53 protein-coding genes (1 of these 53 running past the window's edge) are annotated in these 56,372 nt (G+C 71.8%); 15 read left to right on the forward strand and 38 right to left on the reverse strand.

What is annotated here, in order from left to right; genetic code table 11:
* Positions 1-80: 80 nt before the first annotated feature.
* The 4 genes from ABZ923_RS22060 to ABZ923_RS22075 are packed head-to-tail and all read right to left on the reverse strand — an operon-like array spanning position 81 to position 1,944.
* Positions 81-614, reverse strand: a complete 534-nt coding sequence (locus ABZ923_RS22060) for a DUF3618 domain-containing protein (protein ID WP_361474417.1) — start codon at positions 612-614, stop codon at positions 81-83.
* Positions 611-1,030, reverse strand: a complete 420-nt coding sequence (locus ABZ923_RS22065; RefSeq protein WP_361474420.1) for a phage holin family protein — start codon at positions 1,028-1,030, stop codon at positions 611-613. The genes ABZ923_RS22060 and ABZ923_RS22065 overlap by 4 nt, the downstream gene beginning before the upstream one ends.
* Before the next feature lie 54 nt (positions 1,031-1,084).
* Positions 1,085-1,789 carry a hypothetical protein gene (locus ABZ923_RS22070; protein WP_361474422.1) on the reverse strand — a complete coding sequence of 235 codons (705 nt, stop codon included), beginning with the start codon at positions 1,787-1,789 and terminating at the stop codon, positions 1,085-1,087.
* Positions 1,786-1,944: a hypothetical protein gene (locus tag ABZ923_RS22075; RefSeq protein WP_361474425.1), complete on the reverse strand. Its 159-nt coding sequence runs from the start codon at positions 1,942-1,944 to the stop codon at positions 1,786-1,788. Before ABZ923_RS22075 ends, ABZ923_RS22070 begins: the two co-directional genes overlap by 4 nt.
* Before the next feature lie 170 nt (positions 1,945-2,114).
* On the opposite strand from ABZ923_RS22075, the gene dapA reads away from it, so the two are divergent.
* Positions 2,115-3,014 carry a 4-hydroxy-tetrahydrodipicolinate synthase gene (gene dapA / locus ABZ923_RS22080; RefSeq protein ID WP_361474428.1) on the forward strand — a complete coding sequence of 300 codons (900 nt, stop codon included), beginning with the start codon at positions 2,115-2,117 and terminating at the stop codon, positions 3,012-3,014.
* 2 nt (positions 3,015-3,016) lie between these two features.
* Here dapA and ABZ923_RS22085 read toward each other — a convergent pair whose 3' ends face one another.
* The 5 genes from ABZ923_RS22085 to ABZ923_RS22105 all read right to left on the reverse strand — a co-directional run bounded on the left by ABZ923_RS22085 (position 3,017) and on the right by ABZ923_RS22105 (position 6,896).
* Positions 3,017-4,261 (reverse strand): WD40 repeat domain-containing protein, encoded by a 1,245-nt coding sequence (locus ABZ923_RS22085; RefSeq protein WP_361474431.1) that lies wholly within the window; start codon positions 4,259-4,261, stop codon positions 3,017-3,019.
* A complete protein-coding gene (locus ABZ923_RS22090; RefSeq protein ID WP_361474433.1) occupies positions 4,258-4,809 on the reverse strand; it encodes a SigE family RNA polymerase sigma factor in 552 nt (183 codons plus the stop codon). The genes ABZ923_RS22085 and ABZ923_RS22090 overlap by 4 nt, the downstream gene beginning before the upstream one ends.
* A gap of 179 nt (positions 4,810-4,988) precedes the next feature.
* Entirely contained in the window at positions 4,989-5,975 is a 987-nt protein-coding gene (gene dapD / locus ABZ923_RS22095; RefSeq protein ID WP_361474436.1) for a 2,3,4,5-tetrahydropyridine-2,6-dicarboxylate N-succinyltransferase, read from the reverse strand.
* 64 nt (positions 5,976-6,039) lie between these two features.
* Positions 6,040-6,576: a TetR family transcriptional regulator gene (locus tag ABZ923_RS22100; RefSeq protein WP_361474439.1), complete on the reverse strand. Its 537-nt coding sequence runs from the start codon at positions 6,574-6,576 to the stop codon at positions 6,040-6,042.
* Complete coding sequence (locus ABZ923_RS22105) at positions 6,576-6,896, reverse strand: multidrug efflux SMR transporter (protein WP_361474441.1); 321 nt, start codon at positions 6,894-6,896, stop codon at positions 6,576-6,578. The genes ABZ923_RS22100 and ABZ923_RS22105 overlap by 1 nt, the downstream gene beginning before the upstream one ends.
* Positions 6,897-7,002: 106 nt before the next feature.
* Between ABZ923_RS22105 and ABZ923_RS22110 the strand changes: the two genes are divergently transcribed.
* Positions 7,003-7,746, forward strand: a complete 744-nt coding sequence (locus ABZ923_RS22110) for an AbfB domain-containing protein (protein ID WP_361474444.1) — start codon at positions 7,003-7,005, stop codon at positions 7,744-7,746.
* A 55-nt stretch (positions 7,747-7,801) separates the two neighbouring features.
* Here the strand turns inward: ABZ923_RS22110 and ABZ923_RS22115 are convergent, their stop codons facing one another.
* From ABZ923_RS22115 to ABZ923_RS22150, 8 genes are read right to left on the reverse strand one after another with little or no spacing between them, the layout of a single operon-like run.
* A complete protein-coding gene (locus ABZ923_RS22115) occupies positions 7,802-8,134 on the reverse strand; it encodes a metal-sulfur cluster assembly factor (protein ID WP_208031583.1) in 333 nt (110 codons plus the stop codon).
* Entirely contained in the window at positions 8,131-8,598 is a 468-nt protein-coding gene (sufU, locus tag ABZ923_RS22120; protein ID WP_361474446.1) for a Fe-S cluster assembly sulfur transfer protein SufU, read from the reverse strand. Before sufU ends, ABZ923_RS22115 begins: the two co-directional genes overlap by 4 nt.
* An 18-nt stretch (positions 8,599-8,616) precedes the next feature.
* Positions 8,617-9,873 carry a cysteine desulfurase gene (locus ABZ923_RS22125; protein ID WP_361474448.1) on the reverse strand — a complete coding sequence of 419 codons (1,257 nt, stop codon included), beginning with the start codon at positions 9,871-9,873 and terminating at the stop codon, positions 8,617-8,619.
* The gene (sufC, locus tag ABZ923_RS22130; RefSeq protein WP_208031586.1) at positions 9,870-10,634 is read right to left on the reverse strand and encodes a Fe-S cluster assembly ATPase SufC; all 765 of its coding nucleotides are present in this window, start codon (positions 10,632-10,634) and stop codon (positions 9,870-9,872) included. The genes ABZ923_RS22125 and sufC overlap by 4 nt, the downstream gene beginning before the upstream one ends.
* Positions 10,635-10,641: 7 nt before the next feature.
* Complete coding sequence (locus ABZ923_RS22135) at positions 10,642-10,962, reverse strand: non-heme iron oxygenase ferredoxin subunit (protein WP_361474451.1); 321 nt, start codon at positions 10,960-10,962, stop codon at positions 10,642-10,644.
* The gene (sufD, locus tag ABZ923_RS22140) at positions 10,959-12,143 is read right to left on the reverse strand and encodes a Fe-S cluster assembly protein SufD (RefSeq protein WP_361474453.1); all 1,185 of its coding nucleotides are present in this window, start codon (positions 12,141-12,143) and stop codon (positions 10,959-10,961) included. The genes ABZ923_RS22135 and sufD overlap by 4 nt, the downstream gene beginning before the upstream one ends.
* Positions 12,144-12,199: 56 nt before the next feature.
* The gene (sufB, locus tag ABZ923_RS22145; protein ID WP_014671980.1) at positions 12,200-13,621 is read right to left on the reverse strand and encodes a Fe-S cluster assembly protein SufB; all 1,422 of its coding nucleotides are present in this window, start codon (positions 13,619-13,621) and stop codon (positions 12,200-12,202) included.
* The gene (locus ABZ923_RS22150; protein ID WP_361474456.1) at positions 13,618-14,352 is read right to left on the reverse strand and encodes an ArsR family transcriptional regulator; all 735 of its coding nucleotides are present in this window, start codon (positions 14,350-14,352) and stop codon (positions 13,618-13,620) included. The genes sufB and ABZ923_RS22150 overlap by 4 nt, the downstream gene beginning before the upstream one ends.
* Positions 14,353-14,535: 183 nt before the next feature.
* On the opposite strand from ABZ923_RS22150, the gene ABZ923_RS22155 reads away from it, so the two are divergent.
* Genes ABZ923_RS22155 through ABZ923_RS22170 form a run of 4 tightly spaced genes read left to right on the forward strand, consistent with a single transcriptional unit; the run spans position 14,536 to position 18,139 of the window.
* Entirely contained in the window at positions 14,536-15,351 is an 816-nt protein-coding gene (locus ABZ923_RS22155) for an AAC(3) family N-acetyltransferase (protein ID WP_361474459.1), read from the forward strand.
* A gap of 30 nt (positions 15,352-15,381) precedes the next feature.
* Complete coding sequence (locus tag ABZ923_RS22160; protein ID WP_361474462.1) at positions 15,382-16,305, forward strand: ABC transporter ATP-binding protein; 924 nt, start codon at positions 15,382-15,384, stop codon at positions 16,303-16,305.
* 47 nt (positions 16,306-16,352) lie between these two features.
* On the forward strand, positions 16,353-17,069 hold the full coding sequence (locus tag ABZ923_RS22165; protein WP_361474551.1) for an ABC transporter permease: 717 nt from the start codon (positions 16,353-16,355) through the stop codon (positions 17,067-17,069).
* Between the two features lie 59 nt (positions 17,070-17,128).
* On the forward strand, positions 17,129-18,139 hold the full coding sequence (locus ABZ923_RS22170; RefSeq protein ID WP_361474465.1) for a COX15/CtaA family protein: 1,011 nt from the start codon (positions 17,129-17,131) through the stop codon (positions 18,137-18,139).
* 1 nt (position 18,140) lies between these two features.
* Here ABZ923_RS22170 and ABZ923_RS22175 read toward each other — a convergent pair whose 3' ends face one another.
* The 4 genes from ABZ923_RS22175 to ABZ923_RS22190 all read right to left on the reverse strand — a co-directional run bounded on the left by ABZ923_RS22175 (position 18,141) and on the right by ABZ923_RS22190 (position 21,741).
* Positions 18,141-18,881, reverse strand: coding sequence for a nucleotidyltransferase (locus tag ABZ923_RS22175; protein WP_361474468.1), 741 nt, complete (start codon positions 18,879-18,881; stop codon positions 18,141-18,143).
* A gap of 271 nt (positions 18,882-19,152) precedes the next feature.
* Positions 19,153-20,259 carry an amidohydrolase family protein gene (locus ABZ923_RS22180; RefSeq protein WP_361474471.1) on the reverse strand — a complete coding sequence of 369 codons (1,107 nt, stop codon included), beginning with the start codon at positions 20,257-20,259 and terminating at the stop codon, positions 19,153-19,155.
* A gap of 135 nt (positions 20,260-20,394) precedes the next feature.
* A complete protein-coding gene (locus ABZ923_RS22185) occupies positions 20,395-20,715 on the reverse strand; it encodes a hypothetical protein (RefSeq protein ID WP_361474474.1) in 321 nt (106 codons plus the stop codon).
* Between the two features lie 69 nt (positions 20,716-20,784).
* Entirely contained in the window at positions 20,785-21,741 is a 957-nt protein-coding gene (locus tag ABZ923_RS22190) for a heme o synthase (RefSeq protein ID WP_361474554.1), read from the reverse strand.
* A gap of 377 nt (positions 21,742-22,118) precedes the next feature.
* On the opposite strand from ABZ923_RS22190, the gene tkt reads away from it, so the two are divergent.
* Genes tkt through pgl form a run of 5 tightly spaced genes read left to right on the forward strand, consistent with a single transcriptional unit; the run spans position 22,119 to position 28,735 of the window.
* The gene (tkt, locus tag ABZ923_RS22195) at positions 22,119-24,203 is read left to right on the forward strand and encodes a transketolase (protein ID WP_361474477.1); all 2,085 of its coding nucleotides are present in this window, start codon (positions 22,119-22,121) and stop codon (positions 24,201-24,203) included.
* Positions 24,204-24,236: 33 nt separating this feature from the next.
* Entirely contained in the window at positions 24,237-25,355 is a 1,119-nt protein-coding gene (gene tal, locus ABZ923_RS22200; protein WP_361474480.1) for a transaldolase, read from the forward strand.
* Position 25,356: 1 nt separating this feature from the next.
* Positions 25,357-26,895: a glucose-6-phosphate dehydrogenase gene (zwf, locus tag ABZ923_RS22205; protein WP_361474483.1), complete on the forward strand. Its 1,539-nt coding sequence runs from the start codon at positions 25,357-25,359 to the stop codon at positions 26,893-26,895.
* Positions 26,892-27,956, forward strand: a complete 1,065-nt coding sequence (gene opcA, locus ABZ923_RS22210; RefSeq protein WP_361474486.1) for a glucose-6-phosphate dehydrogenase assembly protein OpcA — start codon at positions 26,892-26,894, stop codon at positions 27,954-27,956. The genes zwf and opcA overlap by 4 nt, the downstream gene beginning before the upstream one ends.
* A complete protein-coding gene (pgl, locus tag ABZ923_RS22215) occupies positions 27,953-28,735 on the forward strand; it encodes a 6-phosphogluconolactonase (RefSeq protein ID WP_361474489.1) in 783 nt (260 codons plus the stop codon). Before opcA ends, pgl begins: the two co-directional genes overlap by 4 nt.
* Before the next feature lie 47 nt (positions 28,736-28,782).
* Here the strand turns inward: pgl and ABZ923_RS22220 are convergent, their stop codons facing one another.
* The 5 genes from ABZ923_RS22220 to ABZ923_RS22240 all read right to left on the reverse strand — a co-directional run bounded on the left by ABZ923_RS22220 (position 28,783) and on the right by ABZ923_RS22240 (position 35,401).
* Positions 28,783-29,622, reverse strand: a complete 840-nt coding sequence (locus ABZ923_RS22220) for a carbohydrate ABC transporter permease (protein WP_361474492.1) — start codon at positions 29,620-29,622, stop codon at positions 28,783-28,785.
* Positions 29,623-29,632: 10 nt separating this feature from the next.
* Complete coding sequence (locus tag ABZ923_RS22225) at positions 29,633-30,985, reverse strand: ABC transporter permease subunit (protein ID WP_361474494.1); 1,353 nt, start codon at positions 30,983-30,985, stop codon at positions 29,633-29,635.
* Between the two features lie 11 nt (positions 30,986-30,996).
* A complete protein-coding gene (locus tag ABZ923_RS22230) occupies positions 30,997-32,322 on the reverse strand; it encodes an ABC transporter substrate-binding protein (protein WP_361474497.1) in 1,326 nt (441 codons plus the stop codon).
* A 28-nt stretch (positions 32,323-32,350) separates the two neighbouring features.
* The gene (locus tag ABZ923_RS22235) at positions 32,351-33,958 is read right to left on the reverse strand and encodes a glycoside hydrolase family 13 protein (protein ID WP_361474500.1); all 1,608 of its coding nucleotides are present in this window, start codon (positions 33,956-33,958) and stop codon (positions 32,351-32,353) included.
* A 171-nt stretch (positions 33,959-34,129) separates the two neighbouring features.
* On the reverse strand, positions 34,130-35,401 hold the full coding sequence (locus tag ABZ923_RS22240) for an ABC transporter substrate-binding protein (RefSeq protein ID WP_361474503.1): 1,272 nt from the start codon (positions 35,399-35,401) through the stop codon (positions 34,130-34,132).
* Between the two features lie 133 nt (positions 35,402-35,534).
* Between ABZ923_RS22240 and ABZ923_RS22245 the strand changes: the two genes are divergently transcribed.
* From ABZ923_RS22245 to ABZ923_RS22255, 3 genes are read left to right on the forward strand one after another with little or no spacing between them, the layout of a single operon-like run.
* Positions 35,535-36,041, forward strand: coding sequence for a PadR family transcriptional regulator (locus tag ABZ923_RS22245; protein ID WP_361474507.1), 507 nt, complete (start codon positions 35,535-35,537; stop codon positions 36,039-36,041).
* Complete coding sequence (locus ABZ923_RS22250; RefSeq protein ID WP_361474510.1) at positions 36,038-36,790, forward strand: ABC transporter ATP-binding protein; 753 nt, start codon at positions 36,038-36,040, stop codon at positions 36,788-36,790. The genes ABZ923_RS22245 and ABZ923_RS22250 overlap by 4 nt, the downstream gene beginning before the upstream one ends.
* A gap of 20 nt (positions 36,791-36,810) precedes the next feature.
* Positions 36,811-39,093 carry an FtsX-like permease family protein gene (locus ABZ923_RS22255; RefSeq protein ID WP_361474557.1) on the forward strand — a complete coding sequence of 761 codons (2,283 nt, stop codon included), beginning with the start codon at positions 36,811-36,813 and terminating at the stop codon, positions 39,091-39,093.
* Between the two features lie 86 nt (positions 39,094-39,179).
* On the opposite strand, the gene pgi is transcribed toward ABZ923_RS22255, so the two are convergent.
* The 12 genes from pgi to uvrC form a co-directional block, all read right to left on the reverse strand.
* Positions 39,180-40,832, reverse strand: coding sequence for a glucose-6-phosphate isomerase (pgi, locus tag ABZ923_RS22260; RefSeq protein WP_361474512.1), 1,653 nt, complete (start codon positions 40,830-40,832; stop codon positions 39,180-39,182).
* A gap of 52 nt (positions 40,833-40,884) precedes the next feature.
* Positions 40,885-42,162 carry an MFS transporter gene (locus ABZ923_RS22265; RefSeq protein WP_361474515.1) on the reverse strand — a complete coding sequence of 426 codons (1,278 nt, stop codon included), beginning with the start codon at positions 42,160-42,162 and terminating at the stop codon, positions 40,885-40,887.
* A 123-nt stretch (positions 42,163-42,285) separates the two neighbouring features.
* On the reverse strand, positions 42,286-42,621 hold the full coding sequence (locus tag ABZ923_RS22270; protein WP_003976875.1) for an RNA polymerase-binding protein RbpA: 336 nt from the start codon (positions 42,619-42,621) through the stop codon (positions 42,286-42,288).
* Positions 42,622-42,825: 204 nt separating this feature from the next.
* Positions 42,826-43,062, reverse strand: a complete 237-nt coding sequence (secG, locus tag ABZ923_RS22275; protein WP_361474518.1) for a preprotein translocase subunit SecG — start codon at positions 43,060-43,062, stop codon at positions 42,826-42,828.
* Between the two features lie 108 nt (positions 43,063-43,170).
* Positions 43,171-43,947, reverse strand: a complete 777-nt coding sequence (gene tpiA / locus ABZ923_RS22280; RefSeq protein ID WP_361474521.1) for a triose-phosphate isomerase — start codon at positions 43,945-43,947, stop codon at positions 43,171-43,173.
* 6 nt (positions 43,948-43,953) lie between these two features.
* Complete coding sequence (locus ABZ923_RS22285) at positions 43,954-45,165, reverse strand: phosphoglycerate kinase (RefSeq protein ID WP_361474524.1); 1,212 nt, start codon at positions 45,163-45,165, stop codon at positions 43,954-43,956.
* 134 nt (positions 45,166-45,299) lie between these two features.
* The gene (gene gap, locus ABZ923_RS22290; protein ID WP_358639930.1) at positions 45,300-46,307 is read right to left on the reverse strand and encodes a type I glyceraldehyde-3-phosphate dehydrogenase; all 1,008 of its coding nucleotides are present in this window, start codon (positions 46,305-46,307) and stop codon (positions 45,300-45,302) included.
* Positions 46,308-46,605: 298 nt separating this feature from the next.
* Positions 46,606-49,560, reverse strand: a complete 2,955-nt coding sequence (locus ABZ923_RS22295) for a M14 family zinc carboxypeptidase (protein ID WP_361474527.1) — start codon at positions 49,558-49,560, stop codon at positions 46,606-46,608.
* Between the two features lie 152 nt (positions 49,561-49,712).
* A complete protein-coding gene (gene whiA, locus ABZ923_RS22300; protein WP_030583311.1) occupies positions 49,713-50,702 on the reverse strand; it encodes a DNA-binding protein WhiA in 990 nt (329 codons plus the stop codon).
* Complete coding sequence (gene yvcK, locus ABZ923_RS22305) at positions 50,693-51,760, reverse strand: uridine diphosphate-N-acetylglucosamine-binding protein YvcK (RefSeq protein WP_361474531.1); 1,068 nt, start codon at positions 51,758-51,760, stop codon at positions 50,693-50,695. The genes whiA and yvcK overlap by 10 nt, the downstream gene beginning before the upstream one ends.
* Positions 51,757-52,761 (reverse strand): RNase adapter RapZ, encoded by a 1,005-nt coding sequence (gene rapZ, locus ABZ923_RS22310; RefSeq protein WP_361474534.1) that lies wholly within the window; start codon positions 52,759-52,761, stop codon positions 51,757-51,759. Before rapZ ends, yvcK begins: the two co-directional genes overlap by 4 nt.
* The gene (gene uvrC / locus ABZ923_RS22315) at positions 52,758-54,974 is read right to left on the reverse strand and encodes an excinuclease ABC subunit UvrC (protein ID WP_361474537.1); all 2,217 of its coding nucleotides are present in this window, start codon (positions 54,972-54,974) and stop codon (positions 52,758-52,760) included. Before uvrC ends, rapZ begins: the two co-directional genes overlap by 4 nt.
* A gap of 570 nt (positions 54,975-55,544) precedes the next feature.
* Between uvrC and ABZ923_RS22320 the strand changes: the two genes are divergently transcribed.
* On the forward strand, positions 55,545-56,372 hold the 5' portion of the coding sequence (locus ABZ923_RS22320) for a hypothetical protein (protein ID WP_361474540.1). The gene runs 120 nt beyond the window's last position; only the first 828 of its 948 coding nucleotides appear in the window; the start codon lies at positions 55,545-55,547; its stop codon lies off the right edge, out of view.

Genomic DNA, 56,372 nt, shown 5'->3' on the forward strand with positions numbered 1-56,372 from the left:
GGCGGGGGGTGGGTTGCCGCGCTCGCCCCGGGGGGGGCCCCGGCGCCCCCCGCCGCCGGGCGGGCCCCGCCGTCGCGGTGTCACCGCCCGCGGTCGATCCGGCGCCAGACCACGGCGGCGCCGACGAGGGCGGCGCCCGCCGCGCCGAGGACCAGCGTCGGCCGCGGATGCCGCATCGCGGCGCCCACGACGTAGCGCACCGGTCGCGGCACCCGCACGTCGTGCTCCATGGTGTGCCCGGCGTGGACGGCCCGGTCCTGCAGGGTGTGCCGGCCGTGTCCGGCCCGCTCCTGCACCAGGTGGCCGGCCTTCGCCATCCGTTCCTGCGCGGTGTGGCCGGCCCGCGTGGCGCGGTCCTGCACCAGGTGCCCCGCCTTGGCGGCCCGGTCCTGCACGCCGTGCCCCGCCTGGACGGCGCCGACGCGCAGCTGGACGGTCATGGCACCGGCCTTGTCCCGCAGGTCGGCGGCCCGGGCACGGGCCCGGCCCTTCACATCGGCACGGCCGACCAGCTGGGCGACGGTGTCACCGAGCTGGTTCCGGGTGTGTTCGATCTGCTGCCGCAGCTCGTCGGGGCCCTTGGCGCCCGTGCCGTGCGGCTTCCTGTGCGTCATCGGTGTGCCCTTTCCCTGATCGCGTCGACGTCCGCCCTGACGCTGCCGAGCGTCTCCTCGGGTGTGGGCGGGGCGGCGCGGCGCAGCTGGGCGCGTCCGGTCGCGGCCAGCAGGCCGGCCACGGCGAAGAACACCGCGGCCACGATCAGCGCCGCCGCCCACACGGGCAGCGCCAGGGAGAGGGCGGCGGTGGCCGCTCCGGCCAGAGTGATCAACCCGACGTAGCCGACGGCGCCGGCGGCGCCCAGCAGCCCGCCGCCACGTCCGGCACGGCGGCCCTTCTCGGCCAGCTCCTCCTTGGCGAGGGCGGCCTCCTGCCGCAGCAGCCGGGAGAGCTGCTCGGTGGCCCGGCCGACGAGTTCGCCCGTGGAGGGGTGCCCGTCGGCCGCGGGCCGGGTGTGCGAGGTCACGGTCACGGTGTCCCGCCTCCTTCCTGTGCGGAACGTCCGGGTACCCGGGCCGGGGGGTCCTCACCCCTGCCCGGCGCCTTCGCTGCCGCGACCGTCGAGACGCGCGAGTTGGGACTGGAACCAGTCGAGGCGCGCCTGCAACAGGGCGGCTTCGGCGACGAGTTCGGGGACGCCCAGCTCGGCGGCGGACGTCAAATCGGCGGCCGGGCCCGGCGGGGCGCCCGTCCCCCCGGCGCCGGCGATCACCCGGAGGCCCTGCCCGGCCAGCCGGGCGAACCCGGCGAGCGAGACGGACGGCCGCCCGCGCAGGCAGCCCGCGCAGGCGGGGGCCAGTGCCCGCCAGCCGGGCCGGCCCCAGCCGGCGTCGGCCAGCGCGACGGCGCCGGCGCCGCAGCGGCAGGGGCCGGCCGTGACCGTGCGCACCCGCTGCCGGGCGTAGCGGAAGCCGCGTTCGAAGCGGATGTAGGCGCCGAGGACGGAGACCTCCAGCAGGACGGCCGCGCGGTGTTCGGCGGTGCACAGCAGCGCCTCGGCGGCGGCCCGGTCGTGCACGCAGTGGAAGCCGCAGTCGCACCGGCGCGCGGGCGGGCGGTGGCGCAGGCCGTAGACGCAGGAGGCGTCGTCGAGGACGGCGTACGGCAGCGCGCCGCCGAGCGACACACCGGTGAACCCGGCCCGGGTGCCGTCCTGGGACAGCACCGGGTGGGCGATCTTGTAGCCGGTCGGCGGCTCCGTCGGGCGTTCCGCCGGGAGCCGCAGCCTCATCGGGCGGCCGGGACCTCTTCACGGGCCGGCTCGGCCGGTGCGGCCGCCTGCGTGCGGACGGTCTCCTCGGGGCTTCGCGGCTCCTCCTCGGGCACGAGGCGGGCGAGCGGTCGCTCCTCGGCGACCCCGGTGGCCAGTGCCTTGCCCAGCTTCATGGCGCCTCCCATGACCTGACGTCGGTGACCCTCCGGCCATAGTGACCCATCAGTGCCGAGTTGGACATAGGGCCTCCGGCCGCAAGCCGCCCAAGAGATTAGCGACTCTTCGCAATACCTCGTAGGAGAATTAAGTAGAGCTTCACCGTCGGGCTGCCGAGACTACTGCCATGACGAGTACCCGCAAGCCCGCCCCGTTCGGCCGCACGCTCTGCGCCATGATCACGCCGTTCACCGAGGAGGGCGCCCTCGACCTGGACGGCGCCCGGCGGCTGGCCGCGCACCTGGTGGCGCGGGGCTGCGACGGCCTGGTCCTCAACGGCACCACGGGCGAGTCGCCCACCACCACCGACGAGGAGAAGGCCCGGCTGGTCGCGGCCGTCCGCGAGGCGGTCGGCGACCGGGCCGCGCTGGTGTCGGGTGTGGGCACGTCCGACACCCGGCACACGGTGGAGCTGGCGCTCGCGGCCGCGAAGGCGGGCGCCGACGGTGTCCTGGTGGTGACGCCGTACTACAGCCGGCCCCCGCAGGAGGCCGTGGCCGCCCACTTCCTGGAGGTCGCCGACGCGAGCGAGCTGCCGGTGATGCTCTACGACATCCCGGGCCGCACCGGCACCCGGATTGCACCGGACACGATGATCCGGCTCGCCCGGCACCCGCGGATCGTGGCCGTCAAGGACTGCTCCTACGACTTCCTCGGCGCGCAGAAGGTGCTGGCGCGAACGGAGTTGGCGTACTACGCGGGCTGCGACGAGCACATACTGGCGCTGTACGCGGTCGGCGCGGCGGGCTGTGTGAGCACGATCGCGAACGCCGTACCGGACCGGGTCGCCGCGGTCCTGGCCGCGTTCGACGCCGGCGACACCGGCCGGGCGGCCGCGCTCCAGCTGGCGCTCACGCCGCTGACCGAGGCGATGATGGACGCGGGTCTGCCCGGCACGGTCACCGCGAAGGCCCTGCTGGCCCGCCTCGGCCTGCCCGCGGGACCGGTCCGCGCACCGCTGCTGCCCGCCGGCCGGGAGACGGCCGACGAGCTGCTGGCGGTGTACGAGGCGCTCACCGGCGGCTGAGCTCAGCGGCGGGTGAAGACGGGCTCCCACGGCTGCCGCGGATCGGAGGGCCCGGCCGGCTCCTGGACGCCGCTGAGCGGTACGACCCGGTCGCTGCCGATCGTGACCAGCACCAGCCGGGGCCGGTACTCCTCCTCCAGGCTCGTCACCCGTTCCCAGGCGATGAGGTGCTTGTCGTCGGCCCAGGCGAGCAGGTGGCCCCCGCGGACCTTGGTGATCTCCTTGCCCGTGCGGGGATCACGGACGGAGGAGTACGACCTGCCGGGCGAGCCGGCGACCTCCTTGGTCAGGCCGAGGGCGGCGAGCCTGCCGCTCGGGGACAGCCGTGCGGGAACGTCCGACCGCAGGTGCTTCTCGTCCGCGGGCGCGGCGGCCTTCTCGCCCTTGAGGTCGTAGAACTGCTGCAGGCCGTCCCGGCCGCCGATGTACTGCGCGTACACGAGCCGGCCGTCGCGGCTGAAGGCGAAGTCCGCGCGGGAGTTGCTGCTGCGGTCGGGTGCGACCCGGGTCCAGGAGCCCCTGCCGGAGGCCACGTCGAGGTCGTAGAACCCCGACCGGCTGGACCGTCCGAACCGCACCGCCCACATCCACGCGGTCCTGCCGTCGGTGGTGTGCACCTCCTCCCTGGTCCGCAGATCCGGGTTCTCGTCGTACGTCGTCGCGACGAGCCGCGTGCCGTCGTACGAGAACGCGAGCCCGCCGACGCCGTGCCGGACCGGGATCCACCGCTCGACCTCCCCCGTCGCGAGGTCGAGCAGGCCGATCCGGTGCGCGGGCAGGGTCCGCTCCAGCACGGCGGCGGTCTTCAGGCCGGGGGCGACGGCGACGAAGGACCAGCGGGAGTCCTTCTCGTACCGTCCGCTCCTCGGGTCGAGCAACCAGTAGGTGCGTGCCGAGACGCCCCGGTTCCCGGTCAGCTGCTTCGCCTCCGCGGTGTAGTAGGCGGCCAGCACCGCCTCCCCGGCGCCGATCAGCTCGCGCGGCGGCGACTGGTCCGGGTGGGCCCGGACATCCCCGGAGTCCAGCACCCCGGACGGCCGCACGTCGGCCTTGCGGCCGGAGTCCAGCAGCGGCACCCCGACGGCGATCGCGACCACGGCGGCGGTGGCCGCGGCCACCGAGGCGAGCCTGCGGGTACGGCGGCGCCGGCGCACCCCGAGCACCCGGTCGGCGAACCCCGCCGGCACCGGCGGCTCCCGGTCGGCCTGCTCCCGCAGCGCCTCGCGCACGAGTTCCTCCACGTTCACGGACGCACCTCCACGGGCGAGAAGTCACGGGACGGCCGCTGCGGCCGGGGATCCACCGCGGCCAGCTCCGGCGCCAGCTCGCGGAGCCTGGCCAGCGACCGGTGGGTGGTGGACCGTACGGTGCCGACCGAGCAGCCCAGGATCCGGGCCACCTCGGCCTCCGGCAGATCCTCGAAGTAGCGCAGGACGAGTACGGTGCGCTGGCGGGCGGTGAGCCGGGACAGGGCCGAGCGCAGCACCAGCCGCAGCTCGGCGGCGCCCGAGGCGTCCGGGACCTGGCCGGCCTCCGGCGGCTCGGCCACGGTGACCTCGCGCCGCCGCCACTTCAACCGCCAGCGGCCGATCTGCTGCCGGTACAGGACCTGCCGGACGTACGCCTCGGGCTCGTCGATCCGCTGCCACCGGCCGGCCGCCTTGACCAGCGCGTTCTGCAACAGGTCCTCGGCGGCGTGCCGGTCCCCGCCGGACAGCAGCACGGCGGTCCTCAGCAGCGCGGTCGACCTCCCGGCCACGAACTCCCGGAAACTCTCCTGCGCTTCGGCATCCATCGTCACCTTCTCTTTCCCCCGGGCCGCACCCGCCGTCCGGCCCCCGCACCCCTCCTGACGCGCCCACCGGGCCGCCACTATGCCTCCCGCCCGGAAAAATTCCGGCCCACGCACCACGCCACCCACGCCGAAGCGCCCTTCCCCGAGCGGGGAAGGGCGCTTCGGACGTGCGGGACGCGTCAGTTGTGGCTGTGCAGGATGTCGTTCAGGCCGCCCCAGACCGCGTTGTTCGGGCGGGCCTCGACCGTGCCGGTGACCGAGTTGCGGCGGAAGAGGATGTTCGAGGCGCCGTTCAGCTCGCGGGCCTTGACGATCTGGCCGTCGGGCATGGTGACGCGGGTGCCCGCGGTGATGTACAGGCCCGCCTCGACCACGCACTCGTCGCCGAGCGCGATGCCGACGCCCGCCTCGGCGCCGACCAGGCAGCGCTCGCCGATGGAGATGATCACATTGCCGCCGCCGGACAGGGTGCCCATGGTGGAGGCGCCGCCGCCGATGTCCGAGCCGTCGCCGACGACGACGCCCGCGGAGATGCGGCCCTCGACCATGGAGGTGCCGAGGGTGCCGGCGTTGAAGTTGACGAAGCCCTCGTGCATGACCGTGGTGCCGGCCGCGAGGTGCGCGCCGAGGCGGACCCGGTCGGCGTCGGCGATGCGCACGCCCTTGGGGGCGACGTAGTCCGTCATGCGCGGGAACTTGTCGATCGAGGTCACCTGGAGGTGCAGGCCCTCGGCGCGGGCGTTCAGGCGCACCTTCTCGATGTCGTCCACGGCGACCGGGCCGAGCGAGGTCCAGGCGACGTTGGCGAGGTGGCCGAAGATGCCGTCCAGGCTCTGGCCGTGCGGCTTGACCAGGCGGTGCGAGAGCAGGTGCAGGCGCAGGTAGACGTCGTGCGCGTCGATCGGCTTCTCGTCCAGCGAGGCGATGACCGTGCGGACCGCGACCACCTCGACGCCCCGGCGGGCGTCCGGGCCGGTCGCCGCGGTCGCGCCGCCGCCCAGCAGCTGGGCCGCCTGCTCGGCGGTCAGCCGCTCGGTGCCGGCCGGGCCCGGCGCCTCGACCAGCTCGGGGGCCGGGAACCAGGTGTCGAGAACGGTGCCGTCGGAGGCGATCGTGGCGAGACCGGCGGCGACGGCGCCGGTGGTACGGGTTGCAGACTCGGTCATGGGAGAAAACCTAACGTGGGCGGGGTGGTGAGGGCGAACCGCGTCTCACGTGCCGGGCGCGGGTTCAGGGGATCAGCCGAGCCAGCGCGGCGCGCGCGTACTCCTCGTCGTAGGAACCGCCCGTCAGCAGCACCTGGAGGCAGATGCCGTCCATCAGCGCGAGCAGGGCCCGCGCGGTGACCGGATCCGTGCGGCGGACCAGCAGCGCCGCCGCCCGCTCGGTCCACTCGGCGGCGACGGGACGCAGCGCGGGGCGGCGCAGCGCCGCCAGGTACAGCTCGCACTCCAGCTCCACGCCGGTGCGCTCGCCCGCCAGCCACTCGCCGAGCGCCCGGGCGAGGTCCGCGGCCAGGTCGCCCCCGCCGCCGCCCTCCGGCAGCAGCTCGGCCAGCACCCCGCCGAACCCCTCGTTCGACTGCCGCAGCGCCGCCACCAGCAGTTCCTCCAGGGTGGCGAAGTGGTACGTGGTGGAGCCGAGCGGTACGTCCGCCTCGGCGGCGACCGTGCGGTGGCTCAGCCCGGCGATGCCGTCCCGGCCGACCACGCGGATCGCCGCGTCGATGATCCGCTGCCGGCGCTCGGGGTCGTACCGGCGGGGCATCAGTGCGCTCCGCCGAGGTTCAGCACCACGACTCCGCCGATGATCAGCAGGATCCCGGCGACCTTCGTCGGGTTCAGCCCCTCGCCGAACAGCAGCAGGCCGAGGACGGCGACGGTCGCGGTGCCCACGCCGGACCAGATGGCGTAGGCCGTGCCGATCTGTACGGTCCTGAGCGTCCTGGCGAGCAGCGCGAAGGAGACGACGTAGCCGAGTGCCGTCAGAAGCGAGGGCCAGAGCCGACTGAACCCCGCGCTGTACTTCATCGCCGTCGTGGCGGCGACCTCGGCGGCGATGGCGCCGGCGAGCAGCAGGTATCCCATGTGTACGAGCGTACACAACGACTGCGTACGGCCGTACACAACGAGAAAGTTTCACTTTCATAGAAACCGCTCGCAGCCGGCCCCGCCTCCACTACTGTGCGGGCCCGTGCCTGAAAACACCCCCCGCACCCGAAGACTCGGGCTGGCCGCCGCACTGGCGCTGGCGATCGCCGCCGCCTGCGTGACCGTGACCGCCATGCACGACCGGCCCGCCGAGCCGAAGGCCACCGCACCGGTGACGCCGCCCGACAACGGCCCCGGCCTGCTCTCCTTCGCCTCCCCGTCCACCGAGCCGGCCAACACACCGGCTCCCGCGAGGAACCGCACGTCCCCGTCGCCGCTCTCGCCCTCCGCCCCCGAGTCCCCCGCCCACCCCCGGCGCACGCCCGCGACGTCCCCGACGCCCACGGCCGGTGCACCCCGCCCGGCGCGGCACGGGACCTCCGTCCGCTCCCTCAACTACCCCGGCCGCTACTGGCACGTCAGCGGCGGCCTGGTGAAGCTCGACCCCGTCGGCTCGGCCGCGGACCGCCGCGCCGCCACCTTCACGCGCGTCAGGGGCCTTGCCGACGCCCGCTGTTACTCCTTCGCCACGGCCGACGGCGGCTACCTCCGCCACCGCGACTTCCTGCTGCGCGCCGAACCCGCCGACGGCTCCCCCCTGTTCGCGCAGGACGCCACGTTCTGTCCCCGCGCCTCCGCCTCGGCCGGCGCCGTCATGCTGGAGTCGGTCAACTATCCCGGCCGCTTCCTGCGCCACCGGAACTTCCAGCTGAGGCTGGACCCTTACCAGAACACCGGCCTCTACCGGTCCGACGCGTCCTTCCTGCTGGTGGACGGGTTGGCCTGAACACACGAAAAGCGGCGGCACCCGGCAGGTGCCGCCGCTCTTCGCACACGTGGAATCAGACGTTGAACCCGAGCGCCCGCAGCTGCTCCCGGCCGTCGTCCGTGATCTTGTCCGGGCCCCACGGCGGCATCCAGACCCAGTTGATGCGCAGCTCGTTGACCAGGCCGTCGGTGGCGGACTTGGCCTGGTCCTCGATGACGTCCGTCAGCGGGCAGGCCGCCGAGGTCAGGGTCATGTCCACGGTCGCGACGTTGGAGTCGTCGATGTGGATGCCGTAGATCAGGCCGAGGTTGACGACGTCGATGCCCAGTTCCGGGTCGACGACGTCCATCAGGGCCTCGCGGAGTTCCTCCTCCGAGGCCGGCTTCATCTCGACGGTGTCGCTCATGCGGTCTTCCTTTCGGCTTCGGCGCCACCCAGCGCCTGGGCCGTCGCGTCCTTCCACGCCATCCAGCTCAGGAGGGCGCACTTGACCCGCGCGGGGTACTTGGAGACACCGGCGAACGCGACCGCGTCCTCCAGGACCTCCTCCATCGCGTCGTCGGGCTCGATCCTGCCCTTGGACTGCATCAGCTCCAGGAAGGTCTCCTGGATCTTCCGCGCCTCGCCGAGGTCCTTGCCGACCAGCAGCTCGTTCAGCACGGAGGCGGAGGCCTGGCTGATGGAGCAGCCCTGGCCCTCGTAGGAGACGTCCTCGATCGTCGTGCCGTCGTACTTCACGCGCAGGGTGATCTCGTCGCCGCACGTCGGGTTCACGTGGTGCACCTCGGCGTCGCCATCCCGCAAGCCCCGCCCGTGCGGGTTCTTGTAGTGGTCCAGGATGACGTCCTGGTACATCGAGTCCAGCTTCACGGTTTCAGCTCACGCCTCTCAGCCGAAGAAGTTCCGTACGTGCTCCAGCCCCTCGACCAGTGCGTCGATCTCGGCCGGCGTGGAGTACAGATAGAACGACGCTCGCGTGGTCGCAGGAATTCCGTAGCGCAGGCAGACCGGACGGGCGCAGTGGTGGCCGACCCGGACCGCGATGCCCTGCTCGTCGAGGACCTGGCCCACGTCGTGCGGGTGGATGTCCCCGAGCGTGAAGGAGATCGCCGCCCCGCGGTCCTCGGCCGTCGTCGGACCGATGATCCGCAGGTCGGGGACCTCGGCCAGGCGCTGCACCGCGTACTCGGTCAGTGCGTGCTCATGGGCGAGGATCTTGTCCATGCCGATCGACTGGAGGTAGTCGATCGCCGCGCCGAGGCCGACCGCCTGGGCGATCGGGGGCGTGCCCGCCTCGAACTTGTGCGGCGCGGGCGCGTAGGTGGACGAGTGCATCGAGACCGTCTCGATCATCTCGCCGCCGCCGAGGAACGGAGGCAGGTCCTCCAGCAGCTCCTGGCGGCCCCACAGGACGCCGATGCCGGTCGGGCCGCACATCTTGTGACCGGTGAAGGCCACGAAGTCGGCCTGCAGGGCCTGCACGTCCAGCGGCATGTGCGGGGCGGCCTGGGAGGCGTCGATGCAGACGAGGGCGCCGACCTCCTGGGCGCGGCGGATGATCGTCTCGACCGGGTTGACCGTGCCCAGGATGTTCGACACCAGCACGAAGGAGACGATCTTCGTCTTCTCCGTGATGACCTCGTCGATGTTGGACAGGTCCAGCCGGCCGTCGTCGGTGAGGCCGAACCACTTCAGCTTCGCGCCCGTGCGCTGCGCCAGCAGCTGCCACGGCACGATGTTGGAGTGGTGCTCCATCTCCGTGATGACGATCTCGGTCTCGTGGTCCACCCGGTAGGGCTCGTCGGCCCAGCCCAGCATGTTCGCCACGAGGTTCAGCGACTCGGAGGCGTTCTTGGTGAAGATCACCTCGTCGCGGCTGGGCGCGTTGATGAACGCGGCGACCTTGTCGCGCGCGCCCTCGTACAGCGCCGTGGCCTCCTCGGCGAGCACATGCACACCGCGGTGGACGTTGGCGTTGTAGCGCTCGTAGTACTCGCTCAGGGCGTCCAGCACCTGGCGCGGCTTCTGGGAGGTCGCCGCGTTGTCCAGGTACACGAGCTTCTTGCCGTCGTGGACCAGCCGGTCCAGGACGGGGAAGTCCTTGCGGATCGCCTCGGTGTCGAGGAGGCCCGGCAGCTGTGTCACGCGGATGCGCCACCCTTCGTGTATGCCTCGTAGCCCTCGTCCTCCAGCTTGTCGGCGAGCTCGGCGCCGCCGGACTCCACGATCCGGCCGGCGGAGAAGACGTGGACGAAGTCGGGCTTGATGTAGCGCAGGATGCGCGTGTAGTGCGTGATCAGCAGGGTGCCGACCTCGCCGGTCTCGCGGACGCGGTTGACGCCCTCGGAGACGATGCGGAGCGCGTCGACGTCCAGGCCGGAGTCGGTCTCGTCCAGGATCGCGACCTTCGGCTTGAGCAGCTCCAGCTGGAGGATCTCGTGACGCTTCTTCTCACCGCCGGAGAAGCCCTCGTTCACGTTGCGCTCGGCGAAGGACGGGTCCATGTTGAGGCGCTCCATGGCCTCCTTGACCTCCTTCACCCAGGTGCGCAGCTTGGGGGCCTCGCCGCGGATGGCGGTGGCGGAGGTGCGCAGGAAGTTGGAGACCGAGACGCCGGGGACCTCGACCGGGTACTGCATCGCCAGGAACAGGCCCGCGCGGGCGCGCTCGTCGACGGACATCTCCAGGACGTCCTCGCCGTCGAGCAGCACGGTGCCGCCCGTGATCGTGTACTTCGGGTGACCCGCGAGCGAGTAGGCGAGGGTCGACTTGCCGGAGCCGTTGGGGCCCATGATGGCGTGCGTCTCGCCCTGCTTCACGGTGAGGTCGACGCCCTTGAGGATCTCCTTCGTGGCGTTGTCGGCCTCGACGGTGACGTGCAGGTCTCGGATTTCAAGCGTTGCCATGGGTGCCTCAGGACTCCTGGGTGAGGGAGACGAGAACGTCGTCCCCTTCGATCTTTACGGGGTATACGGGGACGGGGCGCGTCGCGGGGAGGCCGGACGGCTTGCCGGTGCGCAGGTCGAAGCTGGAGCCGTGCAGCCAGCACTCGATCTGGCAGTCCTCCACCTCGCCCTCGGAGAGGGAGACGTTCGCGTGCGAGCAGATGTCGTGGATCGCGAACACCTCGCCCTCGGTCTTCACGACCGAGACCGGCGTGCCGTCGAGTTCCACCCGCTTCGGGGTGTCCTCCTCCAGCTCGCTCAGCCCACAGGCGCGTACGAACTGCGTCATGCGACCGAAGCCTCCAGCTCTTCCTCGATCTTGGCGAGCAGGCGCTCCTCGATGTCGGCGACACCGATCTGCTGGACCAGCTCGGCGAAGAAGCCGCGGACCACCAGGCGGCGGGCCTCGTGCTCCGGGATGCCGCGGGCCATCAGGTAGAAGAGCTGCTCGTCGTCGAAGCGGCCGGTGGCGGAGGCGTGGCCGGCGCCGACGATCTCGCCGGTCTCGATCTCCAGGTTCGGCACCGAGTCGACGCGCGCGCCGTCCGTGAGGACCAGGTTGCGGTTCATCTCGTAGGTGTCCGTGCCCTCGGCCTTGGCCTCGATGAGCACGTCACCGATCCAGACCGCGTGCGCGTCGTCGCCCTGGAGCGCGCCCTTGTAGACGACGTTCGACTTGCAGTGCGGGGTGTTGTGGGTGACCAGCAGGCGGTGCTCCTGGTGCTGCCCGGCGTCGGTGAAGTACAGGCCGAACAGCTCGGCCTCGCCGCCGGGGCCGGCGTACTCCACGCGCGGGTGCAGGCGCACCACGTCACCGCCGAAGGTGACGACCACGGACTTGAAGGCGGCGTCCCGGCCGACCAGCGCGTTGTGCTGGGCGACGTGGACGGCCTTGTCGTCCCAGTCCTGGACGGAGACGACGGTCAGCTTGGCGCCGTCCCCGAGGACGTAGTCGACGTTGGCCGCGAGCACCGCGTCACCGGTGTGGTCGATGACCACGACGGCCTCGGCGAAGGCGCCCAGCTCGATCACCTGGTGGCCGAAGGCGGTGCCGCCCTGGCCGTGCACCGCGACGCGGATCGGCTCGGTGAGGACGGTCTCCTTCGGGACGGTCACGACCGAGGCCTTCTCGAAGGCGGAGTACGCCTGCGCGGCGACGCGGTCCACCGGGGTACCCGCCTTGCCGAGGCGCGCGTCGTCACGGCCGACGGTCTCGACGGTGACGCCCTCGGGGGCCTGGATGTCGACCTTCACACCGTCGCCGTTCGCGACGGCGGTGCCGTCGTGCAGACCGCGCAGGCGCTCCAGCGGGGTGAACCGCCACTCCTCCTCACGGCCGTGCGGGACCGGGAAGTCCGCGACGTCGAAGGACGGGGGCGCGCTCATGCGCGAGACGACGGTCGACTCCGCGGCGACCGCGATCGAGCCGGCGGTGGTGGAACCCACCGGGATGTTCTGGGCCTCAGCCATGGCTGTCGTAGTGCTCTCTTTCCTGAGTAAGACGTCTGCTGGCGGTGGGGGCGGTCCTAACCGACCGCGCCCTCCATCTGCAGCTCGATCAGCCGGTTGAGCTCCAGCGCGTACTCCATGGGCAGCTCCTTGGCGATCGGCTCGACGAAGCCGCGCACGATCATCGCCATGGCCTCGTCCTCGGACAGGCCGCGGCTCATCAGGTAGAAGAGCTGGTCCTCGGAGACCTTGGAGACGGTGGCCTCGTGGCCCATGGACACGTCGTCCTCGCGGACGTCGACGTACGGGTACGTGTCCGACCGGGAGATGGTGTCCACCAGCAGCGCGTCGCACAGCACGTTGGACTTCGATCCGGCGGCGCCCTCGCCGATCTCGATCAGACCGCGGTAGGACGTACGACCGCCACCGCGCGCGACCGACTTGGAGACGATGTTGGACGAGGTGTTCGGCGCCATGTGGACCATCTTGGCGCCGGCGTCCTGGTGCTGCCCCTCGCCCGCGAAGGCGATGGACAGGGTCTCGCCCTTGGCGTGCTCGCCCATCAGGTAGACGGCCGGGTACTTCATCGTCACCTTGGAGCCGATGTTGCCGTCGATCCACTCCATGGTCGCGCCCTCGTAGGCCACGGCGCGCTTGGTGACCAGGTTGTAGACGTTGTTCGACCAGTTCTGGATGGTCGTGTAACGGCAGCGGGCGTTCTTCTTGACGATGATCTCGACGACCGCGGAGTGCAGCGAGTCCGACTTGTAGATCGGGGCCGTGCAGCCCTCGACGTAGTGCACGTAGGCACCCTCGTCGACGATGATCAGGGTCCGCTCGAACTGGCCCATGTTCTCCGTGTTGATGCGGAAGTAGGCCTGGAGCGGGATCTCGACGTGCACGCCCTTCGGCACGTAGATGAAGGAGCCGCCGGACCACACGGCGGTGTTCAGCGCGGCGAACTTGTTGTCACCGGCCGGGATGACCGTGCCGAAGTACTCCTTGAAGAGCTCCGGGTGCTCCTTCAGGGCGGTGTCGGTGTCGAGGAAGATGACGCCCTGCTCCTCCAGGTCCTCGCGGATCTGGTGGTAGACGACCTCCGACTCGTACTGGGCGGCGACACCGGCGACGAGGCGCTGCTTCTCGGCCTCCGGGATGCCCAGCTTGTCGTAGGTGTTCTTGATGTCCTCGGGCAGGTCCTCCCAGGACTCCGCCTGCTTCTCCGTGGAGCGCACGAAGTACTTGATGTTGTCGAAGTCGATGCCCGAGAGGTCGGATCCCCAGTTCGGCATCGGCTTCTTCTCGAAGAGCTTCAGGCCCTTCAGGCGCAGCTTGGTCATCCACTCCGGCTCGGACTTCTTGCCCGAGATGTCGCGGACGACGTCCTCGTTGAGGCCGCGCCTGGCGGAGGCACCGGCCACGTCGGAGTCGGCCCAGCCGTATTCGTACTTGCCCAGGCCCTCGAGTTCGGGGTGGGCAGTCTCCGTGGGGAGAGTCATGCGGGGTTCCTCCCGGCCGTGCTTGCAGGTGCGTCAGTGGAAATCTTGGGGATGAACGTCGTGCAGACGCCGTCGCCGTGCGCGATGGTCGCCAGTCGCTGGACATGGGTTCCCAGCAGCTCGGCGAAGATCTCCGTCTCCGCCTCGCACAGCTGCGGGAACTGTTCCGCGACGTGGGCGACCGGGCAGTGGTGCTGGCAGAGCTGCTCGCCGACCGGTGCGCTGCGCGCCGTAGCAGCGTACCCGTCGACGCTCAAGGCCCTGGCCAGCGCTTCGGCGCGTTTGTCGGGCGTCACGGCCTCGATCGCCTTGCGGTACGCGCTCGCCTGGGCGGCGATCCGGGCGCGGGCGAAGGCGGCGACCGCCTCGGGGCCGCCCTCCCGCTCGGCGATCCAGCGCAGCGCGTCCGCGGCCAGCTTGTCGTACGACTGGTCGAAGGCGTCCCGGCCGCAGTCCGTGAGCGCGAAGACCTTGGCGGGGCGGCCGCGCGTGCGCGTGCCGTACACCCGCTGTTCGCGGGCCTCCACGACGTCGTCGGCGACCAGCGCGTCCAGGTGACGCCGGACGGCCGCCTGGGTCAGTCCCAGCCGGCCGGCGAGTTCGGCGACGGTCGACGGACCGTGGTCCAGGATGGACCGCGCGACCCGGTTGCGCGTGGAGCGCTCACCGGTCGCTAGCTCCTCCTGGGGGGCACCCGTGGGGGTCTCCCGAGCCTCGCCGACGTTTTTCACAACGCCATTGTTGCGTAATTCCGCGGAGCCTGACAAGCGCCGTCCGGATCACCGGACGGTGCCCTGCGTCACTTAGGCATACCTAATCTGACCTGGGCAAACGATCTTCTGATCGATCATTCCGCGAGCTCCGCGCAGCTTATGCGGTAGCGCCCCGAGGCCCCGTCGGGAAGACTCCCCACCATGTCCGCACCCCCTCCGACCGGCCCTCTTGTCACCCGCGACACCCTCGCGGCAGGCGTGCGTCTGCTCGGTGTCGAGACCGGCGAGACCCTCCTCGTGCATTCCTCGCTCAGCTCCCTCGGCTGGGTGAACGGCGGCGCGGTCGCCGTGGTCCAGGCCCTCCTCGACGCCCTCGGCCCGTCCGGCACGCTCGTCGTCCCGACCCAGACCGGCGACCAGTCCGATCCGGCCGTATGGGGGAACCCGCCGGTACCCGCGCAGTGGTGGGACCGGATCCGCGCCACCATGCCCCCGTACGACCCCCTGATCACCCCCTCGCGCGGGGTCGGCGTCGTCCCCGAGACCGTGCGCACCTGGCCCGGTGCCCTGCGCAGCGCGCACCCGCAGACCTCCTTCGCCGCGCTCGGCCTCCGCGCGCGGGAGATCACCGACGGCCACGCCGCCGACTGCCGGCTCGGTGAGCAGAGCCCGCTGGCCCGGCTGGAGAAGCTGGGCGCCCGGGTGCTGCTGCTCGGCGCGGGCTACGACGCCTGCACCGCCTTCCACCTCGCCGAGTACCGGATACCCGCACCCCGCGTGGAGGTCGGCCGGCCCGCTCCCGGCGGCGGCTGGGAGACCGTGGTCGAGGTCTCGATCACCTCCGACCGGTTCGACGAGCTGGGGCACGACTACGAACGCGACCGACCCGTCGTGCGCGGCACCGTGGGCGCGGCGGACGTCCGGCTGTTCCCGCTGGCGGACGCCGTGGCCTACGCCGAGCGGTGGCTGCCGCTGCACCGTTCCCGTGCGGAGGACTTCCCCCACCCCCACGCCTGAGGGGCAAGCGGTCTCCCTAGACTCTGGGACATGCGAAGTGAGCCCGTGGTCCAGGTCCAGGCCCTGGTGAAGCGGTACGGCACGAAGACCGCGGTGGACGGCCTCGACCTGGTGGCCGAAGCGGGCGTGACCGCCGTACTCGGCCCCAACGGGGCGGGGAAGACGACCACGGTCGAGACCTGCGAGGGGTACCGGAAGCCGGATTCCGGCACGGTGCGCGTCCTGGGCCTCGACCCCGTCCGGGACTCCGCCGAGCTGCGGCCCCGCATCGGCGTGATGCTCCAGTCCGGCGGCGTGTACTCGGGCGCCCGCGCCGACGAGATGCTCCGGCACGTGGCCAGGCTGCACGCGCACCCGCTGGACGTGGACGCCCTCATCGAACGTCTCGGCCTCGGCTCCTGCGGCCGGACCGGCTACCGGCGGCTCTCCGGCGGCCAGCAGCAGCGGCTCGCGCTCGCCATGGCCGTCGTGGGCCGCCCGGAACTGGTCTTCCTGGACGAGCCGACCGCCGGGCTCGACCCGCAGGCCCGCCGCGCCACCTGGGACCTGGTCCGGGACCTGCGCGCCGACGGCGTCTCGGTGATCCTCACCACGCACCACATGGACGAGGCCGAGCAGCTCGCCGACGACGTCGCGATCATCGACGGCGGCCGGGTCATCGCCCAGGGCTCCCCGGAGGAGCTGTGCCGGGGCGGCGCCGAGAACACCCTGCGCTTCACCGGCCGCCCCGGCCTCGACGTCGGCTCCCTGCTCAAGGCGCTCCCGGCCGACTGCACGGCCGCCGAGCTGACCCCGGGCTCCTACCGGGTCGTCGGCAAGGTCGACCCCCAGCTGCTGGCCACGGTCACCTCCTGGTGCGCCCAGCACGGGGTGATGCCGGACCGGATCTCGGTGGAGCGGCACACCCTGGAGGACGTCTTTCTGGAGCTGACCGGCAAGGAGCTGCGCTCGTGACCATTGGTACGTACTCCCCGAAGCCGGGTGCCGCACCGCTCCCCCGCATGATCGCGGCGCAGGCGGCGCTGGAGACCAGGATGCTGCTGCGCAACGGCGAGCAGCTGCTGCTGACGGTGGTCATCCCGACCCTGCTGCTGGTGCTCTTCAGCTCGGTCGACATCGTGGACACCGGCAGGGGCGAGGCCGTCGACTTCCTCGCCCCCGGCATCCTGGCGCTGGCCGTGATGTCGACGGCGTTCACCGGCCAGGCCATCGCCACCGGCTTCGAACGCCGCTACGGCGTGCTGAAGCGGCTCGCCTCCTCGCCGCTGCCCCGCTGGGGCCTGATGACCGCCAAGACGCTGTCCGTGCTGGTCACGGAGGTCCTCCAGGTCGCCCTGCTGACCGTCATCGCCTTCGCGCTGGGCTGGTCCCCGCACGGCAACCCGGCGGCCGTCCTGCTCCTGCTGCTCCTCGGCACGGCCGCCTTCTCCGGGCTCGGCCTGCTGATGGCGGGCACGCTCCGGGCGGAGGCCACGCTGGCCGCCGCGAATCTGGTGTTCCTGCTGCTCCTCGTGGGCGGCGGGGTCATCGTGCCGCTGGAGAAGTTCGGCTCGACGGGACAGCACGTGCTCGGTCTGCTGCCGATCTCCGCCCTGTCGGACGGCCTGCGGGACGTGCTCCAGCACGGCGGCGGCACGCCCTGGGCCGACCTCGGGATCCTCGCCGTGTGGGCGGTGGCCGCACTGGCCGCTGCCGGGAAGTTCTTCCGCTGGGAGTGACCGGCGCCGCACCCCCGGAAGGCGACCCTCGTGAACGCGTGCACAAGCGGCGGCCTACGATGGTGCGCGTGCCCAAGCTGAACCGCGCCGACGCCGAAGCCGCCCTGCGCAACCCGCTCGCCTTCATCGCCGACCGCTGGACCCCGGACCCACGGACCGTCCGGCGGGCCGCGCTCGCCGCGCTCGTGATGTCGGTCGTCATCGTCGTCACCGGCGGCGCCGTCCGCCTCACCGGCTCGGGCCTCGGCTGCCCGACCTGGCCCACCTGCACCGACGACTCGCTGACCACCACCCGGGCCATGGGCTTCCACGGGGTCGTCGAGTTCGGCAACCGCATGCTGACCTACGTGCTGTGCGCGGCCGTCGGCTGGGCGATCATCGCGGCCCGGGCCGAGAAGCCGTGGCGGCGCAGCCTGACCCGGCTGGGCTGGGCCCAGTTCTGGGTGGTCATGGGCAACGCGGTGCTCGGCGGCATCGTCGTCCTGGTCGGCCTGAACCCGTACACGGTCGCCGCGCACTTCCTGCTCTCCACGGCACTGATCGCCATCGCGACCGTGATGTGGCAGCGCACCCGGGAGGGCGACGGGGCGCCGCGTCCGCTGGTCGGCACGGCGGTGCAGCAGCTGGTGTGGTTCCTGGTGGCCGCGACCGTGCTGCTCGTCGCGGTCGGCACGGTGGTCACCGGGTCCGGACCGCACGCCGGCGACTCCAGCGAGGTCGAGCGCATCCCGATCGACTGGGAGACGGTCTCCAAGCTGCACGCGGTGCTCGCCTGGATCGTCGTGACGCTGACGTTCGCCCTGTGGTTCGTCCTGAAGGCGGTCGACGCCCCGCCCGGCCCCCTGGTGCGGACGCGGGAGCTGTTCGTGGTCCTGCTCGCGCAGGGCGTGATCGGGTACGTGCAGTACTTCACGCACCTGCCCGAGATGCTGGTGGGCCTGCACATGCTCGGCTCGTGCCTGATCTGGATCGCCACCCTGCGCGTGCTGCTCGCGCTGCGCGAGCGCCCGGAGGCCGTCCTGGACGTGCCGGGCCCCTCGGCCGAGGTGACGGTCGGCACGCGCGCCTGAATCACCCGTACGTGGTGATCAGCCCGTCGATCGCGGGCCCCAGGAACGCCCGGGTCGCGCCGGCCCGGTGGGCGAGCCAGTCGCCGGTGGCCGGGGCCGCGGCGTCGTAACGGCGTCGGGCGATGTCGTCGACGACCTCGGGGGGAGCGCCGAGGGACGGGAGTTCGGCGAGGGCCTCCCGCTTGGTGATCAGCCGGCCGTCGCGGAGGGTCACGGTGGCCCGGGCGAAGGTCAGCAGGCCCAGGTCGACCCAGACGTCCTGCCGCCACAGCCGGGCCCGGTCCACCGCCGGCCGCCAGAAGTCGCGCTGGTCGCGCACGACGAAGTCGTCGAGCTGGAGGTCCGGCACCGGCGGCAGCAGCGCGCCCGGCGCCTCTCCGTGCAGCACGCGTCCGAAGGCGTGCAGCTCGCGCCGGGTGACGGGGGTGACGCTGCGGCGCAGCAGACCGTCGTGCGCCCAGGTCAGGTGCCGCCGCTCGGGGTCGGCCAGCGTGGCCGGGGTGAGATAGCTGCAGTGGAGCTTGGCGGCGAGCGGCCCGACGGCGCGCAGCCGGGCGTGCAGGGCCGCCACCTGCCAGGCCTGCCTCGGCCCGAGCGGCCCGGGCAGGACGGCGATGAGGTCCAGGTCGCTGCGCCCCTCCTGGTAGTCCCCGCCGGCCAGGGAGCCGTGGGCCCAGAGGGCGAGGGGACGTAAGGGCGCGAGGCCGCGCTGGAAGGCGTCGAGCAGCGTGTCGGTCGGCATCGCCCCAGTCTGTACGGCACGGCACGCGCTGTACATCCCTCACTCCAGCCCGTGCACGGCCCGCGCTGGACTTCCCTCGTTCCAGCCTGTCCACCCGGCCCGCGCTCGACATCCCTCACTCCAGCCCGTCCACCCGGCCCGCGCTCGACATCCCTCACTCCTGCCCGCACACCGGGCCCGCGCCGGACATCCCTCGTTCCAGCCGGTCCACCCGGCCCGCGCTCGACATCCTTCGCTCCTGCCCGCACACCCGGCCCGCGCCGGACATCCCTCACTCCAGCCCGTACACCCGGCGCGCGTTGTCCGCCGCGATCAGCCGGGCCACCCGCTGGGCGTCCTCCAGGGACCAGGCGCCCTCGGCCACCCAGCCGCCCAGCACCCGGCCCAGGGCCTCCCGGAAGAGGCGGGCGCCGACGACGTGCAGTTCGGGCAGGCCCCGGGCGCCGGTGGAGAAGAGGATCTTGCCGAAGGGGGCCAGTTCCAGGAGCTCGGCGAGGACCGTGGCCGCCCCGGCGCCGGTGCGCACGAGCGCGGCGCCCGCGTCGGCGTAGACGTGCGGGAAGACCCCGGCCAGGTGGGCGGCGTGGCGGTGGGACGGATAGCCGTGCAGCAGGACGAGGTCGGTGCCGAGGCCGGCGGTGGCCCGGACGAAGTCGGTGAGCAGCACCGGGTCCGTGCGGTCGATGCGGGAGCCGGGTTCGCCGAGGCCGGCGTGCAGTTGCAGGGGCAGGCCCGAGGCAACCGCGATCCACAGCAGGTGGCGCAGCAGCACGGGGTCCGTGAGCGGGCCGCCGACCCGCCGCCCGGCCAGCCAGCGGCCCGCCGCGCCCCGCACCTCCCCGGGCCCCGGCGGTTCGGGCGCGAGGGCCAGGCCGTGCCGCAGCCCCGCGACGGAGGTGAAGGCGACGGCGGTCGCCGCGGCCCCGTGCACCGACTCGGCGAGGTTGGCCAGGAAGGACTCGACGGTGCCGGAGGTGTCGGCGACCTGCTCGGCGAGCGGTTCCAGCCGGATGATCTCGTGGGCCCGGGCCGCCGCCGCGGAGGCCAGTTCGGCGGGAGCGGTGAGGTCGCCCGGCAGGCCCGAGTCGACCAGGTACGTCGTGATGCCGCTGCCGCGCAGCAGCCGGCGGCCCGCCTCCAGGGCGCCCAGTTCCCGGCGCCGGGCCAGGTAGCGGGCGGGCGGGCAGTGCGGCTCCAGGCCGAGCAGGGGCGGGCACCAGCGCCGTACGGCGAAGCCGGTCTGGGTGTCGAAGAGCGTGGTACCCGGGGCCGGTGGTCCCTCGGTACGCGCCAGCTGGGCCTCGAAGGTGCCGAGGCCCAGTTCCGTCCGCAGTACGCCGTGGCAGTACTGGTCCACGAGGGACGGCGTCTCGATCATCCCGGCCTCCCCGCGTCCGCTGGCTTTGACCGGCCTAACGGGTGAACGGGGTGTGAGGTCGCGGATGAGTTCGGGTCTGTTCGCGGTCCGCCGGCCGCGGGTCGTACCGGGTCACCCGGCCGGCCGCCGGGTGGTTCAGCCGCCCACCTGGATACCGGCCATCCGCTTCCACTCGTACGGGCCCGTCCGCACCTTGGCGGCGTACTCGCCGTCGAAGGACTCGTGGACCGTGATGCCGGCCTTCTCCACCGCCTGCCGGGCGATCTCGGTGCTGGGCGCGACCAGGTCGCCCCAGCCGCCGTCCTCGCCGACGAGGACGATGCGGGCGCCGCGTTCGCCGATGTGGGCCACCTGGCCCTCCGCGCCGCCGTGCGCCTTCGCGAAGGCGGTGATCCGGTGGGCGAGCCGGGACACCTTGCGCTCGGCCCGCGCGTCAACCTGCTGCGTGTCTGCCATGCCCAGGATGCTACCGACGGGTAGATCAGCTGGCGAGATCAGGGCTCTGTGACATACGCCCGCCGCGCCTCAGCGCAGGAACGGGTCCACCGCGATCGCCACGAACAGCAGGGACACATAGGTGATGGACCAGTGGAAGAGCCGCATCTCCTTCAGCTTCGCGCCCGTGACCTCGGCCTTGGCCCGGTTCTGCAGGGCGTGCGCCTCCCACAGCCACCAGCCGCCCGAGGCGAGGGCGACGGCCGTGTAGAACCAGCCGGTGTAACCGAGCGGGGTGAGCAGCAGGGAGACGGCCACCATCACCCAGCTGTAGACGACGATCTGCCGGGCGACGACCTTGTTGGACGCGATGACCGGCAGCATCGGCACGCCCACGCGCGCGTAGTCCTCCTTGACCTTCATGGACAGCGGCCAGTAGTGCGGCGGCGTCCAGAAGAAGATCACCATGAAGAGGATGAGCGGCGCCCAGGAGAGCGAGTTCGTCACGGCCGACCAGCCGATCAGTACCGGCATGCAGCCCGCGATGCCGCCCCACACGATGTTCTGCGACGTGCGCCGCTTGAGGATCATGGTGTAGACGACGACGTAGAAGAGGAGGGCCCCGAGCGAGAGCCAGGCGCTCAGCCAGTTGACGGTGAGGCCGAACAGCAGCGTCGAGACGACGGCCAGGGTGATGCCGAAGGCCAGGCACTCGCGCGGGCTGACCATGCCGGTCACCAGGGGCCGCTGCGAGGTGCGGTCCATCAGGGCGTCGATGTCCCGGTCGATGTACATGTTCAGCGCGTTGGCGCCGCCCGCGGACAGATAGCCGCCGACGCAGGTGAGCAGGACCAGCACGAGGTCGGGCACGCCCTGCTGCGCCAGGAACATCACCGGAACCGTGGTGATGAGCAGCAGCTCGATGATCCGCGGCTTGGTCAGCGCCACGAACGCCTTGACACGGGCCCCGAACGGCCGCTGGACCGGGCCCTGGCTCGCACCAGCCAGCACACCCGCTGGACGGGATTCGACGGCCGTCACGCACACCCCTGACAGAGACATCCCAGCAAGCCTCCCCTGTGAAGTCCCGGTAAAGGCTCGCGCGTACCACGCCACTGTAGACGTTGCCCATACCCCGGCCTTCGCGGGGGTGGGGTCGTGTTGGAGCACGCCCCATAAGAGGGGAGCGGGCACTCGATTGAGCGCTCAGATGACCGCCTCCGTATTCATGTGCCGACCGGCTTGTCGGCCAGTCGGGAGGCGGATCGCACCGAGTCCCGGCAGTCTGTAAACACTCGAAAAAACGCACGTCCTTACGGGGGTAGGCTCGACAACGGCCGGTGGGCGCCACGCCTTCCGGCGGCCGGGTGGGCGCATGCCCCGACGACCGGCGACCGACATGTGGAGAGGAGCCCTGACCCAGGGTGAGCACCAAGCCGACCACCACAGACCTTGAGTGGACCGAGCTGGACCAGCGGGCTGTGGACACCGCCCGTGTCCTGGCCGCAGACGCCGTACAGAAGGTCGGCAACGGCCATCCCGGTACGGCGATGAGCCTGGCCCCGGCCGCCTACACCCTCTTCCAGAAGGTGATGCGGCACGACCCGGCCGACCCCGAGTGGGTGGGGCGCGACCGTTTCGTGCTGTCCGCCGGCCACTCGTCCCTGACCCTCTACACCCAGCTGTACCTGGCCGGTTTCGGCCTGGAGCTGGACGACCTGAAGGCGTTCCGTACGTGGGGTTCGAAGACCCCGGGTCACCCGGAGTACGGGCACACCAGGGGTGTCGAGACCACCACGGGCCCGCTGGGCCAGGGTGTGGCCAACGCGGTGGGCATGGCGATGGCCGCCCGCTACGAGCGCGGTCTGTTCGACCCGGAGGCCCCGCAGGGCGAGTCCCCCTTCGACCACTTCGTGTACTGCATCGCCGGTGACGGCTGTCTCCAGGAGGGCATCTCCGCCGAGGCGTCCTCGCTGGCCGGTCACCAGAAGCTGGGCAACCTGATCCTGCTGTGGGACGACAACCACATCTCGATCGAGGGCGACACCGAGACGGCCGTCTCCGAGGACACCGTCAAGCGGTACGAGGCCTACGGCTGGCACGTGCAGCGGGTGGAGGCCAAGGCCGACGGCGACCTGGACCCGCAGGCGATCTTCGCCGCGATCCAGGAGGCGAAGAAGGTCACGGACAGGCCGTCCTTCATCGCGATGCGCTCGATCATCGCCTGGCCGGCCCCGAACGCGCAGAACACCGAGGCCGCGCACGGTTCGGCGCTGGGCGAGGAGGAGGTCGCGGCCACCAAGCGCGTCCTCGGCTTCGACCCGGAGCAGAGCTTCGAGGTCGCCGACGAGGTCATCGCGCACACCCGCAAGGCGCTGGAGCGGGGTGCCGAGGCGAAGGCCGAGTGGGAGAAGTCCCTCCAGGTGTGGCGGGACGCCAACCCGGAGCGGGCCGCCGAGTTCGACCGGATCGGCAAGGGCGAGCTGCCCACCGGCTGGGAGGAGAAGCTCCCGGTCTTCGAGCCCGGCAAGGCCGTTGCGACGCGTGCCGCGTCCGGCAAGGTGCTGCAGGCGCTCGGCGCGGTGATCCCCGAGCTGTGGGGCGGCTCCGCCGACCTCGCCGGCTCGAACAACACCACGATCGACAAGGACAGCTCGTTCCTGCCCGCGGGCAACCCGCTGCCGGAGGCCAATCCGTACGGCCGCACGATCCACTTCGGTATCCGCGAGCACTCCATGGGCGCGGAGCTGAACGGCATCACCCTGCACGGCAACACCCGTGTCTACGGCGGCACCTTCCTCGTCTTCTCCGACTACATGCGCAACGCGGTGCGCCTGTCGGCCCTGATGCACCTGCCGGTGACGTACGTGTGGACGCACGACTCCATCGGTCTGGGCGAGGACGGCCCGACCCACCAGCCGGTCGAGCACCTGGCCTCGCTGCGCGCGATCCCGGGTCTGAACATCGTGCGTCCGGCGGACGCCAACGAGACCGCGATCGCCTGGCGCGAGATCCTCCGGCGCTGGACGAAGGAGTTCGGCAAGGGCCAGCCGCACGGCCTGGCGCTCACCCGCCAGGGTGTGCCGGTGTACGAGCCGAACGAGGACGCCGCGCGTGGCGGCTACGTGCTGTTCGAGGCCGACGGCGAGCCGCAGGTGATCCTGATCGCCACCGGTTCCGAGGTGCATGTGGCGGTGGAGGCGCGTGAGCGGCTCCAGGCCGAGGGCGTCCCGACGCGGGTCGTGTCCATGCCGTCGGTGGAGTGGTTCGAGCAGCAGGACCAGGGGTACCGGGACTCCGTGCTGCCGCCGTCCGTCAAGGCCCGGGTCGCCGTGGAGGCGGGCATCGGCCTGACGTGGCACAAGTACGTGGGAGACGCCGGCCGCATCGTTTCCCTGGAGCACTTCGGTGCCTCCGCGGACGGCAAGGTGCTCTTCCGGGAGTTCGGCTTCACCGCGGAGAACGTGGCCGCGAAGGCGCGGGAATCCCTCGCCGACGCCCAGCGCTGACGCTCACATACGACACGTAGGAGATGTAATTCCATGACAGACGCACTCAAGCGCCTCTCCGAGGAAGGCGTCGCGATCTGGCTGGACGACCTGTCGCGCAAGCGGATCACGTCCGGCAACCTCGCCGAGCTGATCGACCAGCAGCACGTCGTGGGCGTCACCACCAACCCGACGATCTTCCAGAAGGCGATCTCGCAGGGCGACGGCTACGACCAGCAGCTGTCGGACCTCGCCGCCCGCAAGGTCACCGTCGAAGAGGCCATCCGCATGATCACCACGGCGGACGTCCGCGACGCCGCCGACATCCTGCGCCCGGTCTTCGACGCCACGAACGGCCAGGACGGCCGGGTCTCCATCGAGGTCGACCCCCGTCTCGCGCACAACGAGCACGCCACCGTCGCCGAGGCCAAGCAGCTGGCCTGGCTGGTGGACCGCCCGAACACCCTCATCAAGATCCCGGCCACCATGGCGGGCATCCCGGCGATCAGCGAGGTCATCGGCCTCGGCATCAGCGTCAACGTCACGCTGATCTTCTCGCTGGAGCGCTACCGCGCGGTCATGGACGCGTACCTGAGCGGTCTGGAGAAGGCCAAGGAGCGCGGCCTGGACCTGTCCAAGATCCACTCGGTGGCGTCCTTCTTCGTGTCCCGGGTGGACACCGAGGTCGACAAGCGCCTGGACTCGATCGGCACCGACGAGGCCAAGGCGCTGCGCGGCAAGGCCGCCGTCGCCAACGCGCGGCTGGCGTACCAGGCGTACGAGGAGGTCTTCTCCTCGGACCGCTGGAGCGCCCTGGAGAACGCGGGCGCCAACAAGCAGCGTCCGCTGTGGGCGTCGACCGGCGTGAAGGACCCGGCGTACCCGGACACCCTGTACGTCACCGAGCTGGTCGCCCCGAACACGGTCAACACCATGCCGGAGGCCACGCTGGAGGCCGTCGAGGACCACGGTGAGATCACCGGCAACACCATTGCCGGCACCTACGAGCAGGCGCGCGCCGACCTCGACGCGCTGGAGAAGCTCGGCATCGCGTACGACGACGTCGTGCAGGTGCTGGAGGACGAGGGCGTCGAGAAGTTCGAGGCGTCCTGGAACGACCTGCTCAAGTCGACCCAGGCGGAGCTCGAGCGCCTCGCCCCTTCGGAGGGCTGAGTTGTCACCCGTTTCCGGTTCCGGAGCGAACCCGCTTCGTGACCCGGCCGACCGACGGCTCCCGCGTATCGCGGGGCCGTCGGGCCTGGTCATCTTCGGTGTCACGGGCGACCTGTCGCGCAAGAAGCTGATGCCCGCGGTGTACGACCTCGCCAACCGGGGTCTGCTGCCGCCGGGCTTCTCGCTGGTGGGCTTCGCCCGCCGCGACTGGGAGCACGAGGACTTCGCCGAGGTCGTCCACGACGCGGTCAAGGAGCACTCGCGCACCCCCTTCCGCGAGGAGGTCTGGCAGCAGCTCATCCAGGGGATGCGCTTCGTGCAGGGCACCTTCGACGACGACGAGGCGTTCGAGCGGCTGCGCGCCACCATCGAGGAGCTGGACAAGGCACAGGGCACGGGCGGGAACTTCGCGTTCTACCTGTCGGTGCCGCCGAGCTCGTTCCCGGTGGTCATCCAGCAGCTGAAGAAGCACGGTCTGGCCGACCAGACCGGCGGTTCCTGGCGCCGCGCGGTCATCGAGAAGCCGTTCGGGCACGACCTGGCCTCGGCCGAGCAGCTCAACAAGGTCGTGCACGAGGTGTTCGAGCCGGACCAGGTGTTCCGGATCGACCACTACCTCGGCAAGGAGACCGTCCAGAACATCCTGGCGCTGCGCTTCGCCAACACGATGTTCGAGCCGATCTGGAACCGGTCCTTCGTGGACCACGTGCAGATCACGATGGCCGAGGACATCGGCATCGGCGGCCGGGCCGGCTACTACGACGGGATCGGCGCCGCCCGCGACGTCATCCAGAACCACCTGCTCCAGCTCATGGCCCTCACCGCCATGGAGGAGCCCGCCTCCTTCGACGCGGACGCGCTGGCCGCGGAGAAGGAGAAGGTGCTCGGCGCCGTCCGGCTGCCGAAGGACCTGGGCGCCAACACCGTGCGCGGGCAGTACGCGGCGGGCTGGCAGGGCGGCCAGAAGGTCATCGGCTACCTCGAAGAGGACGGCATCGACCCGAAGTCGAAGACCGACACCTACGCCGCGGTCAAGCTGGAGGTGGACAACCGCCGCTGGGCGGGCGTCCCCTTCTACCTGCGCACCGGCAAGCGCCTGGGCCGCCGGGTGACGGAGATCGCGGTCGTCTTCCAGCGGGCCCCGCACTCCCCGTTCGACACCACGGCGACGGAGGAGCTGGGCCAGAACGCGATCGTCATCCGCGTCCAGCCGGACGAGGGCGTCACGGTCCGCTTCGGCTCCAAGGTGCCGGGCACCTCGATGGAGATCCGGGACGTCTCCATGGACTTCGCCTACGGCGAGTCGTTCACGGAGTCCAGCCCGGAGGCGTACGAGCGGCTGATCCTGGACGTGCTGCTGGGCGACGCCAACCTCTTCCCGCGCACGGAGGAGGTCGAGCTGTCCTGGAAGATCCTCGACCCGATCGAGGAGTACTGGGACAAGCACGGCAGGCCCGCGCAGTACAAGTCGGGCACCTGGGGTCCCGTGGAGGCGGACGAGATGCTCGCACGAGACGGACGGAGCTGGCGGCGGCCATGAAGATAGACCTGACCGACACCACCGCCGGAAAGATCAACAAGGCGCTCGTGCAGGGCCGCCGCGCCATCGGCACGCCCGCCGTCGGCATGGTCCTCACCCTCGTCATCGTCACCGACGAGGAGAACGCGTACGACTCCCTGAAGGCCGCCAACGACGCCTCGCGCGAGCACCCCTCGCGCACGCTCGTGGTCATCAAGCGGGTCTCGCGTTCGCCGCGCGACCGCACGTCCTCGCGGCTGGACGCCGAGGTGCGGGTGGGCGCGGACGCGGGCACCGGCGAGACGGTCGTCCTGCGGCTGTACGGCGAGGCCGCCGACCACGCCGACTCGGTGGTCCTGCCGCTGCTGCTGCCGGACGCCCCGGTGGTCGTGTGGTGGCCGGTGAACGCCCCGCTCGACCCGGCGAAGGACCCGCTGGGCGCGCTCGCCCAGCGCCGGGTCACCGACACCTACGCCGCCGAGGAGCCGGTGCGGGAGCTGTCCGCCCGTGCCTCGGCCTACACGCCCGGCGACACCGACCTGTCCTGGACCCGGATCACGCCGTGGCGCTCGATGCTGGCGGCGGCCCTGGACCAGGTCACCTGCGAGGTGACGGCCGTCGAGGTGGAGGGCGAGGAGTTCAACCCGAGCTGCGAGCTGCTGGCGATGTGGCTCGCGGACCGGCTGGACGTGCCCGTGAAGCGTTCGCTGTCCTCCGGCCCCGGTCTGACCGCGGTCCGCATGGACACCAGCCAGGGCCCGATCGTGCTGGACCGGGCCGACGGCTCGCTGGCCACGCTGGCCATCGAGGGCCAGCCGGCCCGCGCGGTGGCGCTGAAGCGGCGGGACACCGCCGAGCTGATCGCGGAGGAGCTGCGCCGGCTGGACCCGGACGACACCTACGCGTCGGCGCTGCGTTACGGCGTGGAGCGGCTGAACACGGTTCCGCAGCAGGCGTCCGGGGACCCGGCCGAGCCGGTCGCGGAACCGGAGCCGGTCGAGGAAGCCGCCAAGGCGCCCGCGAAGAAGGCGGCGGCCAAGACCGCGAAGAAGGCACCGGCGAGGAAGGCGGCGGCGAAGTGAGCACTCCGCAGCTGGTCGTCCACCACGACAAGGAGCTGATGGCGCAGGCCGCCGCGGCCCGCCTGATCACGAAGATCGTGGACGCGCAGGCCTCCCGGGGCACCGCGTCCGTGGTCCTCACGGGCGGCCGCAACGGCAACGGCCTGCTGGCCGCGCTGGCGGCGGCGCCCGCCCGGGACGCCATCGACTGGGGTCGCCTGGACCTGTGGTGGGGCGACGAGCGCTACCTCCCCGAGGGCGACCCCGAGCGCAATGTCACGCAGGCCCGCGCGGCCCTGCTGGACTCGGTGCCGCTGGACCCGGAGCGCGTGCACGCCATGCCCGCCTCCGACGGCCCGTACGGCGCGGACGTGGAGGCGGCGGCGGAGGCGTACGCGGCGGAGCTGGCGAAGGCGGCCGGCCCGGAGAACCACGGTGCGGTGCCGACCTTCGACGTCCTGATGCTGGGCGTCGGTCCGGACACCCATGTGGCCTCGCTCTTCCCCGAGCTGCCCGCGGTCCGGGAGACGGAGCGCACGGTGGTCGGCGTGCACGGCGCCCCGAAGCCGCCGCCCACCCGGATCTCCCTCACCCTCCCGGCGATCCGCGCGGCCCGTGAGGTCTGGCTCCTCGCGGCCGGCGAGGACAAGGCGGAGGCCGTGGCCATCGCCCTGTCGGGCGCGGGCGAGATCCAGGCCCCGGCGGCGGGCGCGTACGGCCGCTCGCGCACCCTGTGGCTCCTGGACTCGGCGGCGGCCTCCCAGCTGCCGAGGTCGCTGTACCCGCCGGCGTCTCCGTGACGTCCGGCGGGGTGTAGCCGCGGCGGGGGTTTCGGCCCCCGCCGCCGCTATTTCACCGACCCCGCCATCACGCCCTGCACGAAGTGCCGCTGGAAGGCGAAGAACACCACGACCGGCACGATCAGGGACAGGAACGCGCCCGGGGCGAGGACGTCGATGTTGCTGCCGAACTGGCGGATCTGGGACTGGAGTTGGACGGTCAGCGGCTGGGACGAGCTGTCCGCGAAGAGCAGGGCGACCAGCATGTCGTTCCAGACCCACAGGAACTGGAAGATGGCGAGCGAGGCGAGCGCCGGGCGGCCCACCGGCAGGACCAGCCGGGTGAAGATGCGCCACTCGGTGCCGCCGTCCATCCGGGCCGCCTCCAGCATCTCCTTGGGGATGTCCGCGAAGTAGTTGCGGAGCAGGAAGACGGCGAAGGGCAGGCCGTAGGCGACGTGGAAGAGGACGACCCCGGGGATCGTGCCGAACAGGCCCAGCGCGCCGAAGAGTTTGGCGACGGGCAGCAGGCCGATCTGCACCGGCACCACCAACAGGGCCACCACCAGCAGGAACAGGGGCTCCCGCAGCGGGAAGTCCAGCCAGGCGAAGGCGTATCCGGCGAGGGCGGCGATGACGACGACCAGGGTGGTGGCCGGTACCGAGATCAGGACCGTGTTCCAGAAGGCCTGCGTCATGCCGGAGTTCTTCAGCAGCGCCGAGTAGTTGTCGAAGGACAGCTGGCCGGGGGCGGTCAGCGCCGTCCACCAGCCGCCCTTGGCGGTGTCCTGGGCCGAGCGCAGGGAGGACACGAACAGTCCGGCCAGCGGGGTCAGCCAGACCAGCCCGATGACCACCAGGAAGGCCTGCACCAGGCCGCTGCCCAGGCCGCGCCTGATCGCGTTCATCGCTGACTCCTCATCGTTGGCTCTGTCGGAAACGGCGGACGTTGAAGACCATCGCGGGGATCACCAGGAGCAGGAGCAGCACACCGAGGGCGCTGCCGAGGCCCTGGTCGTTGCCGCCGCCGAAGGAGACCAGCCACATCTGGGTGGCGAGGACGGTGGCGTCCTCCTGCACGGGGCCGGGCGCGATGATGTAGACGAGGTCGAAGACCTTCATCACGTTGATGACGAGGGTCACGAAGACCACGGTGAGCACGGGCGCGAGCAGCGGCACGGTGATCCGGCGGAAGATCTGCCACTCGTTCGCGCCGTCCATGCGGGCCGCCTCCAGTGCGTCCCGGGGCAGTGTGGAGAGGCCGGCGCCGATCAGGACCATCGCGAAGCCGGTCCAGATCCACAGGTAGGCGCCGATGATCGCCGGGGTCACCAGGGTCGGACCGAGCCAGGAGATGCCCTGGTAGGGCGAGGCGAAGTTCGACTCGGGCAGTTTCACCGTGTAGGAGCCGCGCTCCAGCCCGGAGAAGCGGAAGGAGCCGTCGGCGGCGGTCGTGGTGGTCCCGACCGTTTTTCCGTCGCGCACCGCCTGGACCGTCATGCCGGGCAGGCCGCTCTCCTTCCCGTCGACCGCGCCCTGCTTCCCGCCGCCACCGGGGGTGAAGTCCAGGTAGACGACGCCGCGCAGTTCGTCGGGTGCGGCCTTGCGGCCGGCCGCCGTGCGGGCGGGTGCGGCGTTGCCGGGCAGGTCCTTGGGCAGGACGCCGACCATCGGGAGCGCCACCGAGTCGCCCGCCGCGGCCGTCGCCCGGTAGGAGCCGTCCCGGTCCTGGGTGAGCAGGCCGGTGCGGCCGCGGGCGGTCGGGTAGGTCGACGTGCCCTGGAAGGCGTCGTGGACGGAGACGACGGCCGCGTTCAGCACGCCCTTGTCGGGGTCCTCGTCGTAGGCGAGCCGGAAGATGATGCCGGCGGCGAGGAAGGACACCGCCATCGGCATGAACAGGAGCAGTTTGAAGGCGGTCGCCCAGCGGACCTTCTCCACCAGGACGGCCAGGATCAGGCCGAGGCCGGTGAGCAGGGCGGGGGCGACGACGACCCAGATGGTGGTGTTGCGGATGGCCTTCAGGGTGGCCGGGTCGCGGAACATCTCGGTGTAGTTGTCGCCGCCGACGAACCGGGTGCCGGAGGCGTCGAAGAAGCTGCGGCCGACGGAGAACAGCACCGGGTAGACGACGAGGGCGCCGAGCAGGAGCAGCGCGGGGAAGACGAAGAGCAGGGCGATGAGCCGGCCGCGCCGCCGGCCGCGGCGCGTGGGCGCCGGGCCGGCGGCCCGCGGGCCCGCCTGCTGCTTCTCGACAGTGGTGGCGGTCATGGTGCTGCCGTTCAGTCCTGGTAGGCCTTGGCCGCCGCGGCTTCCAGCTTCGCCGCGGTGCCCTTCGGGTCCGACGGGTCGCGCAGGAAGTCCTGGAGCAGCTTCCACTCGCCGGCCCCCTTGGTGCCGCCGAAGGCCGCCGGCGCCTGGTCGGACATGTCGAAGCGGACCGAGTCGCCGGCTCCGACCAGGGACTTGGCGGTGGCGCGGGTGACGTCGTCGCCGTACGCGGAAGCGTCCAGCTTCTTGTTCGGGGACAGGAAGCCGCCGGCCTTCGCCCAGACGGCCGCGGCCTCGGGGGTGGCGAGGTACTCCAGGAGCTTCATGCCGGCCTTGGCGTTCTTGGCGTCCTTGAGGACGACGGCCGCGTCACCGCCGCTGACCACCGGGGCGGTGCCGCCGTCGACCGCGGGGAAGGGGAAGAAGTCCGCGTCCTTGCCGATGGTCCTGCCGTACTGGTCGTGGGCGACCCCGGCGACGAAGTCGCCCTCGTAGACCATGCCGGCCTCGGGCTTGGGCCCGAAGACCTTCTCCACGGAGCCGGGGAAGTCGGTGTTCAGGGCTTCCTTCTGGCCGCCGGCGATCAGCTGCTTGTCCTTGAACAGCTTGCCGAGGGTGGTGAGCGCCTTCACCACGGTCGGGTCGGTCCACTTGAGCTTGTGGGCGGCGAGGGCGTCGTACTTCTCGGGGCCGGCCTGGGAGAGGTAGACGTTCTCGAACCAGTCGGTGAGGGTCCAGCCGTCCTGTCCGGCGACGGCGAAGGCGGCGAGTCCGGAGTCGGAGACGGTGTGCCCGGCCTTGAGCAGGTCGGCGTACGTCTTCGGGGGCTGGACACCGGCCTGGGTGAGGGCGTCGGGGCTGTACCAGACCGTCGACTTGTGGGCGGCCTTGAAGTAGAGGCCGTAGAGGGTGCCGTCGACGCTGCCGTACTTCTTCCACACGGGGGCGTAGTCGGCGTCGATGGTCTGCTGGGCGGTCGGCGAGAGCGGCTTCAGCCAGCCCTTAGCGGCGAACTGCTGCAGGACGCCGACCTGGGGGACCATCACGACGTCGGGTGCGTTGCCGCCCTCGATCTTGCTGCCGACGACGGTGGAGACGTTGTCGCCGGTCGACACGAACTGGGTCTTCGCGCCGGTCTTCTCGGAGAACGCGTCCAGCACCTTCTGGAAGTTCTTCTGCTCGCTGCCGGACCAGACGCCGGCCACGGTGACGGTCTGGCCGCTCAGGGCCTTGTCGCCGCCGCCGGCGGAGACGTCCCCGCCGCCGCAGGCGGTGGCGCCGAGGGCGAGGGTGAGGGCGGTGCAGCTGGTGAGCAGGGTGGTGCGGCGTCGCATCATCGTTGATGTCCCTTCAAGAGGTGGTGGATCAGAGGTCGTTCAGCCACCAGGCCGCCGTGGCGCCGGGCAGGACGCCCGGCGGGCAGGGGCCGCTGGACAGCAGGGGCGTGCCGGAGACCGGCGCGGGCGTGGGGGCGGTACCGAAGTTGACGGCGCAGACGAGGCCGTCACCGCGGACGAAGGCGAGGACGCCCGGCGGGGTGTCCAGCCACTCCAGCGGGCCCTCGCCCAGCTGGGGCAGGGTCTTGCGCAGGTGCAGGCCCTCCCGGTACAGGTGCCAGAAGGAGCGGGTGTCGGCGAGGGCGCGGTCGGTGGCGTACTCGGCGAAGTACTCGGGCTGCGGCAGCCACGGCTTGGCGCCCTCGGCGCCGGAGGTGAAGCCGAACGGGGAGGCCTGTCCGGACCAGGGCAGCGGCACCCGGCACCCGTCGCGGATCCGGGCGCGGCTGCCGGTGCGCCGGAAGATCGGGTCGGTGAGCACGTCGTCGGGCAGGTCGACGACCTCGGGCAGGCCGAGTTCCTCGCCCTGGTAGACGTACGCGGCTCCGGGCAGCGCCAGCATCAGCAGGGCGGCGGCGCGGGCGCGGGCGGTGCCGAGTCCGCTGCCCTCGGGGGCGGGTTCGCCGTAGCGGGTGACGGTGCGGACCTGGTCGTGGTTGTTGAGGACCCAGGTGACCGTGGAGCCGGTGCCGGCGATGTCCTGCATGGCCTCGGAGATGACCTTGCGGAAGGCGTCGGCGTCCCAGGCGGCGCCGAGCAGGTCGAAGAAGAAGGCCTGGTGGAGTTCGTCGGGGCGGACGTACAGGGCATGTTCGCGGGCGGTGGGCACGGAGACCTCGCCGACGAGCAGGCGTTCGCGGCCGTCCCGGTCGGCGTACTCCTCGCATATGGAGCGCCAGCGGCGCCACACCTCGTGCACCTCGGGCTGGTTCCAGGCGAGCGGGTTGACCGAGTCGCGGGTGCGGGCGTCGGCCTCCGGGTCGTCGGAGTCGGGCAGGTCCGGGTGCTTGAACAGGCCGGCGGCGACGTCGATGCGGAAGCCGTCCACGCCGCGGTCGAGCCAGAACCGCAGGGTGCGGTCGAACTCGTCGGCGATCTCGGGGTTGCGCCAGTTCCAGTCGGGCTGCTCGGGCGTGAACATGTGCAGGTACCACTGGCCGTCGGCGACGCGGGTCCAGGCCGGGCCGCCGAACATGGCGTGCCAGTTGTTGGGCGGCTGGCTGCCGTCGGGGCCGCGGCCGTCGGCGAAGTGGAAGCGGGCGCGGGCCGGGCTGCCGGGGGCGCTGTCGAGGGCCTCGCGGAACCAGGGGTGCTCGCTGGAGCAGTGGTTGGGGACGATGTCGAGGAGCACCTTGATGCCCAGGCGCCGGGCCGCCGCCATCAGCAGGTCGAACTCGGCGAGGTCGCCGAAGACCGGGTCGACGTCTCGGTAGTCGGCGACGTCGTAGCCGTGGTCGTGCTGCGGCGAGGGGTAGAACGGGCTCAGCCAGATCCCGTCGACGCCGAGCTTCTTCAGGTACGGCAGCCCGGCCCGGACGCCCGCGAGGTCGCCGATGCCGTCGCCGGTGCTGTCCAGGAAGCTGCGGACGTACACCTGGTAGATCACGGCGTCCCGCCACCAATGATGCCTGTTCAACCCTGTGGAACCTGTCTCTGAAAGGGGGGCTGTTATGCATGCATGTTAGGTAGGCGGCGCGCACAGGTGTCAACGAAGTGAACAGAAGATACTGGCCGGTTGGGCTGGCAAACGCCGACAAATCACCCCAAGACGACGACAGTCGTGATGGTGGCGTTACTTAACAAGTAACTAGCGGCGAGCGATGGCGTCGAGCTCGCGCGCCAGCCGGCGCACGGCCTGCCCGGGCGTCTGCCGCCCGGTGAGCGCGTCCTGCACGACCGCCTGCACGGCCAGGCTGACCTGGTCGTAGTGCGGGCTCTTGGGCCGCGGCCGGGCGGTGAGCACGGCCGTGCGCAGGGTCGGCAGATAGGGGAACCGCTTGGTCAGCGCGGGGTCCTCGTAGAGCCCGGCACGTACGGGCGGCAGCGCGCCCCGGGTGAGCACCTGGCGCTGCACGGGCGCGCTGGTGAGATAGGCGATCAGGCGCGCGGCGGAGTCCGGGTGCCGGGCGTGGGAGTTGACCGCGAGGTTGGAGCCGCCGAGGACGCTGGTCCCCGGGCCGTCGGGGCCGGGCAGCGGTACGGCACCGATCCGGCCGGCGACCTTCGAGCCCCGCCCCGAGGCGACGGCGTAGGCGTAGGGCCAGTTGCGCAGGAAGAGCAGCCTGCCGTCCTGGAAGGCCTGTTTGGACTCCTCCTCCTTGTACGTCAGCGCCTGCTTCGGGATCCAGCCCTCGCGCAGGCCGCGGACGAGGAAGCCGATGCCCTCGCGGGCGGCGGCCGAGTCGACCGTGACCCGGGTGCCCTCGCCGCCGAGGATCGTGCCGCCCGCCGAGTACACGGCCTCGGCCGCGTTCACGGTCAGGCCCTCGTAGGGCAGGAACTGGCCCGCGTAGCCGTCGAGCCCGTACTTCGGCGCGATGGTCCTCGCGTCGCGCTCCAGCTCGGCCCAGGTGTGCGGCGGGGGCACGCCTTCCTTGGCGAGGATGTCCTTGCGGTACAGGAGAAGCCCGGCATTCGTGACGTACGGGACCGCGTACAACCGGCCGTCGTACGTGGCCGTGTCCACGACCGGCGGCAGGAAGCTGTCCAGCGGGAAGCGGTCGCGGGGCAGCGGGCGGATCCAGCCGGCCGCCGCGAACTCCGAGGTCCAGTCGACGTCGATGTTCAGCACGTCGAAGCGGCCCCGGTCGCCGCCGCGCAGGTCGGTCGTCATCTGCGCGTGCGTCTCGTCGGCGGAGTCCGGCAGCTCGACCAGGGTGACCTTCTCGCCGGGGTGCGTGCGGTTCCAGCCCTGGAGCAGCGGGCCGAGATAGCCGGTGAGGTCACCGGCGGTGGCCAGGGTGAGCGGGCCGCGCCCGCCGCCGGCCGCCTCGTCGGCACGGGCGCCGGAGGCGACGTACCCGGCCAAGATCACCACGAGAACGAGAAGGCCCCTACCGGCGGCGCGTATCCACCGCATAGGTTCCTCCCTGTACACCGGCACCACGGGCACCCTTGCCCACCCTCGTCCGAGGACCGAGGCCATGTATACCCGTTAGGTATGCGCGATACTAGGGCCTGGAGCACATGGAGCAGACAGGAGGACAGCACGAGTGCGCCTGCCCCTCCTGGCACTCCTCGCCCGCGGCCCGGCCCACGGCTACGAGCTGAAGCAGGACCTTGAGCAACTGCTGGGCGCCGCGTACCCTCAGCCGAACGTCGGCCAGGTCTACGTCACCCTCGGTCGCCTGGAGAAATCCGGGCTGATCGCGGGCGAGGACGTCGAGCAGTCCAGCCGGCCCAACAAGAAGGTCTACCACCTCACCGAGGCCGGGCGTGAGGCGCTGCGCGTCTGGTTCGAGGAGACCGAGGACGAGCCGCGGGTGCGGGACGAGTTCTTCATGAAGCTCGCCCTGGCCCCGCAGACCGGTCTCGCCGACCAGGTCGCCCTCATCAACCGCCAGCGGCGCCAGTACCTCAACACCATGCGCGACCTGTCGAAACTGGCCGCGGCCGAGAACCGGGACAACCGAATCGCCCAGCTGCTGATCGAGGGCGCGATGCTGCACCTGCAGGCCGACCTCGACTGGCTGGAGCGGTGCCAGGAGGAACTGGAATGACCGAGCACCCCGCTCCGGTGCTGCGCGCCGAGGGGCTGGTGAAGACCCACCACGGCGAGGGCGCGCCCGCGCACGCCGTACGCGGGGTGGACCTGAGCGTGGCGCGCGGCGAGTTCGTGGCGATCACCGGGCCGTCCGGCGCCGGCAAGTCCACGCTGCTGCACCTGCTCGGCGGGCTGCAGCGGCCGGACGCGGGCAGCGTCTGGCTCGACGGCCGGTGCACGGACTCCTTCAGCGAGGCCCGCTGGGCGGTGGAGCGCCGCAAGGCCATCGGGATCGTCTTCCAGTTCTTCAACCTGGTGTCGAACCTGTCCGTCGCCGACAACGTCGAGCTGCCCGCGCTGCTCGCCGGCGTCCCGCCGAAGAAGGCCCGCGCCGAGCGGGAGGCCCTCCTGGCCGAGCTGGGCCTGGAGGGCAAGGAGCGCAGCATGCCGGGCGAGCTGTCCGGCGGCGAGCAGCAGCGGGTCGCGCTGGCCCGGGCGCTGGTCAACCATCCGCCGCTGCTGCTCGCCGACGAACCGGCAGGCAGCCTGGACAGCAAGGGCACCCGCGAGGTGATGCGGCTGCTGTCCCGCTTCCACGCGCGCGGCCAGAGCATCGTCCTGGTCACCCACGACGCCCGGCTGGCCAGCGCCGCGGACCGGGTGATCAGCTTCTTCGACGGCCGCATAGCCGACGACGCGACCCTGGACGCGACGCCGTCGCCCCGCCGTGGCGGCATCTCCGGGGTGCTGGAGCTGAGGGACTGACCGTGCTGGACCTGAGGGACGTGCGGGCCACGTTGCGCTGGGCGCACTCCGATCTGCGGACGCACCGCGGCGAGGCGCTGTTCCTGGTGCTGGCCACCGCCGGCATCGTGGCCTCCCTGCTGCTCGCCACCGCCCTGTTCGGCTACGCCACCAACCCCTGGCAGCGGACCTTCGCCGAGGCACGCGGGGCCCACGTGTGGCTGCACACCGCGCCGTCCGCCGACGCCCGCGAGCTGGCCCGGCTCGACGGCGTCACCTCCGTCGCCGGCCCCTACCGCACCGAGTCCGCCACCGTCGCCGCCCGCGGCACCCGCGCCTCCGTGGAACTGCGCGGCACCCCGCGCCCGCCCGCCGTCGGCCGCCCCCTGCTCACCGCCGGACGCTGGCTGGACCCGGCCACGCCGGACGGGGTGGTGCTGGAGAGCAGCCTCGCCCGGGCCCTGCTGGCCGAGCCCGGCGACACCCTGACGCTGCCCGGCACGGCCCGCACCCTCACCGTCGAGGGCGTCGCGGACAGCGCCGAACCCCCCTACCGTCCCGGTGAGCAGCCGGGCCTGGTGTGGGCGCTGCCCTCCGCGGTGCGCGCCCCGGCCGACCAGGTCATCGGGCTTCGGCTCGACAATCCCGCCGACACCGACTACGCCGTCCAGCGCGCCGTCACCGTGCTGGGCTCCGGCGCGGTCGGCGAGGTCTCCACCTGGCAGCAGGCCCGCGCCGAGGCCCAGGACGCGGGCCGGCTGCTCGGCCAGGTGCTCGGACTGTTCGGCCTGGGCGCCCTGATCGCCGCCGGCTTCGCGGTGCACGGCGCGATCGCCACCCGCATCCGGGGCCACCTGCGCGACCTGTCGGTACTGAAGGCGATCGGCTTCACGCCCGGCCAGGTCGTACGGATCTTCCTGCTCCAGCACCTGGCGTACGCCCTGCTCGGGGCCGTCGCCGCGGCGGCGCTGACCGAGGGGCTGGGCAGCCGGGTCCCGGGGCGGCTCGGCGACGCGGTGGGGGTGTGGCAGGGGCTGCCCGGGCACAGCCTGGCACTGTGCGCGGTCCCGGCCGGCGCGGTGCTGTTCATCGGCCTGACCACCGGGCTCGCGGCCTGGCGGGCGGGCCGGGTGCCGCCGGTTCCGGTGCCGCGCCCGGCCGCCCGGAAGGGCGCAGGGCTGACCGGACCGGCCCGGCGGGCGCTCGGCCTGCGGCTGCCGGCCGCGCTGGTGCTCGGCTGCCACAAGGCGTTCGCCGGGCGCGGCCGGTCCCTGGCCACCGTGGCCCGGCTGACCCTGCCGCTGCTGCTGATCGTCGTGGCGCTCAGCGCCTGGACCACGCTCGACCGCTTCCACAGCAGCCCCGAGCGGGTGGGGCTGCCGACGACGCTCACGGTCCGCTCGGACGGCGCCCTGGACGCGTCCGGCGTACGGGCCGTGCTCACGCGCGACGCCCGGGTCCGCGCCGCCTACCCGGGCGTCGAGGTGGCCGCGCTGGTCCCCGGCCAGACCGGCACCATCGCCCTGCGCGGCGTCGGCACCCGCGCCGAGCCCTACCCGTACGCCCTCGCCGAGGGCCGCGCCGCCCGCGGACCGGACGAGGCGGTGGCCGGCCAGGGCCTGCTCGACCTGCTGCACGCGCGGGTCGGCGACTGGGTGCGGATGACGGTGGGCGACCGGCCGCAGATCCTGCACATCGTGGGCCGCACCCTCGAACCGCGCAACGCCGGCCGGGTCGTGACCACCTCCCTGGACACCCTCCGCGAGAACGACCCGGGGCTGGCCCCCGCCTTCCACGAACTGCGGCTGCGCCCCGGCGCCGACCCGCACCGCGTGGCCGCCGCGCTCGCCTCGGCCGGCCGCGGCCACCTGGAGGTGCATCCCGTGACGAACCCCGCCGACGGGCTGTCCCCGCTGCGCGGTGTCGTCGCCGGGCTGATCGCCGTCCTGGCCCTCATCGGACTGGTCGAGCTGCTCACCGCGATCGGCGGCAGCGTCCGCGAGGGCGAGCGGGACGTGCTGGCGCTCCGGGCGATCGGCATGTCCCCCCGGCAGATCACCGCGATCACGGTGACGGCGACGAGCTGTACGGCCCTGGCGGCGGTGGTCGCCGGGACCGCGCTGGGGCTGCCGCTGGCCCGTCGGCTGATCGACGCCCAGGGCGGCTCCAGCGGCATCGGCGCCGGGATCGCCCAGTCCCCCTCCCCCGGCCTGCTGCTCCTGCTGGGCGCGTCCGCCGTGCTGGGCGCGGCGGCCCTGGCCACACTGCCGGCGACCCGCTCGGCCCGCCGCCGCCTCGCGGACACGTTGAGCGCGGTGGGCTGAGCGGGGGTTCGAGCGGGCGGACCGAGCGGGCGGGCGGACCGAGCCGGGTGCGGTGGCCGTGGCGGTGCGGGCGGCCCGCGGCCGGGTCAGCTCCGGCCGCGCAGCTCCCGGTACGTGGCGACCAGCGCCCTGGTCGACGCGTCCAGGCCGGGGACCTCGGCGCCCTCGGTGAGGGCCGGTTCGACGCGCTTGGCGAGGACCTTGCCCAGCTCCACGCCCCACTGGTCGAAGGAGTCGATGTTCCACACCGCGCCCTGCACGAACACCTTGTGCTCGTAGAGGGCGATCAGCTGGCCGAGCACGGACGGGGTCAGCTCGCGGGCGAGGATCGTGGTGGTCGGCCGGTTGCCCTGGAAGGTCTTGTGCGGGACCAGCTCCTCGGGCGCGCCCTCCGCGCGGACCTCCTCGGCGGTCTTGCCGAAGGCGAGCGCCTGGGTCTGGGCGAAGAAGTTGGCCATCAGCAGGTCGTGCTGGGCCTTGAGTTCACCGCTCAGCTCCGCGACCGGCTCGGCGAAACCGATGAAGTCCGCCGGGATCAGCTTGGTGCCCTGGTGGATCAACTGGTAGTAGGCGTGCTGCCCGTTGGTGCCGGGCGTGCCCCACACCACCGGTCCGGTCTGCCACTCGACCTGCTTGCCGTCGCGCTGCACCGACTTGCCGTTGGACTCCATGTCCAGCTGCTGGAGGTAGGCGGTGAACTTCGACAGGTAGTGGCTGTACGGCAGCACCGCGTGGGTCTGGGCGTCGTGGAAGTTGCCGTACCAGATGCCCAGCAGGCCCAGCAGCAGCGGGACGTTGGCCTCGGCGGGCGCGGTGCGGAAGTGGTCGTCGACGATCCGGAAACCGTCCAGCATCTCGCGGAAGCGGTCCGGGCCGATGGCGATCATCAGGGAGAGGCCGATCGCGGAGTCGTACGAGTACCGGCCGCCTACCCAGTCCCAGAACTCGAACATGTTGGCCGTGTCGATGCCGAACGCGGCGACCTTCTCGGCGTTCGTGGACAGCGCGACGAAGTGCTTGGCCACCGCCGCCTCGTCGCCGAGCGCGGCCAGCAGCCACTGGCGCGCGGAGGTCGCGTTGGTGATGGTCTCGATGGTGGTGAAGGTCTTGGAGGCGATGATGAACAGCGTCTCGGCGGGGTCCAGGTCCCGGGTGGCCTCGTGCAGGTCGGCGCCGTCCACGTTGGAGACGAAACGGACCGTGAGGTCGCGGTCGGTGAAGCTGCGCAGCGCCTCGTAGGCCATCGCGGGGCCGAGGTCGGAACCGCCGATGCCGATGTTGACGACGTTCCTGATGCGCCTGCCGGTGTGGCCGGTCCACTCGCCGGAGCGGACCCGCTCGGCGAAGCCGGCCATCTTGTCGAGCACGGCGTGCACCTTCGGCACCACGTTCTCGCCGTCGACCTCGATGACGGCGTCCCGCGGGGCGCGCAGCGCGGTGTGCAGCACGGCCCGGTTCTCGGTGACGTTGATCTTCTCGCCGCGGAACATGGCGTCCCGGAGGCCGAAGACGTCCGTCGCCGCGGCCAGCTCGCGCAGCAGCCGCAGCGTCTCGTCGGTGACCAGGTGCTTGGAGTAGTCGATGTACAGGTCGCCGACCTGGAGTGTGTACCCGGTGCCGCGCGCGGGGTCGGCGGCGAACAGGTCCCTCAGATGGGTGTCCGCCAGCTCCTCCCGGTGCTTGGCGAGCGCGGTCCATTCGGGCGTCTGGTTGAGCCTGGTACGGCCGTCTGCGTTCATATCCGACTTCAGCCTTCTTTCGTGCCTGTCCCAGCTGGTCCAACCTAATTGATCACCGCACGGTGTGAGCCGTCGTGACGCCGTCGTCCGGCGCGACAACAGGTACGTCCGCCGTGCGGACCGGTATCAGCGCGGTGACGGACAGGACGAAGAAGGCCGCCGTGAGCAGGGCCGGCGTGTTGGGCCCCCAGGCCGTGGCCACGGCGCCGCCGAGAAGCGCGCCCAGCGGGGCTCCCGCGACGGCCAGGGTGCGGAAGGCCGAGCCGACCCGGCCGAGCAGGTCGGCGGGGGTGCGTTGCTGCATCAGGGTGGTGGAGTTGACGTTCCACAGCATGCCCATGAACCCGAAGACCGCGAGGGCGGCCGTCAGGGCGGTCAGGCTGCGCACGGTGCCCATGACGACGAGGGCGCCGATCTGCACGGTGCCGGCGAGCAGCACGGCCCGCAGGGCGCCGGTCCGGGCCGTGATCTGCCGGTTCGCGACTCCCCCGGCCAGCCCGCCGACGGTGTACGCGGTGGCCGCCGCCGCGTATCCGCCGCTGCCCGCGTCGAGCCACCCGGTCACCAGGACCACCAGGGTGGCGATCAGGGCGCCCATGCCGATGTTGCACAGGGCCGTGGAGGCGCACAGCCCGCGCAGGGCCCGGTCGTGCCAGAGGGCGCGCAGCCCCTCGGTGATGTCCCGGCGCAGGGTGCCGCCCGCCGGTCTCGGCGCGCGCTCGGCCGCGCCGGTCCGCAGGGACGCGACCAGCGCGGCGGCCACGAGGAAGGTGGCCGCGTCGGCCGCGAAGGGCACGGCCGCCCCCGCGGCGATCAGGACCGGCACGGCGGGCGCCCCGAGCAGCCCGCCGGCGATCTTCTGCCCGGTCAGCAGCCGGGCGTTGGCACCGCCCAGTGCCTCCCGGCCCACCAGCGCCGGCAGCAGGGCCGTGGCCGCGTTGTCGAAGAGCGTCTGAAGGGTGGTCAGCGTGAAGGCGAGCGCGATGAGCAGGGCGATCGAGGCGTGCCCCAGGGCGACGACCACCGCGAAGGAGGCGACGAGCAGTCCGCGTACCGCGTCCACCGCCCACATGGCCCGCCTCTGGTCCACGCGGTCGGCGACCGCCCCGCCGAGCAGTCCGAAGACGATCCACGGCAGGTAGCCGCAGGCGGTCACGGCGGCGATGAGCAGGGGCCGGTCGGTCAGCGAGGCGGCGAGCAGCGGCAGCGCGGCCGTACGCAGCGCGTCACCGAAGCCGGAGAGCACGGCGGCGCTCCACAGCCGTCCGAAACCCCCGCGCCACGCGAGCGCGCGCCTGACCGCCGGCCCGGCCGTCCCGACCTCTGTCACGAACTCCCCCTCACGGTTCCCGCCTTCACGAAAACCGTAGAGGGCACCACTGACAATCGGTCGGCGCCGAGCGGCGGATACGGCTCCGGCCGGGCGCCCGCGGGCACCCGGCCGGTGAAAGTCCTAGATCTCGCCGCGCAGCTTGGCGAGCGCCTCGGCGAGGATCGCCTCGCCGTCCGCGTCGCTGCGCCGCTCCCGCACGTACGCGAGGTGCGTCTTGTACGGCTCGGTGCGCGGCGGGTCCGGCGGGTTGTCCCGGTCCTGGCCGGCCGGGAAGCCGCAGCGCGGGCAGTCCCAGGTCTCGGGAACCTGCGCGTCGCTGGCGAAGCTGGGCTGCGTCTCGTGCCCGTTGGAGCACCAGAAGGAGATGCGCAGACGCGGCGCGGACTCGCCGCGCTCGGCCTCGCCCATCGGCCCCGCCCCGACCCGGCTTCCACGGATCGCGTTGCCACTTGCCACGGTCGTAACTCCCTGCGTGATGGTGCCGCGAAGCGAGTCGGCGTTTCGCTTCGCCGCGAGCGCCTCAGTCTACGTAAGGCCCAACGCGCGTCCAGTGATTGGAGTTACCGGCCCCCCATATCCAGACGCAAGCCCCATGATAGGCCGCGCTCAGCGGCGCGTACCGAACATGGGGCTTTACGAGCGGAATGTGCTGTTCGCGTGTCAGCTGGTCGTCTTCATCAGCATGCCGAGGACGATGATGCACGCGAACCACAGCACGCCCACCACGATGGTGATCCGGTCGAGGTTGCGCTCGGCGACCGAGGACCCGCCGACGGAGGACTGCATGCCGCCGCCGAACATGTCGGAGAGGCCGCCGCCCTTCCCCTTGTGCATCAGCACCAGCAGCATCAGCAGCAGGCTGAAGACGATCAGGGCGATCGAGAACCCCAAAACCACGGCTGGACCAACTTCCTCGGATTCGGATGGACGACGGGGGCACAGCACCTCGGCTGTGCCCCCGCAAGAGTACGACGTATCGCGGCTACCGCCTACTCACAACCAGGATCACTGGTCGCGGAAGCGCACGATCTTGACGAACTCGTCGGCGTCCAGCGAGGCACCGCCGACCAGGGCGCCGTCGATGTCGGCCTTGGCCATGATCTCGGCGACGTTGCCGGACTTCACGGAGCCGCCGTACTGGATGCGGATCTTGTCGGCGACGTCCTGCGAGTACAGCTCGGCGAGCTTGGCGCGGATGGCGGCGCAGACCTCCTGGGCGTCGTCGGCACCGCAGACCTGGCCGGTGCCGATGGCCCACACGGGCTCGTAGGCGATCACGATCGTCTCGGCCTGCTCGGCCGGCAGGTCCTTCAGGCCGCCCTCGATCTGGGCGAGGGTGTGGGTGACGTGGTTGCCGGCCTGGCGGACGTCCAGCTCCTCGCCGACGCACAGGATCGGGGTCAGGCCGTGCTTGTAGGCCGCCTTGACCTTGGCGTTGACGATCTCGTCGGTCTCCTGGTGGTACTGGCGGCGCTCGGAGTGGCCGATGACCACGTAGGTGCACTTGAGCTTGGCCAGCATCGGGCCAGAGATCTCGCCGGTGTAGGCACCGGAGTCGTGCTGGGAGATGTCCTGGGCGCCGTACTTGATCTTGAGCTTGTCGCCGTCGACCAGGGTCTGCACCGAGCGCAGGTCGGTGAAGGGGGGCAGGACGGCGACCTCGACGGCCTCGTAGTCCTTGTCGGCCAGGGCAAAGGCGAGCTTCTGGACGTGTGCGATGGCCTCGAGGTGGTTGAGGTTCATCTTCCAGTTGCCCGCCATCAGCGGCGTGCGGGTCGTCATGCGGGGTCAGTCCTCCAGTGCGGCGAGGCCGGGGAGCGTCTTGCCCTCGAGGTATTCGAGGGAGGCGCCGCCACCGGTCGAGATGTGGCCGAACGCGTTCTCGTCGAAGCCGAGCGTACGCACGGCAGCGGCGGAGTCACCGCCGCCGACGACGCTGAAGCCGTCCGAGTCGACGAGTGCCTGGGCGACCGCCTTGGTGCCCTCGGCGTAGTCGGGGTGCTCGAAGACGCCCATGGGACCGTTCCAGAACACGGTCGCGGCGTCGGCGAGCTTCGAGGCGTAGAGCTCTCGGGTCTTCGGGCCGATGTCCAGGCCCTCCTGGTCGGCGGGGATCTTGTCCGCGTCGACCACGGTGTTCTCGGTGGGCGCCTTGGTCTTCAGGTCCGGGAACTCCCGGGAGACCACGACGTCGACGGGGAGCACCAGCTCCACGCCCTGCTTCTCGGCCCTCTCCAGGTACTCGGTGACGGCCGGGATCTGGTCCTCCTGCAGGAGGGAGATGCCGACCTCGTAGCCCTTGGCCTTGAGGAAGGTGTAGGCCATACCGCCGCCGATGAGCAGCCGGTCGGCCTTGCCGAGCAGCTGGTCGATGACGGCGAGCTTGTCGGAGACCTTGGCGCCGCCGAGCGCGACGACGTAGGGGCGCTTGACGTCCTCGGTGAGCTTCTTCAGGACGCCTACCTCGGCGGCGATCAGGTAGCCGGCGTAGTGCGGCAGCCGGGCCGGGAGGTCGTAGACGGAGGCGTGCTTGCGGTGGACCGCGCCGAAGCCGTCGCCGACGTAGACCTCGGCGAGGGCGGCCAGCCGGTCGGCGAACTCGCCGCGCTCGGTGTCGTCCTTGGCGGTCTCGCCGGGGTTGAACCGCAGGTTCTCGATGACCGCGACCTGGCCGGGCTGGAGACCGTCGACGGCGTCGTGGGCGGCCGGGCCGACGGTGTCCTCGGCGAAGGCGACGGGGGCGCCGAGGAGTTCACCGAGGCGCTCGGCGGCGGGCAGCAGCGAGAAGGCGGGGTCCGGGGCGCCCTTGGGGCGGCCCAGGTGCGAGGCGACGACCACCTTGGCGCCGGCGTCGGCGAGGGCCTTGATGGTCGGCAGGACGGCACGGATACGGCCGTCGTCGGTGATCGTCCCGTCGGCCAGCGGCACGTTGAGGTCGGCGCGGACGAAGACCCGCTTGCCGCTCACGCCGTCGGCGAGAAGTTCGTCGATCGTCTTCATGGGAGTGGACTCCTACAGGAGGGCTCGTGGTGCACCTGATCGTAAAAGGACGTGGTCAGTACGTGGGACAGGGCCCGGACAGCGCGGCGGTGCGCTGCACGGGCCCTGCTCTCACTTCGGGGTCCTGCTGGCGATCAGAGCTGGTTGCCGACGAAGACCGTGAGGTCGACGAGGCGGTTGGAGTAGCCCCACTCGTTGTCGTACCAGCCGATGACCTTCACGTTCTTGCCCTCCTGGACCATGGTCAGGGAGGAGTCGAAGGTGCAGGACGCCGGGGCGTTGACGATGTCGGAGGAGACGATCTGGTCCTCGGTGTAGTCGAGAAGGCCCTTCAGCTCGCCCTCGGCGGCCTTCTGGAAGGCGGCGTTGACCTCTTCCTTGGTGACCTCGCGGCCGAGCTCCACGACCAGGTCGGTGACGGAGCCGGTCGGGACCGGGACGCGCATGGCGATGCCGTCCAGCTTGCCCTTGAGCTGCGGGAGGACCAGCGCGGTGGCCTTCGCGGCACCCGTGGTGGTCGGGATGATGTTCTCGGCGGCGGCACGGGCGCGGCGCAGGTCCTTGTGCGGGAAGTCCAGGATGCGCTGGTCGTTCGTGTACGCGTGCACCGTGGTCATCAGACCCTTGACGATGCCGAAGTTCTCGTCGAGGACCTTCGCCATCGGCGCCACACAGTTGGTGGTGCAGGAGGCGTTGGAGATGACGTGGTGGTTCGCCGGGTCGTACTTGTCCTGGTTGACGCCCATCACGATGGTGATGTCCTCGTCCTTGGCCGGAGCCGAGATGAGGACCTTCTTGGCGCCGCCGGCGATGTGCTTCGCGGCGTCTTCCTTCTTGGTGAAGATGCCGGTGGACTCGATGACGATGTCGACACCCAGCTCGCCCCAGGGGATGTCCGCCGGGTTGCGCTCGGACAGCACCTTGATGGTGTGACCGTCGACCGTGATGGTGTCGGCGGTGTGCGAGACCTCCTGCTTGAGGCGGCCCAGGATGGTGTCGTACTTGAGCAGGTGAGCGGTGGTCGCGGTGTCACCCAGGTCGTTGACAGCCACGACCTCGATGTCCGCCCCCTGCTCCAGCAGCGCGCGGAAGTAGTTACGCCCGATGCGGCCGAAGCCGTTGATGCCTACGCGGATCGTCACGAACCGATCTCCTCGTTGGTACGCCGGCCATGCGGTGCCGGCGAGCTCTGTTTGGGATGTCCCCGACCACCACCGACCCTACCTCTCTGAGGGCCCCGAGGTGACATCGAGATGTCCCATACACGGGCAGGCGGTCCGTACCCGCCAGTAGGGGTACGGACCACCTCGGATCGACAGCGGTTTCATCCGTATTCATTACGGAATGCGGGGCACTTCTGACGTCTCTTTCACTCGTTCGTGAGCGGGTCGGCTCACTTGATGAGTACCCCGTTTCTGCACCGTTGAGAGGGGGTTCCGCTCACCTGTCGAGCGCGTGGTACGCCGTGCGCAGCAGAGCCGCCCGGTCGGCCGCCGACGGCACCTGCTCCAGGCCGAAACCGAGCAGCACGGTGTCGTCCGTGGTGACCGCTCCATAGGTCTGGAACAGGGTTCCGGTGCGCGTCCAGTCCTTCAGCACCGCCGGGCTGCCGGCGGGCGGACCGGCCGCCTTCCAGGCGCCCAGCGACGACTCGAAGCCCTCGGTCTCCCGCGCCGTGCCGCCCACGACCAGCGAGGCGTCGTCGGCGAGGACCCCGTGCCCGCCGGTGCCGGGGTCGGTGACGTAGCCGAGCGAGACCTCGACGGACTTGCCGGCGTACGCGCTCAGATCGAAGCTCACCCGCTGCCAGCCGGCGGAGCTGCCGGTGAGGCTGTGCCAGGAACCGGTGGTGCCGGTCGCGGTGCAGGCGTTGCCCGTGAGCGTCAGGTAGTGCTTCAGCCACGGGTGCTCGCCGATCAGGAACCCGGCCCCGCAGTCCTCCGGGACGGCCGCCGTCGTCGCCCCTCCGGCCTCCGGCAGGGTCGTCCAGTCGTCGGCGCCCACGGTGTGCGCCTCTACCACCGCGTGGTCGTAGCCGGGCTCGGTGTCCCACAGCAGACGGGTGCTCAGGGCGGGCTTGTCGGCCGCGGTCACACCGGTGAGGTCGATGGTGCGGGTGAGGCGCTTGTAGGCGTCGTCGGTGTGCACGGCGGCCGCCATGGCGGAGCCCGCGAACGGCCCGTACGGGTTGACGGTCCCGGCGAAGGTGCCCGCGCCCGCGCTCTTGAACTGCGGGTACGCGGTGACCGGCAGCTCGTCGGAGGTGACGCCGTAGGTACCGGCCTTGTCCAGCGGGTTGCCGGGCGCGTCGCCGAGGGCGCCGGTGAAGCCGCCGAGCGCGCCGGAGCCGGTGAAGCCGGTGGCCCCCTTGGTCGACGTACGGCTGTAGGCGCCCAGGTAGTACTGGCTGAAGTCGTCCGACAGGGTGCCGTCGCCGAGGTCGACGCTGCCGCCGGCCAGCTCGCCGGCCTCGATCAGCCTGCCGCCCTCGTTGAGATAGGCGCGCAGCTGGAGCTGGGTGGCGTTGGCGGGGCCGTTCGCGCCGGAGTAGTGCACGACCGTCCGGAAGTGCTTCAGCACGCCCAGCGCGTCCGGGGCGCCCTGCGTGGCCACGTCCCAGACGAGGGCCCGGTGCCCCGCGGCCTTCAGCGCGTCCGCGTACGTCCGCGCCTGCGTGGCGGCCGTGCCCTCCTCGGCGACCACCAGGGTGTCCGCCCGCGGCCGCTCGGCGACGGTGTAGGTGAAGTGGGTGCTGGAGACCTTCCCGCCCTTCCCGGTCTCGCCGGTGAACCACACCTCGACCTTGTCGCCCGGCGCGCCGTCCTTCACCTTGGCGCGGTACTCGTCGAAGTAGAGGTCGTCCTCGCCGCCGTAGGTCTCGCCGCCCTTCCAGGACTTCAGCGCCCGCTCGCGCGTGCGGCCGCCGTTGACGCGGTACTTGAGTTCCTTGTCCCGGATCGCCTTGCGGACGACGACGGAGACCTCCTGGCCGGCGCCCCGGGAGTACGACGTGGAGAACGCGGCCGGGGTGAAGTCGGCGGCCTTCAGACCGACCGAGGAGGCCGGCTTGTCGGGGTGTACGGCGGTCTCGGCGACGGAGAGCGCGAACGGGACGTTCTTGGCGAACTCCTGCTGGATCAGCTTCTCGTCGTCGGGGAAGTTGAAGACCGACTGGCAGTCCTGGCTCTTCCAGGCGTCGCCGGGATCGAGGTCCGAGGCGGTCTGGCAGGTCGACATCTCCGGGGTGAACATCGCCATCCCGTTGACGTTCGACGCGTGGCCGTCCGCCTCGCCGTTGGTGGTGTACAGCTCCGAGGAGACCTGCGGGTGGTAGCCGGGGACGGCGGAGTTGCCGGGGGTGCCGGCCAGCGCCTTGTAGAGGACGTCGTCGGGGGTGGGCGTGGCCACCTGCCAGCCGACGCCGTAGAGGAGGAGTTCGGCGGCGGAGTGGTAGTTGATGGCGTACCGGAAGCCGACGCGCTTCTCGAAGCCGTCCAGCGCCCTGGTCTCGGGCTCGGACCCGGGGCTCGCGCCGCGGTAGGTCTGGCTGGTCGGGTTGGGGGACGAACCCTCGTCGTCGTAGCCCCACTTGTAGGCGAAGTTGCGGTTCAGGTCGACGCCGTCACCCGTGCTGATGACGCCGTCGCCGTTGACGTCCCGCAGGTTCTTGCGCCACAGGCGCGTGCCGGAGTCCTTGAAGGTGTAGTCGTAGCCGTCGGGGTTGGCCGAGAGGACGAACCACAGCTCCGTCGAGTCGACGATCTTCCTGACGCGTTTGTCGGTCCGGTAGTGGTCCAGGTAGTAGTGCATCAGCCGCCGGGTCATCTCCGGTGTGATCCACTCGCGCGCGTGCTGGTTGGACATGTACAGCACGGAGGGCTTGGAGCCGTCCTTCGACTTCTTCGCGTTCCTGGTCAGTTTGACCGCGAGGATGTCCTGGCCCTTGACGGTCCTGCCGATGGACTCGACCTTCGTGAGGCCGGGGTGGGCCCGGGCGGTCCGCAGGATCTCCTCCCTGAGCCCGCCGCTGCCGCTGTACGGGCGGAACACGCCCTGCGCGGCGTCCTCGACCCGGGCCTCGGCCCGGGCGGACAGGGAGTGCTCGGTGAGGGTGACGCCCTGCTTGCGCAGCTGCGCGGCCTGCTGGTCGGTGAGGTAGACCTCCACCCGGGTCCTGCCCCCCGCGGCGGCCTGCTGACCGAGTTCGTGTCCGTCCTGGCCGGCCTCGAGCAGCAGGGGTACCTGCTTCTTGGTGACCTCCGCGCGGAAGACCTTCACCTCGTCCGGTCCGGAGGGTGCCGGGCTCGCGCTCTGCGCCTGGGCTGTGGGTGCGAGGCTCGCTCCGCCGATCAGAAGCGCGCCGACAGCGAGGATCGATCTCGCTCTGTGTCTCATGAACCCCCCTAGCGGTGGTCCGCCACAGCGGCGAACAGGTTGCCAGGCTCATGTCACTTCATGATCGAGTCAAGAGCGCCTCACAGACACGCAAACGCCGGTGCCGACCACCCGATCGGAGGACGACACCGGCGAGTTGACGCCCCGTCCGGTCAGCCGGCGAGGTTGTCCGCGAGCTCCTCGCTGAGGTTCGCCTCCGTGCCCGGGATGCCCAGGTCGGCGGCGCGCTTGTCGGCCATCGCCAGCAGCCGGCGGATACGGCCCGCGACCGCGTCCTTCGTCAGCGGCGGGTCGGCGAGCGCGCCCAGCTCCTCCAGGGAGGCCTGCTTGTGCTCCATGCGCAGCCGGCCGGCGGCAGCGAGGTGCTCGGGCACCTCGTCACCCAGGATCTCCAGGGCGCGCTGCACCCGGGCCCCGGCGGCCACGGCGGCACGGGCCGAGCGGCGCAGGTTGGCGTCGTCGAAGTTGGCGAGCCGGTTGGCCGTGGCCCGCACCTCGCGCCGCATCCGGCGCTCCTCCCAGGCCAGCACCGACTCGTGGGCGCCCAGCCGGGTGAGCAGGGCGCCGATCGCGTCCCCGTCACGGACGACCACCCGGTCCACCCCGCGCACCTCGCGGGCCTTCGCGGCGATCGACAGTCTGCGGGCGGCCCCGACCAGCGCGAGCGCCGCCTCCGGGCCCGGGCAGGTCACCTCCAGGGAGGAGGAGCGGCCGGGCTCGGTGAGCGAGCCGTGCGCCAGGAAGGCGCCGCGCCAGGCCGCCTCCGCGTCGCAGGTGGCCCCCGAGACCACCTGCGGGGGCAGCCCGCGGATCGGCCGGCCCCGCCCGTCGACCAGACCCGTCTGGCGGGCCAGCTGGTCGCCGCCCGCGACGACCCGCACGACGTACCGCGAGCCGCGGCGCAGTCCGCCGGGCGCCATCACGATCAGCTCGGAGCTGTGCCCGAAGATCTCCAGGATGTCCCGCTTGAGCCGGCGCGCCGCCATGGCGGTGTCCAGCTCCGCCTCGATCACGATGCGCCCGCTCACCAGGTGGAGGCCGCCGGCGAACCGCAGAATGGCGGAGACCTCCGCCTTCCTGCAGCAGGTCCGGGTGACGGGGAGCCGGGAGATCTCGTCCTTCACCGCTGCCGTCATCGCCATGGGCCGATCCTTCCATGCATCCGAAAAATACGGTCGTACGCGGCGGCCAACAGCTCCGGGTCGTGCCGGGGGGAACCGTCGGGCCTGGCCACCGGCGCCAGCTCCACCGCGGCTCCCAGCCGCTTGGCGGCCTCGGTGAGCAAGTCGCGGTCGGGCACGGCGGCCTCGTCGGCCAGCACCACGTCCAGGGCGAGTTTAGGGGCGTGTCGCCCCAAAACCTCCAAATGACGCTGCGGGGAGAAGCCTTCGGTTTCTCCCGGCTGCGGCGCCAGGTTGAGGGAGAGCACACGGCGTGCCTTGGTCTCGGTGAGGGCGTCCAGCAGCTCCGGGACCAGCAGGTGCGGGATGACCGAGGAGAACCAGGAGCCCGGACCGAGCACCACCCAGTCCGCGTCCAGCACCGCGGCCACCGCCTCCGGGACGGCGGGCGGGTCGTGCGGCACGAGGTGCACCGACTGCACCTCGCCGGGCGTCAGGGCCACGGTCGCCTGCCCGCGCACCGTGTCCACGTCCTCCGGGCGGTCCGGGTCGTGCCCCTTGACCAGGGCCTGCAGCTCCAGCGGTACGGCCGACATGGGCAGCACCCGCCCGTGCGCGCCGAGCAGCTTGCCGACCAGGTCCAGGGCCTGCACATGGTCGCCGAGCTGCTCCCACAGGGCGACGATCAGCAGGTTGCCGACCGCGTGGTCGTGCAGGTCGCCCTGGGACTGGAAGCGGTGCTGGATGACCCGGGCCCAGGTCTGGCCCCAGTCGTCGTCGCCGCACAGCGCGGCCAGCGCCTTGCGCAGGTCACCGGGCGGCAGCACGCCCAGCTCGTCGCGCAGGCGCCCGCTGGAGCCGCCGTCGTCGGCGACGGTGACGACGGCGGTGAGATCGCCGGTGATCCGGCGCAGCGCGGCGAGCGACGCGGACAGGCCCATGCCGCCGCCGAGCGCGACCACCTTGGGCTGGGTGCCGCGCCGGCGCGGCCGGCCCCCGCGGGCCTCGGCCGGGCGGCCGGCGCGCGCGTCGGGCACCATCCGGCGCAGCCTGCCCAGCCGCGGTGTACGTCCCGTCATTCCCGTCCCATGTCCCGGTGCACGACCACCGTCTCCACGCCCTCGGCCGCGAGGCGCGCGGCGAGCTTCTCCGACATCGCGACCGAGCGGTGCTTGCCGCCCGTACAGCCGATGGCGATGGTCACGTAGCGCTTGCCCTCGCGCCGGTAGCCCGCCGCGATGAGCCGCAGCAGTTCGGCGTACCGGTCGAGGAACTCCTTCGCGCCGGGCTGGTTGAAGACATAGGCGGCGACCTCCTCGTTGAGGCCGGTGTAGGGGCGCAGCTCCGGGACCCAGTGCGGGTTGGGCAGGAACCGCATGTCCGCGACCAGGTCGGCGTCGACCGGCAGGCCGTACTTGAAGCCGAACGACATCACGGTGGCCCGCAGCTCGGGCTCCTCGTCGCCGGCGAACTGGGCGTCCATCTTGGCGCGCAGCTCGTGCACGTTGAGGCTGGAGGTGTCGATCACCAGGTCGGCGTCGCCGCGCAGCTCGCGCAGCAGCTCCCGCTCGGCGGCGATGCCGTCCACGATGCGCCCGTCGCCCTGGAGCGGGTGGGGACGGCGCACCGACTCGAAGCGGCGGACCAGGGCCTCGTCGGAGGACTCCAGGAAGACGATGCGCCGGGTGACGCCCCGGGTGTCCAGGTCGGCGAGGGACTCGCGCAGGTTGTCGAAGAAGCGCCGGCCGCGCACGTCGACCACGACCGCGATCCGCGCCACGTTGCCCTGCGAGCGGGCACCCAGCTCCACCATGGTGGGGATGAGGGCGGGCGGCAGGTTGTCCACGACGAACCAGCCGAGGTCCTCCAGACACTTCGCGGCCGTGGACCGGCCGGCCCCGGACATGCCGGAGATGATCACCAGCTCGGGGATGGCCGCCTCGGGGGCCCCGGCTGTCTCGCTGCCCGTACTCACCTGTGCTCCGTTGTCCTGGCCGGTGTCCTGCCGGACGACATCGTCGCCCGTGGCGCTGTGCGCCTGTTCTCGTCGTGCTGTGGGCTGTGCGTCGTGCTCGGTCATGTCTCCTGCCCCCGTCGTTCGTCCGGGGCACCCGCGGTCACGGGTTCCCCCGAGGAACCCCCCGTCGTGTCGGGTTCCTCGTCCTCAATGATCTCTCCGGTCGCCGTGTTCACGGCGGGTGCGGCCGGGGCCGCCTGGGCGAGGGCCACCGCGATGGTCTCGGCCGTCTTCCTGCCTATCCCGGGCACTTCCTGGATCTGCTCGATTGTGGCGGACCGCAGCTTCTTCACCGAGCCGAAGTGCTTGATGAGCGCCTGTTTGCGGGTCTCGCCGAGGCCGGGGACGTCGTCCAGCGGGCCCGCGCGGAAGCGCTTGGCCCGCTTGGTGCGCTGATAGGTGATCGCGAACCGGTGGGCCTCGTCGCGGACACGCTGGAGCAGGTAGAGGCCCTCGCTGGTGCGGGGCAGGACCACCGGGTCGTCCTCGCCGGGCACCCAGACCTCCTCCAGGCGCTTGGCGAGGCCGCAGACGGCGATGTCGTCGATGCCCAGCTCGTCCAGGGCGCGCCGGGCCGCCGCGACCTGCGGCTGACCACCGTCGACCACGACCAGCTGGGGCGGGTAGGCGAACTTCCTGGGACGTCCGTCGTCGTCCTTGAGGGAGTCGGTGATCACCTCCGTACCGGTGAGCGCGGCATCGCCGTCGGCGAGGGGAGCCGGGGTAGAGGAGCCGCCGGCGGAGGGGCCCGCCGCGTCGGAGCCGTGCGTTCCGGTGCCATCGGTGACGGGGACGTCGGCGGCGGGGATATCGGTGGCGGGGATCTCGGGGCCGGAGGCATCGGCGGAGGTGCCGTCGGCCCACTCCCCGGTCCGCTCCTTCTCGGCGAGGTAGCGCCTGAAGCGGCGGGTGATCACCTCGTGCATGGAGCGGACGTCGTCCTGGCCGGCGAAGCCCTTGATCTGGAAGCGTCGGTACTCGCTCTTGCGCTGCAGGCCGTCCTCGAAGACGACCATGGAGGCCACCACGTCGTCACCCTGGAGGTGCGAGATGTCGTAGCACTCGATACGCAGCGGGGCGCTGTCCAGGTCCAGGGCCTCGGCGATCTCCTCCAGCGCGCGCGAGCGCGTGGTCAGGTCGGAGGCGCGCTTGGTCTTGTGCAGCGCGAGGGCCTGCTGGGCGTTGCGCTGCACGGTCTCCATCAGCGCCTTCTTGTCGCCGCGCTGCGGGATGCGCAGCGACACGTTCGACCCGCGGCGGCCGGTCAGCCACTCCTGGACCGGCTCGACCGGCTCGGGCAGCGCCGGGACCAGCACCTCCTTGGGGACCGCGTCGCCGGTCTCCTCGCCGTACAGCTGCTGCAGCGCGTGTTCGACCAGGGCGCCGGTGGTGACCTCCTCGACCTTGTCGGTCACCCAGCCGCGCTGACCGCGGACCCGGCCGCCGCGCACGTGGAAGATCTGCACCGCCGCCTCCAGCTCGTCCTCGGCGACGGCGATGAGGTCGGCGTCGGTCGCGTCGGCGAGCACGACCGCATTCTTCTCCATGGCCTTCTTCAGGGCCTCGATGTCGTCGCGCAGACGGGCCGCCCGCTCGTACTCCATCTCCTCGGCCGCCTCCATCATCTGCCTCTCCAGACGGCGGAGGTAGGTGCCGGTGCGGCCGGCCATGAAGTCGCAGAAGTCCTCGGCCAGCTCCTGGTGGTCCTCGGGGGTGATCCGGCCGACGCAGGGGGCGGAGCACTTGCCGATGTAGCCGAGCAGGCAGGGGCGGCCGGTGCGGGCGGCGTTCTTGAAGACGCCCGCCGAGCAGGTGCGCACCGGGAACACCCGCAGCAGCAGGTCGACGGTGTCCCGGATGGCCCACGCGTGCGCGTACGGCCCGAAGTAGCGCACGCCCTTCTTCTTGTGACCCCGCATCACCTGCACCCGCGGGAACTGCTCGCTCATCGTCACCGCGAGGTACGGGTAGCTCTTGTCGTCGCGGTACTTGACGTTGAACCGGGGGTCGTACTCCTTGATCCAGGAGTACTCCAGCTGCAGCGCCTCCACCTCCGTGGACACCACGGTCCACTCCACGGACGCGGCGGTGGTCACCATCGTCCGGGTGCGCGGGTGCAGGTTCGCCAGGTCCTGGAAGTAGTTCGCCAGGCGCTGGCGCAGGCTTTTCGCCTTTCCGACGTAGATCACCCGGCGGTGCTCGTCGCGGAACCTGTACACCCCGGGAGAGTCCGGGATGTCTCCCGGCCTGGGGCGGTAGCTGGAGGGGTCGGCCATGTCTCACACCCTACTAACGAGCACCGACACCGCGTCGGGCCTGTGGACGGTGCCGGGCGGTCGGCGCCTCGGTCGCCGGGCGGCGATCTCGGCGCGGCCGCCGGGCGAGCCGGCCAGGTGTTCCCCGTCCCGGGCATCCCCCCGGCATCCCTCGGGCATCCCCGGACAGGCAGGACGGCCCCAGGGCGGGCGGCGGCCCCCTTCTCGGCACGCCGAGCCGCACCCCCGGCACATCCGACGGTCGCGTTCCGGCCATGCCGGGGACGTGTCGCGTGTCACCGTCTCCCCGGCGAGGCCCTTGATCAGGCCCGCGGCGGCCCGCGCGGGACCCCTCCCCCGTCCCGTGAACGGCAGGGTCCGGCCAGTCGTCCGGAACAGCCGGGCCCGAGGTGTTGTCGGGTTCTGGTCAACACGCTTCAATGCGGGGGAACTCGGGGCCCGTGCACACATGCGTACGGGCGCGCGGTGTGCCCGGCTACGGGCGTCCGCAGCGCCCACGGGGGTGGCCCCGCACACCCGCACAGGCGGTCTGACCAGCCGTAGCGACACTTCACAGAGAGGCCCCTCGGCATGCGGCATGCCACAGAGCACGCGGACGTCCCCACCGCGGAACTGGACACGGCCCTGCGCGGCGGCCCCTTCCACGTGGCGCTGCGCGCCGCGATCGCCGCACGCGGACTGCCGCTCCAGCGCGTGCAGCACCATCTGTCGCGCCACGGGGTCAAGGTGGGCGTCACCAGCCTGAGTTACTGGCAACAGGGCGCCCGCCGCCCGCAGCGCCCCGAGTCGCTGCGCGCCGTACGGGCACTGGAGGAGATCCTCCAGCTGCCGGACGAGTCCCTGATCCGCCTGCTCGCCGAGTCCGACGAGCGCGCGCCGGACGGCCGTCCGGCGGGCCGCTCCTACCGCTCCCTGATCGAGGCCTCCGACGTCGTGGACCGGCTCACCGCCGACCTCGGCCGGCCCCTGGACGGCGGACTGCACACCCTGGGCCACCACGAGTGCGTCCGGATCGGTGCCCGGCGCGAGCTGGCGAGCCGCGAGGCCCACCACATCGTGCGCGCCCACCGCGACGGCGTCGACCGCTTCGTCGCCGTCCACCACGGCGACCCGGGCTGCGACCCGCGCCGCATCACGGTGCACGCCCTGGAGAACTGCCGCACCGGCCGCCTCCACTGGGACCAGGACACGGGGGTCCTGGTGGCCGAGTTGCTCTTCGGCACCCGGCTGGGCTCCGGCGACACCTTCCTCTTCCGGTACGGCATCGAGGACGGCACGGCCGGCCCATCCCGTGAGTACCTCCAGCGGTTCGGCTGCCCCGGTGGCCAGTACGCGCTCCAGGTGCGCTTCGACACGGCCGCCCTGCCGGTACGCTGCCACCGCTTCACCCAGCACTCG

The sequence above is a fragment of the Streptomyces sp. NPDC046881 genome (assembly GCF_040645015.1).
Classification (GTDB): domain Bacteria; phylum Actinomycetota; class Actinomycetes; order Streptomycetales; family Streptomycetaceae; genus Streptomyces.

Coding starts and splice junctions, on each gene's coding strand:
- ABZ923_RS22295 (WP_361474527.1), bottom strand. CDS start 49,560: ATGAGACACAGAGCGAGATCGATCCTCGCTGTCGGCGCGCTTCTGATC.
- ABZ923_RS22175 (WP_361474468.1), bottom strand. CDS start 18,881: ATGCCGACCGACACGCTGCTCGACGCCTTCCAGCGCGGCCTCGCGCCC.
- yvcK (WP_361474531.1), bottom strand. CDS start 51,760: ATGACGGGACGTACACCGCGGCTGGGCAGGCTGCGCCGGATGGTGCCC.
- ABZ923_RS22220 (WP_361474492.1), bottom strand. CDS start 29,622: ATGAACGCGATCAGGCGCGGCCTGGGCAGCGGCCTGGTGCAGGCCTTC.
- tal (WP_361474480.1), top strand. CDS start 24,237: ATGACAGACGCACTCAAGCGCCTCTCCGAGGAAGGCGTCGCGATCTGG.
- uvrC (WP_361474537.1), bottom strand. CDS start 54,974: ATGGCCGACCCCTCCAGCTACCGCCCCAGGCCGGGAGACATCCCGGAC.
- ABZ923_RS22230 (WP_361474497.1), bottom strand. CDS start 32,322: ATGATGCGACGCCGCACCACCCTGCTCACCAGCTGCACCGCCCTCACC.
- ABZ923_RS22105 (WP_361474441.1), bottom strand. CDS start 6,896: ATGGGATACCTGCTGCTCGCCGGCGCCATCGCCGCCGAGGTCGCCGCC.
- ABZ923_RS22090 (WP_361474433.1), bottom strand. CDS start 4,809: ATGGATGCCGAAGCGCAGGAGAGTTTCCGGGAGTTCGTGGCCGGGAGG.
- ABZ923_RS22180 (WP_361474471.1), bottom strand. CDS start 20,259: ATGATCGAGACGCCGTCCCTCGTGGACCAGTACTGCCACGGCGTACTG.
- ABZ923_RS22160 (WP_361474462.1), top strand. CDS start 15,382: ATGCGAAGTGAGCCCGTGGTCCAGGTCCAGGCCCTGGTGAAGCGGTAC.
- rapZ (WP_361474534.1), bottom strand. CDS start 52,761: ATGACCGAGCACGACGCACAGCCCACAGCACGACGAGAACAGGCGCAC.
- ABZ923_RS22075 (WP_361474425.1), bottom strand. CDS start 1,944: ATGAAGCTGGGCAAGGCACTGGCCACCGGGGTCGCCGAGGAGCGACCG.
- ABZ923_RS22070 (WP_361474422.1), bottom strand. CDS start 1,789: ATGAGGCTGCGGCTCCCGGCGGAACGCCCGACGGAGCCGCCGACCGGC.
- pgi (WP_361474512.1), bottom strand. CDS start 40,832: ATGAACGCAGACGGCCGTACCAGGCTCAACCAGACGCCCGAATGGACC.
- ABZ923_RS22240 (WP_361474503.1), bottom strand. CDS start 35,401: ATGCGGTGGATACGCGCCGCCGGTAGGGGCCTTCTCGTTCTCGTGGTG.
- ABZ923_RS22100 (WP_361474439.1), bottom strand. CDS start 6,576: ATGCCCCGCCGGTACGACCCCGAGCGCCGGCAGCGGATCATCGACGCG.
- whiA (WP_030583311.1), bottom strand. CDS start 50,702: ATGGCGATGACGGCAGCGGTGAAGGACGAGATCTCCCGGCTCCCCGTC.
- sufD (WP_361474453.1), bottom strand. CDS start 12,143: ATGGCTGAGGCCCAGAACATCCCGGTGGGTTCCACCACCGCCGGCTCG.
- ABZ923_RS22285 (WP_361474524.1), bottom strand. CDS start 45,165: ATGAAGACGATCGACGAACTTCTCGCCGACGGCGTGAGCGGCAAGCGG.
- ABZ923_RS22225 (WP_361474494.1), bottom strand. CDS start 30,985: ATGACCGCCACCACTGTCGAGAAGCAGCAGGCGGGCCCGCGGGCCGCC.
- ABZ923_RS22060 (WP_361474417.1), bottom strand. CDS start 614: ATGACGCACAGGAAGCCGCACGGCACGGGCGCCAAGGGCCCCGACGAG.
- ABZ923_RS22170 (WP_361474465.1), top strand. CDS start 17,129: ATGGTGCGCGTGCCCAAGCTGAACCGCGCCGACGCCGAAGCCGCCCTG.
- ABZ923_RS22115 (WP_208031583.1), bottom strand. CDS start 8,134: ATGAGCGACACCGTCGAGATGAAGCCGGCCTCGGAGGAGGAACTCCGC.
- sufB (WP_014671980.1), bottom strand. CDS start 13,621: ATGACTCTCCCCACGGAGACTGCCCACCCCGAACTCGAGGGCCTGGGC.
- tpiA (WP_361474521.1), bottom strand. CDS start 43,947: ATGACGACCCGCACGCCGCTGATGGCGGGCAACTGGAAGATGAACCTC.
- ABZ923_RS22165 (WP_361474551.1), top strand. CDS start 16,353: ATGATCGCGGCGCAGGCGGCGCTGGAGACCAGGATGCTGCTGCGCAAC.
- ABZ923_RS22135 (WP_361474451.1), bottom strand. CDS start 10,962: ATGACGCAGTTCGTACGCGCCTGTGGGCTGAGCGAGCTGGAGGAGGAC.
- dapA (WP_361474428.1), top strand. CDS start 2,115: ATGACGAGTACCCGCAAGCCCGCCCCGTTCGGCCGCACGCTCTGCGCC.
- ABZ923_RS22185 (WP_361474474.1), bottom strand. CDS start 20,715: ATGGCAGACACGCAGCAGGTTGACGCGCGGGCCGAGCGCAAGGTGTCC.
- ABZ923_RS22155 (WP_361474459.1), top strand. CDS start 14,536: ATGTCCGCACCCCCTCCGACCGGCCCTCTTGTCACCCGCGACACCCTC.
- sufC (WP_208031586.1), bottom strand. CDS start 10,634: ATGGCAACGCTTGAAATCCGAGACCTGCACGTCACCGTCGAGGCCGAC.
- opcA (WP_361474486.1), top strand. CDS start 26,892: ATGAAGATAGACCTGACCGACACCACCGCCGGAAAGATCAACAAGGCG.
- dapD (WP_361474436.1), bottom strand. CDS start 5,975: ATGACCGAGTCTGCAACCCGTACCACCGGCGCCGTCGCCGCCGGTCTC.
- ABZ923_RS22250 (WP_361474510.1), top strand. CDS start 36,038: ATGACCGAGCACCCCGCTCCGGTGCTGCGCGCCGAGGGGCTGGTGAAG.